This window comes from Pseudomonas sp. IT-347P, assembly GCF_949768005.1.
Classification (GTDB): Bacteria; Pseudomonadota; Gammaproteobacteria; order Pseudomonadales; family Pseudomonadaceae; genus Aquipseudomonas.
Genome location: NZ_CATKPQ010000057.1, coordinates 227,273 through 281,076 on the forward strand (window position 1 = coordinate 227,273; position 53,804 = coordinate 281,076).

The window sequence follows — 53,804 nt, forward strand, 5'->3', positions numbered from 1 at the left end:
CGTTGTTCGGCGTGCAGAATAAAATCGCCGTGACCTCGACCAAGTCAGCCACCGGTCATTTACTCGGCGCTGCCGGCGGGCTTGAAGCGATTTTCACGCTGTTGGCGCTTCGTGATCAGGTGGTGCCGCCGACGCTGAATTTTGACAATCCCGATCCGGCCAGCACAGGTGTGGACATTGTCCATGGCCAGGCGCGGTCGATGCCGATCGAATATGCATTGTCCAACGGCTTCGGTTTTGGCGGGGTCAATGCGAGCGTGTTGTTCAAGCGCTGGGAAGTTTAATCAGTCGATTGCTTGAGATGCTCGCGGGTGATGTCGAGGATGCGCTGAGCGAAGTCGGCGTCCGCGACGCTGCGTGACAGCAGCAGTGCGCCCGCCAGGGTTGCCATGATGACAATGCTGCGCTCAGCAATGTTCTCGCCTGCGAGCGTTCCTTGAATTTGTTCTAGGCGAGCATTGAGGACTTCGTCGCTGGTGGGGCTTGGCTGACCGCGCAGGCCCAACTCGGAAGAAATGGTCAGCAGCGGGCAGCCTTCGTGGGGCGAGGTCTGATGCCATTGCGACAGGTAGGTATCGATAAAGACTTGCAGCGGGTTTTCCTGAGCAAAAATCTCTTCACACAGACCCGCGACCTGCTCGCCGGCCTCTTGCAGGGCCTTTTCGACCAGGTCGTCCTTGGATTTGAAATGCGAATAGAAGCCGCCATGGGTCAAGCCCAGCGCTTTCATCAAAGGCTGAAGGCCTGTCGCGCCGATACCGTCCTTGCGAAAGCGCGCCGAGGCTTCCTTGATGATGCGCTGATGAGTCTGGGCTTTGTGATCTGGCGAGTAACGCATGTGGAGCTCTCCGCGACGATGCTGCCATCTTAACCACGGAAGATTAAATGGTGACTGTACTTCTAAAATCTAAAAGGCGGGCGGGTTAGTCCAATCGGGTTGGAAAAACAAACCCCGCCTTTATGGCGGGGTGGGTGTCAGCGGTCCTGTGCGTCTTTGGCGTCCGCTTCGGCATTACGCTGTGCAACGCGCTTGCGTTCTTCATCGGTCAGTTCGACCTTGTTGGCGGTGTCACGCAACATCATCAGTCCGCCGACAATCGAGCCGATTGCAACCACCAGAATCAACCAGGCATACCAAGGCATAACGGCTCTCCTTAAGGGCAGTTCGACGGGCGAGGATTTCGCCGTGCGACGCTGCATACCACGTTTGAGCGAAGTCTCTTCGCAGTGGTTCCATTCTAGGCCGCTTGTACCCGGTACACCCGAAATCGATCAATTGCCCGTCAGCATCGCATCAGCCGGCGCGTCGGCACGCAGTTGGCCGGTCATCAGGAAGTAGCCGAAACCGACGGCCATGAAACCGAGGAAGATCAAGCCGATCAACGCGTTGAACCACGCCATCGCCACCAGGCACACCACCGCCAGCACCAGTGCAATCAGCGGAATCAGTGGATAGCAGGGCGCGCGGAAGGTGCGTTCCAGATTGGGTTCCGATTTACGCAGTTTGAACAGGCTGAGCATGCTCATGATGTACATCACGATGGCGCCGAACACGGCCATGGTGATCATCGCGGCGGTCAGGGTCATGCCGCCGAGGTTGATCAGACCGTCGCTGTAAATCGCGGCAATGCCGATGATGCCGCCGACGATGATTGCGCGGTGTGGCGTCTGGAAGCGCGAGAGTTTCGCCAGCGAGGCGGGCAGGTAACCGGCGCGGGCAAGGGCGAAGAACTGCCGCGAGTAGCCGAGGATGATCCCGTGGAAACTGGCGACCAGACCGAACAGGCCGATCCACACCAGCATGTGCAGCCAGCCGGAGTTGTCACCGACCACGGTTTTCATCGCCTGCGGCAACGGGTCGTTGATGTTGGCCAGGGTGCGCCAGTCACCGACACCGCCGGCAAAGAACATCACACCCATTGCCAGCAACACCAGGGTCAGAATGCCGCTGATGTAGGCCTTGGGAATCGTGCGTTTCGGATCCTTGGCTTCTTCGGCAGCCATCGCCGCGCCTTCGATGGCGAGGAAGAACCAGATCGCAAACGGAATGGCCGCGAACATCCCGGCAATCGCCGGTGCACCAAATACATCCGAACCTGCCCAACCGTTTAGGGCGAAGTTGCTGAAACTGAACGCGGGCGCGACCACGCCCATGAACACCAGCAACTCGGCGACGGCCAGTACACAAACAATCAGCTCGAACGTGGCCGCCAGTTTCACGCCAAGAATGTTCAGGCCCATGAACACGATGTAGGCGCCCACCGCTGCGTGTTTTGGATCAAGCGCCGGAAACTGCACGTTGAGGTACGCGCCAATTGCCAGGGCGATGGCCGGTGGCGCAAAGACGAATTCAATCAGCGTGGCCAGACCTGCAATCAATCCACCTTTTTCGCCGAACGCGCGACGGCTATAGGCAAACGGCCCGCCTGCGTGGGGAATGGCGGTGGTCAGTTCGGTGAAGCTGAAAATGAAACAGGTGTACATGGTCGCGACCATGAACGAAGTCACCAGGAAACCCAGCGTCCCGGCCACCCCCCAGCCGTAACTCCAGCCAAAGTACTCGCCGGAAATCACCAGCCCTACGGCAATACCCCATAGATGCAAGGTGCCCAGCGTGGGTTTGAGTTGTGTGTTCATGCGTTTGCTCCCTGAACGGTTTGGAAAGCTCGGGGAGGGCGTGTGCAGTGGGCGTGCCATCGCGGTGAAACAAGTCGTAATGAGTTGAAAGCTGTCGTAGCGGGGATGTTCGCGGCTGGATGAGCGTTCTTCGTGCGCCAGTTGGGAGCAGCGGAAGCTGTTATGCCGCCTTCGCGGGCAAGCCGCTCCCACAGGTTTTTGCGTCGTCCGCAGAGTTTGATTCCAGCACGGGACCTGTGGGAGCCGGGCTTGCCCTCGATGGGGCCCGACCTGACGCTGCAAACCTGCTGTAACGCCCGCATAAAACCACTCTTTACGCTTTCTTTATGCCCAGCCAACCCCCTCGCTCTCGTTCCTTTACAGCCTCCTTTCCGACAATGCCTGCACACGCGGCAATACGCCGTAACACGGAGATCTTCCATGAGCGTTCTGGACGGGGTGTCACTGCTGTTGGCAGTGGGGCTGTTCATTTATCTGTTGGTTGCGCTGTTGCGCGCGGATCGGAACTAGGAGCGGCTATGCACAGTTATGACTATTGGCTGATCCTCGGGTTTTTTGCGCTGGTCTTGCTGCCGGCGCCGTTCCTCGGGCGCTTCTACTACAAAGTGATGGAAGGTCAGCGCACCTGGCTGACGCCGGTCCTCGGCCCGGTCGAGCGCGGTTGTTATCGCGTCGCCGGGGTTGATCCTGACGCCGAGCAGAGCTGGCAGAAATACACGCTGGCGCTGCTGGCGTTCAACCTCGCCGGTTTCCTCCTGCTATTCGCGATTCTGGTGTTCCAGGATCACTTGCCGCTGAACCCGCAAAATCTGCCGGGCCAGGAATGGACGCAAGCGTTCAACACTGCGGTCAGTTTCATGACCAACACCAACTGGCAGTCCTACAGCGGTGAAGCAACCCTCAGCTACCTGAGCCAGATGGTCGGCCTCACCGTGCAAAACTTCGTCAGCGCCGCCACCGGCCTCGCCGTGCTGGTTGCGCTGTGCCGTGGCATCGGCCGCAAGTCGACGAAAACCCTCGGCAACTTCTGGGTCGACATGACCCGCGCCACCCTCTACGGCCTGCTGCCGCTGTGCCTGTTGCTGGCGCTGTATCTGGTCTGGCAGGGTGTGCCACAAACCTTCGCGCAGTATGTGAACGCCGTGACCCTGCAGGGCGTCGATCAAGTGATCCCGCTCGGCCCGGCCGCCAGTCAGATTGCGATCAAGCAACTGGGCACCAACGGTGGTGGTTTCTTCGGCGTCAACTCGGCACATCCGTTCGAGAACCCGACCGCGTGGAGCAACCTGTTCGAAGTCGCTTCAATCATTCTGATTCCGGTGGCGCTGGTGTTCACCTTCGGCCACTACGTCAAAGACCTGCGTCAGAGCCGCGCGATCATCGCCTGCATGCTCGCGCTGTTCCTGATCGGTGGCGCGACCTCGCTGTGGGCCGAATACCAACCAAACCCGACTTTGAACAACGCGGCGGTTGAACAGACCGCACCGCTGGAAGGTAAAGAAGCACGTTTCGGCACTACCGCCACGGTGCTGTGGTCGGTGACGACGACGGCGGCCTCGAACGGTTCGGTCAACGGCATGCACGACAGCCTCAACCCACTGAGCGGCATGGTCGCGCTGGTCAACATGATGGTTGGCGAAGTGATCTTCGGCGGCGTCGGTGCGGGTCTCTACGGCATGTTGCTCAACGTGCTGATCGCGGTGTTCCTCGCCGGCCTGATGATTGGCCGCACGCCGGAATACCTCGGCAAGAAACTCCAGGCCCGCGAAGTGCAATTGCTGGTGGTGACGCTGCTGGTGATGCCGGTCGGTGTGCTCGTGCTTGGCGCCATTGCTGCAGTGCTGCCCGGCCCGGCGGCGACCATCAGCAACCCCGGCCCGCACGGTTTCAGCCAGTTGCTCTACGCCTACACCTCGGCGAGTGCCAACAACGGCTCGGCGTTCGGTGGTCTGAGCGCGAATACGCCTTTCCATAACCTGATGCTGGGTTTGGGCATGTTGATCGGCCGCTTCGGTTACATCCTCCCGGTACTGGCTTTGGCCGGCAGCCTGGCAATGAAGAAAACCGCACCGATCGGCCAGAACAGCTTTCCGACCCATGGCCCGCTGTTCGTGACCCTGTTGACCGTGACCATTTTGCTGGTGGGCGGCCTGACCTTTCTGCCGACCCTCGCGCTGGGCCCTATCGCTGAACATCTGAGCATGGGCTTCTAAGGAGTCAATGATGAATATGCCCGCAATCAAACCCGCCGCCGTCAAAGCGCCGGAACAAGCGAAAACCGCGATATCGGCCCTGTGGCGGCCAGCGCTGCTGCAAGCCTTCGTCAAACTCGACCCGCGGCAACTCAAGCGTTCGCCGGTGATGCTGGTGGTCGAACTGACGGCGATTTTCACCACCGTGCTGTGCTTCATTCCCGACGCCGAGGTGCCAACCTTCGTCGCCGCGCAAATCGCCTTGTGGCTGTGGTTCACCGTGCTGTTCGCCAACTTCGCCGAAGCCTTGGCTGAAGGTCGCGGCAAGGCCCGTGCCGACAGCCTCAAGGCTGGCAGCGAAGGCCTCAGCGCCCGGCGCAAACAGGCCAATGGCAGCTTTCAGGTGGTCCCCGCGACAAGCCTGCGCAAAGGCGATGTAGTCCGTGTCGAAGCCGGGGAGATGATTCCCGGTGACGGCGAAGTCATCGAAGGTATCGCGGCGGTCAACGAAGCGGCGATTACCGGTGAATCGGCGCCGGTGATTCGTGAGTCCGGTGGCGACCGCTCGGCGGTCACCGGCAACACGCGCCTGGTGTCTGACTGGCTGCTGGTGAAGATCACCGCTAACCCCGGTGAGTCGACCCTCGATCGCATGATCGCGCTGGTCGAAGGCGCCAAGCGCCAGAAGACCCCGAACGAAGTGGCGCTGGACATCCTGCTGATCGGTTTGACCCTGATCTTTCTGCTGGTGGTCGTGACCCTGCAACCGTTCGCCCGTTTCGCCAACGGCAGCCTGCCGCTGGTGTTCCTCGTGGCGCTGCTGGTTACGCTGATCCCGACCACCATTGGCGGTCTGCTGTCGGCTATCGGTATCGCCGGGATGGATCGTCTGGTGCGCCTCAACGTGATCGCCAAGTCTGGCCGTGCGGTGGAAGCGGCGGGTGACGTGCATGTGCTGCTGCTCGACAAGACCGGCACGATCACCTTCGGTAACCGTCGTTGCAGCGCGGTCTATGCTGCACCGGGTGTCAGCGGTCGTGACCTTGCCGAAGGTGCGTTGTTCGCTTCGCTGGCGGACGACACCGCTGAAGGTAAGTCCATCGTCGAATACCTGCGCGGTCTGCATCCGCAGCCGGAGCCCGCTCTGGAAACCCTGACCGCCGTACCGTTCAGCGCAGAAACCCGTCTGTCCGGCGTCGACTTTCAGGGCCGTGTCTACCGCAAAGGCGCGGTGGATTCGCTGCTGAGTTTCCTCGGCCAAAAACGTTCGGACCTGGCCCCGGCACTGTCGCGGGAAATCGACAAGATTGCCCAGAGCGGCGGCACACCGTTGCTGGTCTGCGTCGATGGCAAATTGCTCGGCGCAATCCACCTCAAGGACGTGGTCAAGCCGGGCATCCGCGAGCGTTTTGCCGAACTGCGCAAACTGGGGATCCGCACCGTGATGGTCACTGGCGACAACCCGCTGACCGCCGCTGCCATCGCCGCTGAAGCGGGCGTCGATGACGTCCTCGCCGAAGCCACCCCGGAGAAAAAACTCGCGCGCATTCGTCACGAGCAGAACGACGGTCGTCTGGTCGCGATGTGCGGCGACGGCGCCAACGATGCTCCGGCGCTGGCCCAGGCAGACGTCGGCATGGCGATGAACGACGGCACCCAGGCTGCCCGCGAAGCGGCGAACATGGTCGACCTCGACAGCGACCCGACCAAGCTGCTCGACGTGGTGCAGATCGGCAAGGAATTGCTGGTGACCCGGGGTGCGCTGACAACCTTTTCCATCGCCAACGACGTGGCCAAATACTTCGCCATTCTGCCAGCGCTGTTCGCTTCGATTTACCCGCAACTGGGCGTGCTCAACATCATGCAGTTGACCAGCCCGCAGAGCGCGATTCTCTCGGCGATCGTGTTCAACGCGTTGATCATTGTCGTGCTGATTCCGCTGGCGCTGCGCGGTGTGCGCGTGCAGGCGGCGAGTGCGGCGGCGTTGTTGCGACGCAATCTGCTGATCTACGGAGTGGGCGGGATTCTGGTGCCGTTCGTGGGGATCAAGGCGATCGACATGTTGCTCACGGCGCTGCATCTGGTGTGAGTCTCAGAAGAGGCCCTCACCCTAGCCCTCTCCCGGAGGGAGAGGGGACTGAACGGGGTGTTTACGAGAGTTGCACCGACCTGAAATATCGAGCCGAACTCAGGTTTTGAAAAGCACAAAGATCGGCTCCCTTTCCCCCTCGCCCCCTTGGGGGAGAGGGCTGGGGTGAGGGGGAAAAGGTCTCCCTGACACCCCGCAAAAGTTTGCCCAACGAATTCGAGGATCCTGAAATGTCCACAATAATACGTCCGGCCCTGAGCCTGCTGGTGTTGATGACCCTGGTCACCGGCGTCGCCTATCCACTGGTGGTGACCGGTGTTGCGCAAGTCGCATTTCCCGCTCAAGCCAACGGCAGCCTGGTACATGACGCTGACGGCAAGGTCCGTGGCTCGTCGCTGATTGCCCAGGATTTTGTCGGCGATGCATGGTTCCATCCACGGCCATCGGCCGGTGCGTTTGCGACGGTTGCCAGCAGCGCGAGCAACCTGGCACCGAGCAACCCGGCACTCGCCACGCGGGTGATCGACGAGGCCAACAAACAGCAGGTACCCGGCCAGGGGCCGGTGCCATTGGCCTTGCTGACCACCTCTGGCAGCGGCCTCGATCCGCACTTGCCACCGGCGGCAATTGCCTATCAACTGGCGCGTGTTGCGGCGGCGCGCAATCTGCCGTTGTCGACTCTGCAGCAACTGCTCGATGCGCATACTGAACAGCCGTTGGTGGGGCCGCCGGTGGTCAATGTGCTGGAGCTGAACATGGCACTGGAAAAACTCTGAATCGGCGGCGTGGCCATTCGCGAGCAAGCCCGCTTTCACAGGAGCACGCGTTGCAAATGTGGGAGCGGGCTTGCTCGCGAAGAGGCCATCACAGTCACCGCATAAACATCTGCAAAAGAGAGAACATCAAGCATGAGCGACTCCGGCCGCGCCGACGCGCTGTTAGCAGACCTGCCCCGTGACGGCCGTGGCCGGCTCAAGGTTTTCCTCGGCGCCGCCCCCGGGGTTGGCAAGACCTACGCCATGCTCCAGGCCGCCCACACGCAATTGCGCCAAGGCGTGAAAGTCCTCGCCGGGGTGGTCGAAACCCATGGCCGGGCGGAAACCGAAGCACTGCTCGGCGGCTTGCCGCAGCAACCCTTGGTGCGCTCGGAATACCGTGGCGTGATGCTCGAAGAAATGGACCTCGACGGCATTCTTGCGGCCAGGCCGAAACTGGTGCTGGTCGATGAACTGGCCCACAGCAACGCCCCCGGCAGCCGCCACGCCAAACGTTGGCAAGACATTCAGGAACTGCTCGCCGCCGGCATCGACGTGTTCACCACGGTCAACGTCCAGCACCTGGAAAGCCTCAACGATCAGGTGCGCGGCATTACCGGTGTGCAAGTGCGCGAAACCCTGCCGGACTGGGTCCTGCAAGAAGCCTACGAGCTGCTGCTGATCGACCTGCCACCGCGTGAATTGCTCGAGCGTCTGCGCGAGGGCAAGGTCTACGTGCCGGAGCAGGCGCGCGCGGCGATTGATGCGTTTTTCACCCAGACCAACCTCACCGCGTTGCGTGAATTGGCGATGCAGACCGCCGCCGCGCAAGTCGACAACGATCTCGCCCAAGGCTATCGCCAACTCGGTCAGGCCGCCCCGGCAGTGCGCGGGCGATTGCTGGTCGGCGTCGATGGCGACCAGCAGGCCGAACGCCTGGTGCGTCATGCCAGCCGTGTCGCCCAGCGCCGGCATTTGCCGTGGAGTCTGGTGCATGTCGACAACGGTAGCGTGCGCGATGAGCAATCGCGGCTACGCCTGCAAAGCGCCCAGCAATTGGCCGAGCGCCTTGGCGGTGAAGTGGTTTTATTACGCGCCGGTGAAGTGGCGAAAACCCTGATCCAGCATGCCGCCGAACGCCGTGCGAGTCTGGTGCTGGTCGGGCAGTCCCGGCCGCGACTGCGCCGACGTCTGTTCGGCGGCGGACTCGCGGCACGGCTGTTGCGTCAGGCTCACGGGCTGGAGATCAACGTCCTCGACAGCGATCAGCAACAGCATCAACCGCGCCCGCGCAACGCGCTGACCCTGGTGTGGTTCGACTATGCGCTGGCGCTGGTTGCCACGGTGTTGGCCAGTGCTCTGGCGTGGGCCGTGTCGAGCGTGTTGCCGCTGCCGAACATCTCGCTGGTATTTCTTGCGGCGGTGTTGCTGGTGGCGGTGCGCAGCAGCCTCGGCCCGGCGCTGGCCTGTGCCGCGCTGTCGTTTCTGACCTATGACTTTCTGTTCATTCCACCGAATTTTTCCTTCAGCATTCAGCGCGAAGAAGACGTGCTGACCCTGCTGTTTTTCCTGCTGATGGCAGCGCTTACCGGCAACCTCGCGGCGCGTCAGCGTCGGCAATTGCAGGCCTTGCGCGACACCCAGGAAGAAACCACCGAACTGCTCGACCTGTCGCGTAAACTCACCGCCGCGACCGATCGCCAAGCAGTGGTCAGCGCCGCCGCGCAACACCTCAACGGCTGGAGCGATCTGCAACTGTGTCTGCTCAACCGCGATGGTCAGGGCGGCTGGAAAGTCGAGACCGGTGGGCCGCTGCAATTCACCGAGGCTGAACGCGCCGCCGCCGATTGGGCCTGGCAGCACGATCAACCGGCAGGCATGGGCACTGGCACGCTGCCGTTCGGGCGCTGGTGGTGGTGGCCGCTGTCGGTCGAGGACGGACCGCTGGCCTTGCTCGGTGTTTGTGCCAAGGAAGGGCAGACCTTGAGCGGCCAGCGTCGCCGCTTGCTCACCGCATTGAGTCAGCCGCTCGCCCAAGCGCTGGCACGCGCGCAGTTGGCCGATGACCTGGAAGCCGCGCGCCTGCACGGTGAAACCGAACAATTGCGCAGTGCCTTGCTGGCCTCCGTATCCCACGATTTGCGCACGCCGCTGACCGCCATGCGCGGCAGCATCGATAGCCTGTTGGCCCTCGGTGAAGCGATCCCGCTGGAGGATCGCCGTGAACTGCTCGAAGGCACTCGCGATGAAGCCGAGCGCCTCGACCGCTATATCCAGAATCTGCTCGACATGACCCGCCTCGGCCACGGCGCGCTGAAGCTGGCGCGGGATTGGGTGTCGCCCGCCGACATCGTTGGCAGTTCGCTCAATCGCCTGCGCGCGGTGCTCGCGCCGTTGCAAGTCAGCACCGATGTGCCGGCCGAGTTGCCGCTGCTGTTCGTGCATGCGGCGCTGATCGAGCAGGCGCTGGTCAATGTGCTGGAAAACGCCGCACGCTTCTCACCCGCTCACGGCCGCTTGCAGCTCAATGCGGGGGCGAATGACCAAGAGATTTTCTTCGCGGTCAGCGACGAAGGGCCGGGGATTCCCGAAGAGGAACGGGCGAAGATTTTCGACATGTTCTACACCGCTGCCCGGGGTGATCGGGGTGGCCAGGGCACGGGCCTGGGCCTGGCGATCTGTCAGGGCATGGTCGGTGCGCACGGCGGGCGTATCAGCGTCGCCGACGGCATCGACGAACGTGGCACCTGCATCACCTTGCACTTGCCGTTGCAGACGCAACCGGGGCTGGACCATGAAGCCTGATACGGACTGCGCTACTCTCTTGCCACTCTTTTGTGTTGATGTGAATTCATGAGCCAGACCGCGACCATTTTGGTCATCGATGATGAACCGCAGATCCGCAAATTCCTGCGCATCAGCCTTGCTTCTCAAGGCTACAAAGTGCTCGAGGCCGGCAACGGTGCCGAAGGGCTGGCGCAGGCGGCGCTGAACAAACCGGACTTGCTGGTGCTCGACCTCGGCTTGCCGGACATGGATGGCCAGCAGGTGCTGCGCGAATTCCGCGAGTGGGCCACGACGCCGGTGCTGGTGTTGTCGGTGCGCGCCAGCGAAGGGCAGAAAGTCCAGGCGCTGGATGGCGGCGCCAATGACTACGTGACCAAGCCATTCGGTATTCAGGAATTTCTTGCGCGAGTGCGTGCGTTATTACGTCAGGCGCCGGCGGGGGAGGCGCAGCAGGCGGCGCTGAGTTTCGGCCCGCTGACCGTGGACCTGGCCTATCGGCGGGTGTTGCTCGACGGTGTCGAAGTGGCGCTGACCCGCAAGGAATACGCGGTGCTGGCGCAACTGGCACGGCATCCGGGGCGGGTGATTACCCAGCAGCAATTGCTCAAGGATATCTGGGGACCGACGCACACCGAAGACAGCCATTATCTGCGGATTGTGGTGGGGCATTTGCGCCAGAAACTGGCGGATGATCCGACGCGGCCGCGGTTTATCGTGACTGAGGCAGGGGTTGGGTATCGGCTGCTGAGTGATGTGGGTTGATCTGACGCCTTCGCGAGCAAGCCCGCTCCCACATTTGGAATGCATTCCCTGTGGCAGCGGGCTTGCTCGCGAAGAGGCCATCAAACACACCCGAGAAATCAGCTCAGATCAACCCTGCTCACTCTCATACCGATCCAGCGTATCCCGCGCAATCTCGCGCCCCAGCGCGATCAACTCCGGCGCCTTGTAAAACTCGAAAAACCGGCACACCCGCTTCGGCACGTTGATCAGGATGTCTGGCGGATACCCGGCAATCTTGTACTGCGCCAGCGAGGTCTGCATCACCTCGAAACTCTGGTTGATCAAATCCAGCAACGAGGCCGGCCCGACGTTATCGATGATGAATGAGCCGGTCGCTGATTTCGGTGCGCCTTCACGTTCAGGCGCGGCGGCCGGTTGCTGGCTCTCCGGTTCGGCGCCTTCGAGCCAGGGGTTGATGTCCGCCGCTTCGGCGCGCAGTGCCTCCTGTTCGAGCCGCAACAATTGTTCAGCCTGTTTACGGCGGAACGGCATCTTCGCCCCCAGCGAATTGATCAGGCTGTCAAAGCGCGAGCGAAACGCCGCCGGGCGCTGGATCACCGGCAATTTGTAGTGACGCTGGTTGGTCGAGTTGAGGTTGACTGCGATGATCAGATCGCAATGGCTCGACACCACCGGCACGATCGGCAGCGGATTGAGAATGCCGCCGTCAACCAGCATGCGATTGCCTTGCATCACCGGGGTGAACAGGCTGGGAATCGCCGCCGAAGCGCGCATGGCTTGATGCAGACAACCTTCCTGAAACCAGATTTCCTGTTGGTTGGTAAGGTCGGCGGCAACGGCGGTGTAAGGAATGCGCAGATCTTCGATATTGATTTCGCCAACGATCTTGCGGATCTGGCCGAAGACCTTTTCCCCACGAATCGCGCCGAGGCGAAAACTGACGTCGACCAGGCGCAGGACGTCGAGGTAATCGAGGCTTTCGATCCAGTTCTTGTAAACGTCGAGTTTGCCGGCGGCGTAGATCCCGCCGACCACAGCGCCCATCGAACAGCCGGCAATGCAGGCGATGTCGTAGCCGCGTCGTTCAATCTCTTCAATGACCCCGATATGGGCATAGCCCCGGGCGCCACCGGAACCCAGTACCAACGCAACACGTTTTTTCATCCAGCGTCCTCCCGACAAGGTTCCACAATGCACCCATCGCCGGGCAGGCTCAATCGCCGAGGTCGTTGAGTGCGCCAGTGACGTCGTTTTTTTGCTATTGCATGACCCTTCAGCGCTATCCTTCTCAGTTGCGCGGTTTCACCCGCCGGCAAGGCACTTTTTCGCTGCCTGACCGTCTTACCTGCACGACTGTTGACCTATTTGAGGTGTGAGTGATGAAAGCCTGGATCTGTGTGCCGTTGTTGGCTTTGGCATTGGCCGGTTGTGCCGGTAAAACCGCTTACCGCGACAGCTGCGGCAGCCAGCTCGACGCGGCCTGGCATGAGCTGGATCTGGCCAAGGCCGAAGGCTTTGCCGGCACCGTCAGCTACTCCAAAGCGTTGTCCCTGCTGACCGCCGCCAAGACCCAGCAGCAATTCGAAGGGTTCGAAGGCTGCAGCAAGAAAGCCGAGAAGGCGCGCTTCTATATTCGCGAGTCCCGCGCCGGCCGCTAAGCTGCTGACGTGAAGCAAAGAGGCTGCGTTCACTGGGCGGCAGAATGATCTTCAAGCCATTTGAATCAGGAGCAAGTGATGTCTGCGTTGGTTGACCGGTTGGTGGCTCATGTCCTGAGCCTGGAGGTGCGGCTGCTGGCCTGTCAGGCGCGATTGACGGCACGCACCGATCCCGAGGCGTTGCATGATCTGCGCACCACGGTGCGGCGCTTGCGCAGCCTGTTGCGGCCATTGCGTGGTTTGCCCGGGGTCGAGCAACTGGAAGCTGCCGCCTCGGCGGTCGGCCAATTGACCACCCCGTGGCGTGATCGCGAGGTGTTGGCGGCCTACCTGCTCAAGCATGATCAGCCTGAGGCCGCGCAACGCCGCATGGCGCAAATGGCCGAGGCCTATCCGACGCTTGCGGCGAGCGCCGAGGTGGCTTCGCTGCTGATGATTCTCGACGCTTTTCCGCGCTTTCTGCGCGCTTCCCAGCGTCAGGGCTTGCTCAAGGGCTTGGACAAACGCATTGAAAAACGCCTGGGCAAGCAATGGCAGAAACTCGACGAGGCACTGCACGACCCGGCCCACGACCGCCATCGCCTGCGCCTGCTGATCAAACGCGTGCGCTACGGCATCGAAGCCTATCCCGAACTGGATCGCCTGCCCGCCGCGGCGCTGGCGCGTTTGAAGTCGGCGCAGGGCGCGTTGGGTGATTGGCACGATTGCTGGCAGTGGCTGGCAAAGGCGGAGCTTGAAACGGATCTGCAGCCGTGCGTCGCCACCTGGCAGGCGACGATGATCAATGCCGAAACCAAGGCTGATCGAGTGCTCGAAAAACTCAGTTCAGCCTGTTTCAAATAATCCTGAATCACCACAAATCCCCTGTAGGACTGAGCCTGCTCGCGATAGCGGTCTGACATTCAACAACTGTGTTGGCTGTCAGACCGCTATCGCGAGCAGGCTCACTCCTACAATGAATCTTCAATGTGGCGGATATAGGTGGAAGGCCTTTCTGTCAGCCCATTTGACCGGAATAGACGCTGCGGCGCTGTGCAGGTCTGGTTAAGATCCCCGCATTCCTTTCTCGTTTTCTGAGGTTGCCATGCGCTTTAGCGATCTGCTCGAGGCGGTCCGCCGCCAACCGGAACTGACCATTCCTGCCGAATGGGGCCAGGGTCGTGCCAGTTTCGGTGGCCTGGTGGCCGCGCTGCAATACGAAGCCATGCGCGCGAAAGTGCCGGCGGATCGCCCGGTGCGTTCGCTGGCGATCACTTTTGTCGGCCCGGTCGAGCCTGAAGTCCCGGTGAGCTTCGAAGTGGATGTACTGCGTGAAGGCAAAGCCGTCAGCCAGGTCATGGGCCGGGCGATGCAGAATGGCCAAGTGGTGACGATCGTTCAGGGCAGTTTCGGTGCCTCGCGGCCCTCGGAAGTGGCAGTCGAAGCGTATCCGGCGCCGTCAATGAAACACTGGGACGAATGCCAGGAGTTACCGTATATCAAAGGCGTGACCCCGGAGTTCATGCGTCATCTGGCGATGCGCTGGAGTGTTGGCGGCATGCCGTTCACCGGCAATCAATCGCGGCTGATGGGCGGTTGGGTGCGCTTGCGTGGGGATGTCAAAGAGGAACCGGTCAACGAGGCGCATCTGCTGGCCTTGGTAGATGCGTGGCCACCCGCTTTGTTGCCGTATCTGAAGAAGCCTGCGCCGGGAAGCACGCTGACCTGGACCATTGAGTTCGTTCAGCCGCTACGCGATTTGAGCACGCTGGACTGGTGCCAATACCTGGCCGATATCGAGTACGCCGCCGACGGCTACGGCCATGTCGCCGCCAAGCTGTGGAGCGCGCAAGGGGACTTGATTGCCATGAGTCGCCAGACCGTCACGATTTTCGCCTGACTCAATGCCGACGGTGGCGCTCGCGCCAGGCGCGCCACCAGCCGCCACTGAGAAAGAACCGCGGAAAGGTCAGGAACTGCTCGACCAGTAAACGCGAGACGGCATCTTTACGGTCGCTGAACGGCTCGGAGGCTTGCGCCTCCAGGCTGTGGCCATGACGTTGCAAGCCCAGCGCCGCAATGATGCCGATCACGCCGATGGCGACGCTGGCCAGACTCAGGCTGAACACCCCGGAGACGATCAGCAGAAACGCGACGATGAACAACGGCACGGCAATCAGGTGCAGCACCAGATTGGTCGGGTGCTGATGATTGCCCGGGTACGCGCGCCATTGCCACGCGGGAAGATTGGGGTGACGTTTGCCCATGTTGACTACTCCTCGATCCATGTTGAACTCATGGATGAAGAATAGGCCCGGGCGCGGAGGGCGGCGAATCAAGGTTGGCTATTGAAGCGATAGGCGTCATCGCCGGATTCGATGCTGAATGGGCTGACGCCTTCGCGAGCAAGCTCGCTCCCACAGAGGATTTATGAGCGCCCTGGATCCAATGTGGGAGCGAGCTTGCTCGCGAAAGGGCCTTCAGAGTTTCAATTGACCAATAGCCTTGTTGAGTTCCCCGGCCAATGTCGCCAGTTCATTACTGGTCGTCGCCGAATCCACCGTCTGCCGCACCGTGTTCTCGGTCACATCGCGAATACTCACCACCGCCCGGTTCATCTCCTCGGCGACCTGACTCTGCTGCTCCGCCGCCACGGCGATCTGCGTGTTGCTCTCGCGCATCTGCGCCACCGCCCCGGTGATTTCCGCCAATGCCTCGCCAGCCTCCTGCGCCTGCTGCACGCAGTCGTCAGCCTTGTACGAACTCTCCTGCATGAAATCCACCGCATCGCGGGTGCCCGCCTGCAAGGCCGAGACCATCGTGGTGATCTCGTCGGTCGAGGTCTGTACGCGTTTGGCCAGATTGCGCACTTCATCGGCGACCACTGCAAAGCCACGGCCCATTTCTCCGGCGCGGGCGGCTTCGATAGCGGCGTTCAGCGCCAACAGGTTGGTCTGCTCGGCAATGCTGTGAATCACGCTGACCACGCCGTTGATCTTCTGGCTGTCCTCGGCCAGCCGTTGAATCATCTCGGCTGTCTGCTGCACACCGCTGGATAGCCCGGCGATCGAATGCTGCACCCGCGCGACCACTTGCTGACCGCTGCCGGCGAGGCCATCGGCGGTCTGCGACAGGTCGCGGGTGGCGCCGGCGTGCTGGGCGATGTGATAAACGGTGGCAGTCATCTCGTTGATCGCGGTAGCGGCCTGATCGGTTTCACTCTGCTGACCGAGCATGCCGTGGCGCACTTCGTTCATGCTCGATGCCAGCCGTGCTGCGCCAACATCCAGCTGCCGAGCGGTGTTGGCCACGGTGGCGACGACGCGTTGATAACCGGCTTGCATTGCGTTGAAGGCATTGGCCATCTGCCCGACTTCGTCTTTGCCCACCAGCGGCACACGGGCCGAGAGATCGCCGCTTTTCTCAACGTGCAGCATCACGTCTTTCAAGGTATTGAGCTGACTGAGCAGGAAGCGGATCAGCAGTTGCGAGGCGCACAGCATGGCCAACATCAGGATGAACACCGCCACCGCATAATTGGCGAAACGCTCGCTGAACACCTGACTCAGACTCGGGCCATAGGCGATGACTGCAACCTGCTGGCCATCGGCGTGACTGAATACTTCGGCGCCCATCAGCGGGTTATCGCCGAACAGCGGCAGGCGATTGATGTCGTTCCAGCCGTTGCTTTCAGTGATTTCCAGCAAGGGATGATCGTTCAGGCGCGGAGCTTCGCCGCGTTTGAAGGTCAGCACTTGATCAGCTTTCGGCAGCGGTTGCCCGGGTGGCCAGGCCTTGAGCAATTGCGCCTGGGCCTGTGCGGATGCCTGCGACGCGTGACTGCGCGCCTGTTGTTCGAGCTGCACGGCGTACAACACCAGCAGCAGGGTGGTGACGAAGGCGACCGCATTGACCGCCCAGAATTTGTATTTCAGCGAGATATTGCTAAGCCAGGCACCCATGGAGGTCTTCTCTGATAGCGGAAACAGTTTTGGCAAGGTGCCAGCATTGTGCCGCTATGCAGGGATGGAGAACTTGATATGGGTCAACAGGTTCTACGCTAACCCCCGGTGGGAGCGGGCTTGCTCGCGAAGGGGGCGTGTCAGTCGATGTTTCTTTAACTGAACCACCGCATTCGCGAGCAAGCCCGCTCCCACAATGGGGTTTGTGTTGTGTCAGGGGAGGGTGCTCAGATTGAAGAACGCTCGGGCACAGGCGGTGGTATGCGCCGCCAGATCTTCCTCGGTTTCACCCCGATGCAACGCCACTTCGCGCAGCACTTCAGTCAGATACGCCGGTTCATTGCGCCCGTTCTTTGGCTTCGGTCGCAAGGTGCGTGGCAGCAGGTACGGCGCATCACTTTCCAGCATCAGCCGTCCGCGTTTGATCTCTTTGACCAGCGGATGCAAATGCGTGCCCCGGCGCTCGTCGCAGATCCAGCCGGTAATGCCGATGTGCAGATCCAGGTCGAGGTAGCTGAACAACGCCTTTTGCTCGCCGGTAAAGCAATGCACCACGGCAGCGGGCAATTGATCGCGGAAGTCGTTGAGAATTTCCAGCAGACGTTGACTGGCATCGCGCTCATGCAGAAATACCGGCAGTTGCAGTTCAACGGCCAGCGCCAGATGTTCTTCGAGGACTTTTTCCTGCTGTGGCCGTGGCGAGAAATCACGGTTGAAATCCAGCCCGCATTCACCCACCGCCACCACGTTGGATTCCTTCAGCAAACTGCGCAGACGGCGGGCGCTGTCAGCGTTCCAGTCGCTGGCCGAATGCGGATGAATCCCGGCGGTGGCGAACAGCCGTTGCCCGCTCTCATCCAGTTGCTGGCACAACTCCAGTGCCTGCTCGCTGCCCTCGACGCTGGTGCCGGTCAGCACCAGTTGGCAGACTCCGGCGGCATAGGCGCGCTCGAGCACGGCCTGGTGTTTGTCGGCGAAACTGGGGTTGGTCAGGTTGACGCCGATATCGATGAGTTGCATGGTTGCTACCTCGGGCCGAAGGCCGGAAAGCATACCAGAGCTGTAGATTCATAAGAAAAGCCAAGAACTACAACGAGTTATAGCTGTCTGTTGATGCCGCGACGCAGACCGGTTTGGTAGAAATGCCATTACTGTGCCAGTCTCTCGCACGTTGCCAGCGCTCATGGCGCTCTGTATTCGTCGGTGATTTCGACCTTTTAAGATGAAATCGCCCTGTATTCTTTCCGGAGAGTGGATGGTTCGTCCCTCGGTTTTGCTGCTGTTGTGTGGATCGCTGCTACTGCCGATGGCGGCGGTCGCACGCCTGCCCGGGCCGTTGCAAGCCGTGCCGGCGGCCAAGGTGCGCGACTTGTCCGAGATTCGCAGCAGCCGCGTGTTGCGCGTGCTGGTCAACCAGAGCCGCAACAGCTCCGGGGAAGTCCAGGGCCAGGCCATCGGCGTCGAATACCATCGTCTGCGCGCCTTCGAGCAATACCTCAATGGCCACGCCCGCGACGGCCAGGAAATCACCCTCAAGATCATTCCCAAAGCCAAGGATCAATTGCTCGGCGCGCTGCAACGTGGCGAGGGCGATCTCGTTGCGCCGGGCGAATTGCTTGAGTTGCAACCGGGCTTTGCTGTGGCCAGCAGCGAACCGATCGCCAGCAACGTGCCGCTGGTGCTGGTCGGGATCAAGGGCGAACGCCGCTATACCAAGGTCGAGCAGCTTTCCGGAAAAACCCTGGCGTTACCCACCGGCAGTGCGGCGGGGGAGGCGGTCAGTCAGCTCAATCAGAAACTGGCGTTGCACAAACTGGCGCCGATCAAGATCGAATGGGTCGATCCGACCCTGGCGGTAGAAGATGTGCTGGAAATGGTGCAGGGCGGGATATTTCATCTGACCATCGTCGAGCAACCCATCGCCGAGCGCTGGGGCAAGATCCTGCCGAAGCTGCGTTTTGACCGGCAACTGATGATCAGCGAGCCGGGTGAGGAGTATTGGTTCGTACGCCGTGACGCCTCGATGTTACGCGCGAGCATCGACCGCTTTCTCGGCGGTTACAAGAAGCCGTCCAATGAAGATGTCGCGTTCCTGCGCATCTACCGTCGTCTCTATCAAGTCCACTATCCATTGGCCAAGGCTGATCGCCAGCGTCTGGAAAAACTGCGCCCGACCCTGCAGAAACATGCCGACGCGCAGAACATGGACTGGTTGAACCTGGCCGCGCTGGCGTTCAAGGAATCACGCCTGCAACCCAATGCGCGCAGCGGCAGTGGCCCGACCGGGCTGATGCAGATCACCCCGTCCGCCGCTCAGCGCGTCGGCGTGAATAACATTCAGAATCTCGATGCGAATGTACAGGCCGGGGCCAAGTACCTGGCGATGATCCGCCGCAAGTTCTTCAGCAGCCCCAAGCTCAACGAGCGCGAACGCATGGCCTTCACGCTGGCGGCGTACAACATCGGCCCTGAGCGCGTGCAGGGCATGCGCGCTGAAGCGCGGCGGCGTGGGTTGAACCCCAATCAGTGGTTCTTCCAGGTCGAGCGCATCGCCATGGAGCAGGTAGGAATGGGGCCGGTCAGCTATGTTAATAGCGTGAACAAGTATTACTTGGCGTTCGACCGGGAGCGCGAGTCGTTGGAGCCCGGGGCGCAAAAGGTCGTCTCACGGAAATGATCTAATAATTTGATGGTAATGGCGGAATATTTGCGCTTTTAACATGAAATTAACTGATTAATATAGCGGCCAACCAACACACACAACTTCTCGCGAAAACAAGGAATGCCCCATGAACTCTCTGATCAATAAAGTACTGTTCACCCGCGCCGGTTACGGTCTGACTATCCTGCGCATCGCTGTCGGCGTGATCTTCGCGGCTCACGGTTCGCAAAAACTTTTTGGGCTGTTCGGTGGCTACGGCTTGGCCGGCACCGCGCAGTGGATGGAAAGCATCGGCCTGACCCCGGGTTACCTGATGGCCTCGCTGGCGGGCGGCACTGAGTTCTTCGCCGGTCTGGCCCTGATCATCGGCCTGCTGGTTCGTCCGGCGGCGCTGGGTCTGGCGTTCCTCTCGCTGGTCGCGATTTTCTCGGTGCACATCGGCAACGGTCTGTTCATGGCCAACAACGGTTACGAGTTTGCCCTGGCCTTGCTGGCTGGCAGCATCGCCGTACTGATCGAAGGCGCCGGCAAGCTCTCGGTGGATCGTGCCATCGCCGGTTAAGCGCTCTGGCTCAAGGAAAAGGCCCGCACAATGCGGGCCTTTTTTTGTTGCGGCTGATTCTTGACACTGATCGGTCACGTTCTCTAGGATGTTGCCCATGCGCCGATTTAAACAGCTACTTGCGGGGCGCCAGGTAACTTCAACAGTTGCCGTCAGAAGCCGGAACAGGGCTTCGAAATACCGCTAAAGCGCTGGTTCGGTGTTGCCTCTCACCTGCCATGCAGACTTTTGAGGCAGAGACACGACACGATGAATGCACTAAGCCCTCCAGCACGTCCCGCGCCGATCACGGCACATATCACCCAGCGCAACCCTAAAATCCTCCTTGGCGGCAAACATCAGCCGACGCTATTGCGTTATCTCGATGGCTGGCCACGTCGCAGCGGCGGCCCTGCCGCGTTCCTGATCCAGTTCGTTGAAGACGGCGAGTCGCTGGCGCGCTTTGCCAGTGACAGTTTTGATCTGGCGGTGATTCAGGCACCGAGTGCAGAAGATGCGCCGCAGATGATCAAGCAACTGGTCCGCGTTGCGCGGCAGGGGCTGATCACTCGCCGCTAATACGGTTTACAGATAGTCGATAGCGACGATGTAAACGAACTGCTCACCGGTCGGCGTCTGCACGCGGACTTCAGCGTCCAGCGCCTTGCCGATCAAGGCGCGGGCCAGGGGCGAGTCGATGCTGATCAAGCCCAGTTTCAGATCCAGTTCATCCGGGCCGACGATGCGGTAGCGCGATTGCTTGCCGTCTTCGTCTTCGATGGTCACCCAGGCGCCGAAGTAGACCTTGTTCGGATCACTGGGCTTTTCGCTGACGACTTTCAGTGCTTCAAGGCGTTTAGTGAGAAAACGCACGCGACTGTCGATTTCGCGCAGCATCTTCTTGCCATAGGTGTACTCGGCATTTTCCGAACGATCGCCCTGAGCCGCTGCCTCGCTGACTGACTGCGTCACCTGTGGGCGGCGCACATGCCACAGCTCATGGAATTCGGCGCGCATCCGCGCTTCACCTTCGGGGGTGATCAGCGCGGTGCCGGCTGTGCGGGGAGGGCGATAACGGCTCATGGCAACTTCTTGTGATTAAGACCGCTTGAGTCTATCAACCCTCACGCAACACTGTCAGCGGACTTGCGTTCAGCGCCCGGCGCGTGCCGAACACGCCCGCGCCACCAATCAACGCCGCGCCAATCAACGGCAGCACCAGCAGCCATGGATGCGGGTGCCACGGCAGATCGAACGCGTAGCGATACAGCACCAGACTCACCACTTCCGAACCGATGGCCGCAAGCAAGCCGCTCACTGCACCGAGCAGGCCGAATTCGATACGCCGCGCCTTGATCAGCAACTGGCGCTCCGCACCCAGCGCACGCAACAGCGCACCTTGGCGAATCCGTTCATCGAGCGTCGCCTGCAAACCGGAAAACAGCACGGCCATCCCCGCCGCCAAAACAAACAACAATACATATTCCACGGCCAGGGTGACCTGGGCGAGGATGCTGCGCAGTTGTTCCAGCAGCGCTTCGACCTGAAGAATGGTCACCGCCGGGAAGGTGCGCGACAGTTCGACGATCTGCTGATCATGCCCGGGGGCCAGATAAAAACTGGTCAGGTAAGTCGCTGGCAGATCCTTCAATGTGCCGGGCTGAAAGATCATGAAGAAGTTCGGCTGAAAATTGTCCCAGTTGATCTCGCGCAGGCTGGTCACTTTTGCTTCGCGGTTAACCCCGCCGACGCTGAACACCATGTGATCGCCGAGTTTGAGCTTGAGGCTTTCGGCGACTTTGCCTTCCACCGAGACACCGGGAACGTCGTCGGTGGGCTGATCCTTCCACCATTCACCCGCGGTGAGTTTGTTCCCCGCCGGCAAATCCGCCGCCCAGGTCAGGCTCAAGTCGCGCTGCACGGCACGATCGCCCGCCGAATCCTTGCTGACGATTTGTTGCACCGCTTCGCCGTTGATGCTGATCAATCGGCCGGGTACGACTGGATAAAGAGGTGCGGCTTGCGCGGAGACCTTGATCAGGTGATCGGTGAACGCCTGTTTATCTGCCGGCAGAATATTCAGCGCAAAGTAGTTCGGTGCGTTTTTCGGCAACTGGTTTTGCCAGGTGTCGAGCAGTTCGCCGCGCAGCAGGGCGATCAAGGCCATCGACAGCAGAATCAGGCCGAATGCCAGCGACTGACCGGCCGCAGCCAAGGGGTGGCGCAGCAACTGGCCCAGGCCCAGGCGCCATGGCAGCGAAGCACGGGCGAGCATCCGCCGCAGACTTTGCAGCAGCAACAGCAGCAAGCCGCCCAACACCAGCGCAGCGACCACGCCGCCGCCGAGCAAGGCGAACGTCAGCAGCAGATCCAGGCTCAGGCGCCACATGATCAGGCCGAGCGCACCCAAGGCTGCGCCGTAAACCATCCAGGTGCTCGACGGGATCGGCAGCATGTCCCGGCGCAGTACACGCAGCGGCGGCACGCGACCCAAGGCCGCCAGCGGCGGCAAGGCGAAACCGGCCAATGCAACCAGTCCGGTGCCGATCCCGGCAATGGCGGGAAACAGACCGCCCGGTGGAACGTCGCTTGGTAGCAAGTCATGCAGCAGTGCGAACAATCCCAATTGCGCCAACCAGCCAAGCAGCGCTCCACTGAGCGCGGCGAGCAGCCCCAGTACGGTCAGTTGCAAACTGAACAGCACCATGGTTTCCCGACGCGACAGACCGAGGCAACGCAGCAAGGCACTGGCGTCGAAACGGCGACTGGCGAAACGGTTGGCGGACAATGCCACCGCGACACCGGCCAACAGCACGGCGACCAGACTGGCCATGTTCAGATAACGCTCGGCTTTACCGAGTGCACCGCCAATCTGTCGGTTGCCATCGCGGGCGTCCTGTATCCGCTGGTTGGCGGCGAGCCCGGGTTTGATCAGTTGCCGATAGGTTTCCAGCGCCTGCGGCTCGCCGCGCCACAGCTCGCGGTAACTCACGCGGCTGCCGGGTTGCACCACGCCGGTGGCGGCGAGGTCGTCGAGGTTGATCATCACCCGTGGCGTGAGGCTATAGAAGTTGCCGGCGCGATCCGGCTCGTAAGTCAGCACGCGGGTCAGTTTCAACGTCTTCATGCCGACATCGATGCTGTCGCCGATCTTCAGATCCAGTGCGGTCAACAGGCGTGCCTCGACCCAGGCTTCGCCGGGTTGCGGTTCGCCGCCGGACTCTTCTGCGGCGAAGGGGGCAGGTGCACTTTTAAGTTCGCCGCGCAACGGATAGGCACGGTCTACGGCTTTGATGCTCGACAATTGAATACCGTTGTCGGTGGCGATGACGCTGGAAAATTCCACCACTTGCGCATGCTTAAGAAGCAGCTCGGTGCCACTCCTGATCTGCTCTTCACGGGCTGGCGAGCTGCCCTCCAGCACCAGGTCGGCGCCAAGAAACTCGGTGGCACGCAGCATCATTGCGCCGTTCAGGCGGGCGCCGAAGTAACCGATAGCAGTACTCGCAGCGACCGCCACGACCAGCGCAAAAAACAACACGCGCAATTCCCCGGCGCGGGCATCGCGCATGAGTTGGCGTAACGCGAGACTGAACAGACGCAACAGCGGCAAACGTGCCATCAAGGCTCCAGAGGGGCGACCAACAGCCCGGCTTCAAGTCGGATCAGGCGCCGGCAGCGATGGGCCAGGCGTTCGTCGTGGGTCACCAGCACCAGGGTGGTGCCGCGTTCCTTGTTCAATTCGAAGAGCAGATCGCTGATGCGCTCGCCGGTGTGGCTGTCGAGGTTGCCGGTGGGTTCGTCGGCAAACAGCACGTCAGGCTCGGCAGCGAAGGCGCGGGCAATGGCCACACGTTGCTGTTCGCCACCGGAGAGCTGGCGCGGTGAGTGGGTCAGGCGCTGGCCGAGACCGACGCGCTGGAGCAATTCGGTCGCTCGTTCACGGGCGTCTTTGCGGCCGTCGAGTTCCAGCGGCAGCATGACGTTTTCCAGTGCGTTGAGGCTGTCGAGCAACTGAAAGGACTGGAAGACGAAGCCGACATGCTCGGCACGAATGCGTGCACGCTGGTCTTCGTCAAGATTGCTCAGGCCCTGGCCGGCGAGGATGACTTCGCCACTACTCGGCAGATCGAGACCGGCAAGCAGGCCGAGGAGGGTGGATTTGCCCGAACCGGACGCGCCGACAATGGCCAGGCTATCGCCCTTGTTCAGTTCCAGGCTGAGTTCGTGCAGGATAGTCAGTTCACCTTCCGCGCTGGGAACCACTTTGCTGAGGTTCTTCGCGGTGAGAATGCTTGCGCCCATGGAGAATCCGATGCGTGTGTGGTTTTTGAGTGCTGGCCTGGCCTTGATGTGCATGGCCCAGAACGCAGCGGCGGGTACTGTCCTGATCGTTGGCGATAGTATCAGCGCCGGTTTCGGACTGGATACCCGTTTGGGGTGGGTGTCGTTGCTTGAACAACGGCTCAAACAGGAAGGTTTCGACGACAAAGTGGTCAATGCCTCGATCAGCGGCGACACCAGTGCCGGAGGCCAGGCACGGCTGCCGGCGCTGCTTGCAGAGCATAAGCCGGAACTGGTGATCCTCGAACTGGGTGGCAACGACGGCTTGCGCGGAATGCCGCCAACTCAATTGCAACAAAATCTTGCCTCGATGATCGACAGCTCTCGTCAGAGCGGGGCCAAGGTGTTGCTGCTCGGCATGCAACTGCCGCCCAATTACGGCAAGCGTTACACCGATGCCTTCGCCGAGGTCTACGGCAAGCTTGCCGACGATAAAAAGATCCCGCTGGTGCCGTTTTTCCTCGACGGCGTCGGCGGTCATCCGGACCTGATGCAAGCCGACGGTCTGCACCCGGCAGCCGGGGCTCAGGGCAAGTTGCTGGAAAATGTCTGGCCGACGCTAAAACCGCTGTTATGAGGCTTTTCTAGTGGCAGGCTTTCGGCTAATGTGGCGCCCCCTTATTTGGAGCCCCCGATGCCGCGTCCTGCCTGGTCCCTGTTTGCCTACCAACTGATCGAGCCTGACGAGCAGCTGGATCTGTTCGCCTGTCAGGAAGTGCGGGTGCATCTGGTGACGCGTCAACTCGAACTCGGTGGCTCGGCCGATCGAACCTTGTGCGGCAGCCTGTTGCCGGCACAACCGCGCTGGTCGAGCGTCGATCGCCGGGTGTTTCAGGATCAGCGCCTGTGTTCGCTGTGCCGGGCGATTCTGGAATCGCAGAAGCGCGGCACCTCGCCGATCTGGCCGGAGCTGCGTTTCGAGCTCTGACCCTGTGGGAGCACCCTGTCGCCTGCATTGGGGTGATCTCCCCGAATATCCAAAGTGCGGTGTACAATCGCGCCCTTATACCCTTGTTGATCATGCGAAGGATTTTCCGGATGTTGCCGCGCTTTCCTGCCGTCACCCGCTGCCTGTCACTTGCCGCCCTGTGTGTGGCCGGTCCCGTTGCTGCATTGGAGTTTCCCCTGCCCCCACCCGGTGAAGACATCATCGGCCAGGTGCAGGTGATCAAAGCCAAGTACGAAGACACCTTCGCCGATCTGGGCACGAAGTACGATCTGGGCTACTCGGAAATGGTCGCGGCCAACCCGGGCGTCGATGCCTGGTTGCCAGGGGCCGGCACTGAAATCGTCTTGCCGACCCGTTTCATTCTGCCGCCCGGCCCGCGCGAAGGCATCGTCATCAACCTCGCCGAATACCGCCTCTATTACTACCCGAAAGGTCGCGACGTGGTGTACACGTTCCCGCTGGGTATCGGCCGCGAGGGCTGGGGCTCACCGATCGCGCACACCTCGATCATCGCCAAAACGCCAAACCCGACCTGGACGCCTCCAGCGTCGATCAAGGCTGAACACGCTGCGGATGGTGATCCGCTGCCAAACGTCGTGCCGGCCGGCCCGGACAACCCGTTAGGTCCGTTCAAGTTCACGCTGGGCACACCGGGCTACCTGATTCACGGTTCGAACAAGAAATTCGGTATCGGCATGCGCACCAGTCACGGCTGCTTCCGCATGTTCAACAACAACGTGCTGGAAATGGCCAGTATGGTGCCGGTCGGCACGTCGGTGCGCATCCTCAACGATGCCTACAAGTTCGGCAGCAGTGGCGGCAAGGTTTATCTGGAAGCGCACACGCCGATCGACGACAAGGGCAACCCGTCAGTGGTCGACAAGCACACCGCCGTGATCAATGCGATGCTCAAGCGTGAAGACGTCACCAACAACCTGCGCGTGAACTGGGATGTGGTGCGGGATGTGGTTGCGGCCGAAGACGGCCTGCCAACGGAAATCGGCACACCGAATGCGTCGGCGCCGATGATCTCGAGTACACCGATCGACTTGCAGCAGTAAGCCGGGTGCTGAACCCGCCGATGCGTGAAGCGTCGGCGGGTTTTTTATTGTCCGGGGAAAAGCATCGGGCATAAAAAAGCCGACCCGAAAAAATCGGGTCGGCTCGATAACAACCCCGAAGGATTATTACTTGCGGCTAGCTTTGTCCAGCATGCGCAGAGCACGCTCGTTAGCTTCGTCAGCAGTCTGTTGTGCTTTTTGAGCAGCAGCCAGAGCTTCATCAGCTTTACGGTATGCTTCGTCTGCACGAGCTTGAGCGCGAGCAGCTGCGTCTTCAGTAGCGGTCAGACGTGCTTCGGTTTCTTTCGATGCGCTGCTGCAACCGGTAGCCAGAACTGCGGCCAGAGCCAGAGCAGAGAATTTCAGAACGTTGTTCATCGTGTTCCCCTTCAAGGACTTTCAAATTAAGTGGCTGTCTCCTCACGATTGAGGAAATAGCCGGCGTACATACTACCCATTACTTGTAGTAAGTAAACTGACGTAAGGCAAGAAGCAAAAAAAATTGTAGGCGTTGATTCTTTTTCGAGCAACTTTTAACTGCGCTGTTTAAAAAATGTGCAGCTGCAAGCCCCGAGCTGAGCGAGTCAATGAGAAAAAGTTCCCGCTGCCATGTGCTGTTTTTGCAGTCTTGACTAAGTCTGTCTAGATGAATACGTCCATACTTTTGTTCCGATTTTGCGTGCTGCTTCGCGTATCTTTCTGCATGTTGAGGTGACTTTAAAAAAGGCCGCACGTCTTAAGTCTCAACATCCGGCAATGTTCAGGTGAGTGGTCAGGGAAGATGTTCTCTCCAGTCACCTCTGCGTCCATCGGAGCAACCCCCGTCAACTCGCTTGATGACGAGCGTACCTTGAGCATTTTTGCCAATGGTGCCTACTATTTATCAGGTGCCAGGTTGCGCGAGATCGGTGTGGCTCTTCTCGGTGTCCATCAGGCACGGGGTGGCGTAGATGTTCCTTCGCCGGAAAAACATCGGTAAGGTAGGGGTCAGAATTCGAGACCCGCGAGGAGTAGTGATGAGCGAGGCGTTGTCCATCCACCATGACCAGGCTGGTCATCAGTTCGAGACCAATGTGGACGGTCATCGTGCCTACCTGACCTATATGGATCTGGGAAAACAGACCCTGGATATCTATCGCACCTTCGTGCCCAACGCCCTGCGTGGCCGTGGCATTGCCGCAGCGCTGACCGAGAGCGCGCTGCAATACGCCGAAGAAATGGGCTACACGGTGATCCCGTCCTGCTCCTACGTCGAGCGCTACATGGAACGCCATCAGCGCCGCGCCGCCAAGATCTGAAACGCACACACAAAAACGCCGGGCAATGCCCGGCGTTTTTTTATGCCCGCGAAACGATGCTTACGTGCGCTGACGTTTTGGCAACACGTCCTTGAGCTTGGCGTGCATGCTGCGCAAGGTGTTTTCGGTGGCGGACCAATCGATGCAGGCATCGGTGATCGACACACCGTATTGCAAGTCGGCGAGGTCTTTCGGAATCGCCTGGCAGCCCCAGTTCAGATGACTTTCGACCATCAGGCCGATAATCGACTGATTGCCTTCGAGGATCTGGTTGGCGACGTTCTCCATCACCAGCGGTTGCAGGGCCGGATCCTTGTTGGAGTTGGCGTGGCTGCAGTCGACCATGATGTTCGGCTTGATCTTCGCTTTGTTCAGCGCCTGTTCGCACAGGGCGACGCTGACCGAATCATAGTTCGGTTTGCCATTACCGCCGCGCAGCACCACGTGACCGTAGGCGTTGCCTTTGGTGGTGACGATCGACACGCCACCTTCCTGGTTGATCCCGAGGAAACGGTGCGGGCTGGACACCGACTGCAAGGCGTTGATTGCCACGGTCAGGCCGCCGTCGGTGCCGTTCTTGAAGCCGACGGCCGAGGACAGGCCGGAAGCCATTTCCCGGTGAGTCTGCGATTCGGTGGTGCGCGCACCGATGGCCGACCAGCTGATCAGGTCCTGCAGATACTGCGGGGAGATCGGATCGAGGGCTTCGGTCGCGGTCGGCAGGCCTTTTTCGGCCAGATCCAGCAGCAACTGACGACCGATGTGCAGACCGTCCTGGATCTTGAACGAGTCGTCCAGGTACGGATCGTTGATCAGGCCTTTCCAGCCGACGGTGGTCCGTGGCTTCTCGAAATACACGCGCATGACCAGATACAAGGTGTCGGAAACTTCTGCAGCCAGCACCTTGAGGCGATCGGCGTATTCGTGGGCAGCCTTGATATCGTGGATCGAGCACGGGCCGATCACGACGAAGAGACGGTGGTCGGTGCCATCAAGAATGTTGCGAATGACTTCGCGGCCCTTGGTGACGGTGCGCAGGGCAGCGTCGCTCAGAGGAATATCACGCTTGAGCTGATCGGGAGTGATCAGGGTCTCGTTAGAGGCGACGTTTAGGTCGTTGATCGGTAAATCAGCCATCGTTTACTCGTCAGGTCACGGGTGCCGGCCGCCAGCGATCCCCGCGCGGCGGAGCACAGCAGATTTAAGCGCGTCGGGGAGCGGAACCTTAGCGCGTAAAGCGCCTGCTCGACAATGGGCAAGTAACGGTTTGAACAAGTGCGTCAGTCCGGCACTGGCTGGGCGAAAGCCTTGCGCACGCTGTCGTGGGAGAACTCGTCGGCATGTTGTTCGACCCATTGCAGGGCCAGCGCCTGAATATCCTGCAGGTCGTCGTGGGTTTCGTTCATGCGGCAGTAACGCTCGATCTGACACACTTGCTCACCCATTCGCGCGCTGAACAGCGTCTGCTCGTCGGTGAACGCGATGCCCACCAGATAGCCTTTTTTGCGCCGCAGGCACCACGCCACATAACCCGGATAGCAGATGTCGGCGTTGAGTGTCGGCATGCGCACTTGCAGGGCCGTGCCATGGCGCCAGGCACGGTGGTAATTGCAAGCGATGCCGCCGAGGCTGATAGTGTGCAGCTGTTGCCTGGAAATACACTCAGGCTTGAGCAAGGTTAATTCAACCGGCACCTCGTCCGGATGAGGAATGAAACGTCCCATGAGCACAGACTCCCTGTGTCGGCCATTTGACATTGTTTCCCCCAGTATAGTGGTCGAATCCGCACTGACCGATTTCGACGCCGATCAACGGCTGTTGGCGATGAGCGGCGTTTCGCTGGTGATTTTCATCAGTGTCGGCTGCGCCAGTTGCCGTTATGCCCGCGAGGTGTTGCCGGGATTCGAGCTGGCAATCGATCAGTTGTGCTGGATCGATGCCGGCGACAACGGTGGGTTGGTGGAGCGTTATCAGGTCTTTCATTTGCCGGCGCTGTTTGTGGTGCGCGACGGCGAGTTTTTTGGGGCATTGCACACGCGCCTGACGGCCGATGCGCTGAATGCAGCGCTGGCGCAGGCACTGGGTCGAATTGCAGAGGAGTTGCCATGATGGGGGCAGTGACCAAACCAGGCGTTGATAAACCGAAGGTGGGGATTATCGGCACCGGCGCGATTGGTGGTTTCTACGGTGTGATGCTGGCGCGTGCCGGCTTCGATGTGCACTTTTTGTTGCGCAGCGAGTTCTCGGCGGTCGCCGAGCGCGGCTTGCAGATCAACAGCGCGGTGCATGGCCCGCTGACGCTGAATCCGGTGCAGGCCTATTCGGCCGCCGCCGACATGCCGAAATGCGACTGGCTGTTGGTGGGCGCGAAAACCACCAGCAACGCCGGTCTGGCCCCGTCGATTGTTCAAGCGGCCAAAGCGGATGCAAAAGTGCTGGTACTGCAAAACGGTCTCGACGTCGAGGACAGCTTGCGTGAGCTGCTGCCCGATTCCCTGCACCTGCTGGGCGGATTGTGCCTGATCTGTGTACACCGCGAAGGTCCGGGTCTGGTGACCCATCAGGCACTCGGCGCGGTCAACGTCGGCTACCACAGCGGCCCGGCCATTGATGACGTCGCACGCATGGCGATTGTCGAGGAGGGCTCCGGGTTGTTCCGCGCTGCCGGAATCGATTCCCAGGCGATGGCCAATCTGCATCAGGCGCGCTGGCAGAAACTGGTGTGGAATATTCCTTATAACGGACTTTCCGTTCTGCTCGGCGCCGGCACTACGCCGCTGATGGCCGACGCCGACAGCCGCGCCTTGATCCAGGCGTTGATGGCCGAAGTCGTACAGGGTGCCAAGGCGTGCGGGCTGGAAGTGCCGCCCGGGTATGCCGATTTCCTGTTCACGATGACCGAGAAAATGCCTGACTATTGGCCGAGCATGTACCACGATTTCTTGCACAAGCGCCCGCTTGAGCTGGAGGCGATCTACGCTCGGCCACTGGCGGCGGCGAAAGCGGCGGGGTGTGAATTGCCGCGGATCGAAGCGCTGTATCGAACGTTGAGTTTTATCGACCGACGCAACACTTGAGTCGACTTTTTGCGGTAGGCGGGGGAAGGCATGGCCAAGAACATCGATGACAAACTGGTGCTGGCGATTTCGTCGCGCGCCTTGTTCGACCTGAGCGAGAGCCACAAGGTCTACCTGTCGAGCGGCGTTGAAGCCTATCGGCAATATCAGATCGAGCACGAAGACGAGATGCTGGCGCCCGGCGATGCCTTTGCGCTGGTGGAAAAACTCCTGAGCCTGAACAGTCGCCTCGGCCGTGCGCGGGTCGAGGTGGTTCTGGTCTCGCGCAACAGCGCTGACACCGGGCTGCGCGTGTTCAACTCGATTCATCATTACGGTCTGGCGATTTCCCGCGCGGCGTTTGTCGGCGGGCGCAGTCCGTATCCCTATCTGAAAGCTTTTGGTTGCGACCTGTTTCTTTCGACCCATGCCGAAGATGTGCGCGCGGCACTGGACGCCGGCTTCGCTGCCGCAACGATTCTGTCCGGTGGCGCCAGCCGCGCGGCCAGCGATGAATTGCGCATCGCCTTCGACGGTGACGCGGTGATTTTTTCCGATGAGTCGGAGCGCGTTTATCAGTCCGGCGGGCTGGAAGCGTTTCAGGCCAAGGAACGCGAGTCGGCCCGCGAGCCGTTGCGCGGAGGGCCGTTCAAAGGGTTTCTGGCGGCACTCAATCTGTTGCAGCGCGAGTTTCCCGATGACGATTGCCCGATCCGCACGGCGCTGGTCACCGCACGTTCGGCACCGGCCCACGAGCGGGTGATCCGCACCTTGCGCGAGTGGGACATTCGCCTCGATGAATCACTGTTCCTCGGCGGCCTGACCAAATCGGCATTCCTCGAAGCATTTGCCGCCGACGTGTTTTTCGACGATCAGGCCGGCCACTGCGAACTCGCCCGCGAAGTCGTTGCCACCGGCCACGTGCCGCATGGCATCAGCAACGAACCGTCGGTCTAAAGCCCTTTGGTTCAAGACGTTGCGTCGCCCGTCGTAGTCGCCAAGGCACTGCTAAGCTGAATCAAATCTCCGCCATGTTGGCACGCGAGGAGGTCATATGATTCGTTCGATGCTGTATGCCACTGACCTCGGTCTGTACGCCCCGTTAGTGATGCAGCATGCCCTGGCGTTGGCCCGAACATTCAATGCCGATCTGTACGTGGTGCACGCGGTGGAGCCGATGGGGCTGTTTGCCGAATCGGTGTTGCAGAGCTATCTCGACGAGCAGGCATTGAACGAATTTCACAGCCAGGGTCTGAAAACTGTCATCGCCAATATCGAGCAGCGGGTGCTGGACAGTTTTCGCGAAGAACTGGGCGATGAAGGCGAGCAGGACCTGCAGCGCATTCGCGCGATGCGCGTGCTGCAGGGCGATCCGTCACAGGTGATTCTCGACCAGGTGCAGAAACTCTCTGTCGATCTGCTGATCGTAGGCAGTCACAGTCACGGGGTGGGCGCGGAAACGCCGTTGGGGCGCACGGCTGCGCGGGTCCTGCAATTGGCCAAGGTGCCGGTTTATCTGGTGCCGTTAATGGAGCGGCGGCGGCGGGGGGATCGCTGAAGCAGGAATAATGGCGCTTTGATGAAAAAGTTCTAGATTTATTATTCAAACCATTAATATAGTTATATACCGTCGCTGATGCCCGTGGCGTCTACCTGCTTTGAGGGATACATATGAAGCTTCAACAACTGCGCTACATCTGGGAAGTGGCGCACCACGACCTCAACGTTTCCGCTACAGCCCAAAGCCTTTACACCTCGCAACCGGGCATCAGTAAACAAATCCGCCTGCTGGAAGACGAACTCGGCGTTGAAGTGTTCGCCCGCAGCGGCAAACACCTGACCCGCGTGACTCCGGCCGGCGAGCGCATCATCACGACCGCCGGTGAGATTCTGCGCAAGGTCGAAAGCATCAAACAGATCGCCCAGGAATTCTCCAACGAGAAGAAAGGCACCTTGTCGATCGCCACCACCCACACCCAGGCACGTTATGCACTGCCGCCGGTGATCAGCAATTTCATCAAGCAATACCCGGACGTGGCACTGCACATGCACCAGGGTTCGCCGATGCAGATCGCGGAAATGGCCGCGGACGGCACCGTCGATTTCGCCATCGCCACCGAGGCGCTGGAACTGTTCGGCGATCTGGTGATGATGCCGTGCTACCGCTGGAACCGTTGCGTGGTCGTGCCGCAGGGTCACCCGCTGACCAAGCTGCCGAAGCTGACCCTGGAAGCCTTGGCCGAATATCCGATCGTGACTTACGTGTTCGGTTTCACCGGCCGTTCAAAGCTCGACGAAGCCTTCAGCCATCGCGGCCTGACCCCGAAAGTGGTGTTCACCGCCGCCGACGCTGACGTGATCAAGACTTACGTGCGCTTGGGGCTGGGTGTCGGCATCGTCGCTAAAATGGCGGTCGACACCAAACTCGACAACGATCTGGTGGTGCTGGATGCCAGCGAACTGTTCGAGTCGAGCGTGACCAAGATCGGTTTCCGTCGCGGCACCTTCCTGCGTGGTTTCATGTGCGATTTCATCGAGAAGTTCGCCCCGCATCTGACTCGCGAAGTCATGGCCAAAGCCATTCAGTGCCACAACAAGCAGGAGCTGGAAGAACTGTTCGACGGCGTCGAACTGCCGGTTCACTGATCAATTGCCTCACAGCACCTCGGTGACAGCAAACTGTTGCCGGGTGCCCGCCACCAGAATTTCCACCTCATCACCTTCGCACTTGCCCAGCAGACCTTTGCCCAGCGGCGAGCGCGGGGTGATGACGGTAATCGGCTGACCGACCACGTCGACTTTCAGGCCTGCCGCATCCGGCGCCAGAAACAGCCATTGCTCGCGACCCTTTTCGTCTTCCAGACCAAGCAGGGCGCCGACTTCGATGCCACGGTTTTCGTCATAGGCACGCAGCGTCAGGTTCTGGCACAGCGCCAGTGACTGCCGGATCTCCTCGACCCGTTTCGCTTGCCCGGCGGCTAGATACGACGCTTCCAGGCCCAGTGTGTCGTATTTGTTTTCGGCGATGTTTTCTTCGTGCGTCGCAGTCTCGTAAGCGGTTTGCGCGGCGCGTTCGGCGATGTCGAGGTCGACGCGCAGTTTGTCGAGAATCAGTTGGTGGACGGTGTGTTTGTTCATGATCAATCGCAGAATTGCAAAACGTTGGCGCGGCTCTTTTCGCTGGGGGCAGTCTGATCCTGCTGCAGCCAGAACTGGCACTTCGGATTGGACAGATTGCGCGTACTGCCGCGAGCCTGATCCAGACGCGCCTGCTGCTCATTCTTGCGCAGGTTCTCTTCGTACTGTTGGAACTGCGGGCTCGGTGGCGGAATATCCGGTTGCACCTGCACGGCTGGCGGATTGGCCAATTGCTGCACCGCTTGCGCAACCGGTGCCAATTGCTCCTTGAACAGAAAATGCGACAGCAGCCAGCAGGTCAGCGCAATGGCAACAAAGCCCAGCCACATGCCCAAGGCAATGCTGCCGGTCAAATGCAACGCGCTAAGCTGAACAGGCAAGGGGCGACGCGGGTTGGGGCGATAGGGCATGGCTGCCTCCTGGCGGGTGATGGCGGGCAAGCGGCGATTGTCGCACGAAGTTAAATCGCCGTCGGCTCTTCTGCACGAGGTGATTTATGCGGACAATCGCTGCTTTTGCCAACGGGAGTCTTGAATGCCGGAATTGAAACCCCGCTGGGATATTTTCTGCACCGTGGTCGACAACTTTGGCGACATCGGCGTGACCTGGCGTCTGGCCCGGCAATTGGTAGCCGAGCATGGCTTGATGGTGCGATTGTGGGTCGATGATTTGCGCGCTTTCGAACGCATTTGCCCCGAGATCGATATCAGTGCAGCACAGCAATGGCAGCAAGGCGTCGAAGTGCGGCACTGGCCGGCCGAGTGGTTGCACACAGATGCGGCGGATGTGGTGATCGCCGCGTTCGCCTGTCAGTTACCCAGTGATTACATGGACGCGATGGCCGCGCGCGAGCAGCCGCCATTGTGGATGAACCTCGACTATCTCAGCGCCGAGGACTGGGTGACGGGTTGTCACGGCTTGCCGTCGGTCAAATACAAATCGGTGCAGAAGTTCTTTTTCTTTCCGGGATTTCAGCCTGGCACCGGCGGCCTGTTGCGTGAGCGCGGCTTGCTCGAACGGCGTCGGCAGTTTCAACAGGATGCCGGGGCTCAGCGGCAATTCCTGCAAGGTCTCGGGGTCGATCGCGCGGCGGATGCGCAGCTGATTTCCCTGTTTGCCTATGAGAATGCCGGGCTGGCCAGTTGGCTCGATGTGCTGGCTACCGACGTGACACCGACTCATCTGTTGGTGCCGGAAGGGCGGATTCTTGGCGACGTGGCGCGCTGGCTCGAGGTGGAAACCCTGATGGTGGGTGAGATCAATGTGCGTCAGTCATTGACTGTGCAGGTGCTGCCATTCGTCCGTCAGGATCAATACGATCAGTTGCTCTGGTGCTGCGATTTCAACGCGGTGCGCGGTGAGGACTCATTCGTTCGGGCACAGTGGGCGGGGCGGCCGATGCTCTGGCACATCTATCAGCAGGACGAAGACATCCACCTGGACAAGCTCGACGCTTTCCTCGCGCTCTACACAAAAGGCCTGTCACCGGCCGCTGCCGAGGCGATCAACGGTCTCTGGCGCGCGTGGAGCGCCGGCCAGCCGATCGGCGAACACTGGCTCACCGCCCGTAATCATTGGCCAGAACTGCAGGAAAACGCCGAAGCGTGGTGTCTGGAACAAGGCTTGCAGGCCGATCTTGCCGCAGCGCTGGTACAGTTTTACCTAAATTGGATATGATACGCGGCCTAGATTTTTGTAAATCCCATCCAAATTCGGATATTCGCAATGAAAACTGGTAAAGAACTCAAACCCGGTACCGTGATCCGTATCGACAACGATCCTTGGCTGGTTCAGAAAGCTGAATTCACCAAGTCGGGCCGTAACAGCGCGATCATGAAGACCAAGCTGAAGAACCTGCTGACCGGTTACAAGACCGAAACCGTTTACGGTGCGGACGACAAACTGGACGACGTGATCCTGGATCGTAAAGAAGCCACCCTGTCGTTCATCAGCGGTGACACTTACACGTTCATGGACACCACTGACTACACCATGTACGAGCTGAACGCCGAAGACATCGAAAGCGTTCTGCCTTTCGTTGAAGAAGGCATGACCGACGTTTGCGAAGCCGTGTTCTTCGAAGAGCGTCTGGTTTCCGTAGAGCTGCCGACCACTATCGTGCGTCAGGTTGACTACACCGAAGGTTCCGCTCGCGGTGACACTTCCGGCAAGGTGATGAAGCCTGCCAAACTGAAGAACGGTACCGAACTGTCGGTTGCTGACTTCATCGAAATCGGCGACATGATCGAGATCGATACCCGCGAAGGCGGTTCCTACAAAGGCCGTGCCAAATAAGCACTGCTTTTTGCGGAAAGAAAAAACCCGACCATTGTGTCGGGTTTTTTTGCGCCTGCGATTTGAGTTGCCCACAATCCCCTGTAGGAGTGAGCCTGCTCGCCATAGCGTCATTCCAGTCGATATCTCCATTGACTGACTTGACCGCTATCGCGAGCAGACTCACTCCTACAGGGAGATGTGCTTACTTCAGGTGTTCCTTGAGTTCTTCAGACGCCTGCAACATCGCCGAACGCAGCGCCGGCACCTGGCTGACCACGTTGAGCAAACCGTAATCGTGGATCATGCCGTTGTAACGCACCGACGTTACCGGCACTCCGGCTTCGTCGAGTTTGCGCGCATAGGCTTCGCCTTCATCGCGCAACACGTCGGCGCTGGCAGTCTGCACCAGTGCAGGCGGCAGGCCTTTGAGTTGCGCGGTAGTGGCGCGCAGCGGCGAGGCGTAGATCTCGTTGCGCTGTTTGGCGTCGGTGGTGTAGTTGTCCCAGAACCACTTCATCATGTTGCGGGTTAGGAAGTGTCCTTCGGCGTACTGGTTATACGAACCGGTATCGAAGTTGGCGTCCGTCACTGGCCACAGCAGCACCTGGAATCGGATCGCCGGGGTGCCTTTGTCTTTGGCCATCAGCGCCACCACGGCGGCCATGTTGCCGCCGACACTGTTGCCCGCCACGGCCAGTCGCTTGCCGTCGACATTGATCTCTTTTCCGTGCTCTGCCACCCATTTCGTCGCGGCGTAAGCCTGGTTGATCGCCACCGGGTAATGCGCCTCTGGAGACGGCGTGTAGTTGACGAATACGGCCGCCGCCCCCGAACCGACTACCAGATCACGCACCAGCCGTTCGTGAGTCGGGAAATCGCCCAGCACCCAGCCGCCGCCGTGGAAGAACATGAACACCGGCAGCTCGCCCTTGACCCCGGCCGGCCGGACGATGGTCAGGCTCAACGGTTGGCCATTGACCTGGACGGTTTTCTCGCTGACATCGGCGTTGGGCAGCGTCAACTTTACCCCGGACTGCGCGCCAACCAGCACGGCGCGGGCATCCTTGGGGGACAACTGCTCGATCGGCTTGCCGCTGCCGGCATTCAGCGCATCAAGGAATGCCTGGGTGTTGTGTTCGACATCACCGGCAAAAGCGCTGTGCACGGACAGGGCGAGAAGGGTGCCGGTCAAGACTTTGCTGAAAGTGTTCATGTTCATTTCCTGTTCGGGCCTGGGGGCGTCAGCAGTTAGACGGTGACGTGCAGACGTACGTCGACGTTGCCACGGGTCGCGTTGGAGTACGGGCAAACCTGGTGAGCCGCGTCGACCAGCGCTTGCGCATCGGCTTGTTCCAGACCCGGCAGGCTGATGTGCAGATCGATGTCCAGACCGAAACCGCCAGGGATCTGACCGATACCGACGTGGGCGGTGATCGAGGCGTCGTCAGGGATTTTGCGTTTGGTCTGGCTGGCAACGAATTTCAGTGCGCCGATGAAGCAGGCCGAGTAGCCGGCAGCGAACAGTTGCTCAGGGTTGGTCGCTGCGCCGCCGGCACCGCCGAGTTCTTTCGGGGTAGCGAGTTTGACGTCGAGGACGTTGTCGCTGGAAATCGCACGACCGTCACGGCCGCCAGTGGAGGTTGCAATTGCGGTGTAGAGAGTTTGCATGGTGTGAGCCTCGTAGGTGTGATGTGTTGCGCTAATTGTTTGCGCGCTAAGTAAGTGCGAGATAAATGTATCGTGCGAATATTTAGTGCGCAAGATAAATTTTTGAAGAATCTGCATTTAGGCAGAACGGCGAATCGCTCGGTTAGCCTGAAAAGTGCGATTTAGAGGGGATGGTGGGTAGATCAGGCGATGAAAAATTTTTTCAGACGACGAGATCAATGTAGGAGTGAGCCTGCTCGCGATAGCGGTGGTTCAGTCGGCTTGAGTTGACTGGCACACCGCTATCGCGAGCAGGCTCACTCCTACAGGGATTGGTGAGTCTTAGATCAGGCTTTCTTGGAGATGGCTGCGCAGTTCCTGTAACTCCGCCTGAAGCTTCTGCAGGCGTTCCAGAGTGAAGCCGCTGGCGCCGAGGATGCATTGCGGAACGGTCTGCGCTTGTTCTTTCAATGCGCGGCCTTGCTCGGTCAACTCGACGATCACCACGCGTTCATCCTCGCGGCTGCGTGTACGGCTGAGTAAACCTTCGCCTTCCAGCCGTTTGAGCAGCGGCGTCAGCGATCCGGGATCGGTCAGCAGCCGCGTGCTGATTTCTCCGACGGTCAAACCATCGTTCTCCCACAACACCATCATCGCCAGGTACTGCGGATAGGTCAGGTTCAAGGCTTGCAGCAGCGGCTTGTAGACCTTGGTCATCATCAGCGAAGTGGAATGCAGGGCGAAGCAGGCCTGGTTATCCAGCAGCAGGTCGTCGCAGGTGTCGCGTTCGGTAGTCATGTCAAAGCCTTGTTCGGTGATGGTCATGAATCTAGCGCTCGAACCTTTAATGCGCCAGATAATTTTCCGGATCTAAAGGCGTCCCAGCTCCCGTTGCAGCGCCAGATCCCATGGCGGCACCGGACTGAATCGGGTTTTCAGGTATTCCAGAAGCAAGCGACTGCGCGAGTGGGTTTGCCGTTCCATGCGCAGTGCGTAGATGCCGGTGGATTCAGGACTGGGCAGGCCGTTTTCGCAGAACAGCGGGAGCAGTTCCCCGCGCAGCAGGTATTCGCTCGCCAGCCAGGTCGGCAAGTGCGCAATCCCTAGTCCCGCCAACGCGCCACACACCAGTGCTTCGGCGTTGTTGGCGCTCATGCGGATGCGCGCCGGACGGTGCAATTGCAGTTGGCCGTCATGCTCGAACCGCCAGGCGAAGGGCGGGGCGAGGCCGTCCCAGTCCAGACCGTCATGCTCGCCAAGTTGCGCCGGACTGCCGGGTACGCCCCGGCGCTTGAGATAGTCAGGACTGGCGCAGGCAATGCGCACCATGCTCGCCAAGGGCGTCGCCACCAGTCGTGTGTCAGCCATTTGCCCGGCACGCAACACCAGATCGACTTTGCCCAGATTCGAGCCGCCCATGTCGACGAAACTGTCGATCAAATGCAACTGCACATCCAGCCCCGGGTACAGCACGAGAAAGTCGGCAATCACCGGCGCCAGATGCCGTCGCCCGAACGCAGCCGGGGCGTCGATGCGGATCAAACCTTCCGGCGCACTGCTCAGCGACACGGCTTCGGCCCGCGCCAGTTGTAACTCGGCAACGATCCGCCGCGCACGCTCCGCAAACGCCAGGCCGGCCGGCGTCGCGCGTACTGCGTGAGTGCTGCGTATAAATAACTGGCTGCCGACGGCGCTTTCCAGGCTGTCGATTCGTCGCGCAACGGCCGAGGGGGTCAGCGGATGAAGACGTGAAGCCGCAGAAAAACTGCCAGTCTCCAGTACATCGAGAAACAGGCCTAATTGTTCGGTCAGCTGATTGGGGTTCATGGATATTCACGCTTGTGCGAAATCGGCATAGCCATTGTGCGTTGCTATGCGTTTCCCCGCCAGCCACGACTGCGTAGGATGAGTCGCCTGACGTAAGAGGAATGCAGCTGTGATGGATTTTTTGTTGTACCTGCTGTTCGGCGCCGCCCTTGGCACACTCGGCGGCATTTTCGGCATCGGTGGCGGCTTGATTGCCATTCCGTTGCTTGGCGTGTGGTTTGGTCTCGATCAGCAGATCGCCCAAGGCACGGCGCTGGTGATGGTCGTGCCCAATGTGATGCTGGCGCTGTGGCGTTATCACCAGCGCAATCGCATCGAACTGCGGCACGCGCTGCCCTTGGCGGTGATGGGCTTCTGCTTTGCGTGGATCGGTTCGATCTGGGCGGTGGGCATTGATGCGCAAACCATGCGTATCGGCTTTGTCGCCTTCCTGGTGGCGCTCTCGGCGTACAACCTGCTGAAGATGTTCGGCAGGCAACCCGCGGCGACTGCCGAGATGCGTTATTCCTGGCCATGGCTCGGCGTGCTCGGCGCGGCGTCCGGCACCATGGGCGGTTTGTTCGGTGTCGGTGGGGCCGTGGTGGCGACGCCAGTGCTGACCAGCCTGTTCGGCACCACCCAAGTCGTCGCTCAAGGCCTGTCGCTGGCGCTGGCCTTGCCAAGTACCGGCGTAACTCTGGTGACCTACGCGGTGCACCACGAAGTGGACTGGATGATCGGTCTGCCGCTGGCCATCGGTGGCCTGGCGAGCATCAGTTGGGGAGTGAAAGTCGCCCACGCCATGCCGGAAAAACTCCTGCGTGGGCTGTTCTGCGGTTTCCTGGTGCTGTGTGCGGTGATGCTCGCGTTTAAAGTTTGAAGCCTTCGACGATGTGCTCGGCCAGGCACTCGGTGATCGGCGACGGATTGTTCAGGTTGCGGATCAGCATGATGCTGGCCTCGGGCAACAGTGGCAGATCTTCGGCGGCGCCGAGAATGCGCATGTCCGGGGTGATCAGACTCTCCAGTTGCGCGGTGATCGCCAGTCCCGCGCTCACCACCGCCATCAACGCCGATAGGCTGCTGCTGTTGTACGCAATGCGGTAATCGCGGCCCATCGCATCCAGCGCATTGCACGCCCACAAACGGCAGAAACAATCACTGTTGAACATCGCCAAAGGCAATGGCGTCTGCTCGTGAGCACTGAAATTCTGTGCTTCGGCCCAGACAAAGCGCTCTTTGCGCAGCAACTGGCCGATCTCGTTGCCCGGCTCGCGGGTGACGATCGACAAATCAAGGTCGGTACGCTGCAACAGCTGTTTGCTCGATTCGCAATGCACTTCGATCTGGATCAGCGGATAGAACTGCGCAAACCGCGACAAAATCCCTGGCAGAAAGCGCATCACATAGTCATCCGGCGTGCCGATGCGCACCGTGCCGACCATGTGCGGCTCGCGCAAGGTGTTGAACACTTCACTGTGCAGCTTGAGGATGCGCCGCGCGTAACCGAGCAGCACCTGGCCTTCGGCGGTCAGGCGCACCTGGCGTCCGTCGCGCTCGAACAACTGCCGCTGCAACACGTCTTCCTCCAGGCGCTTCATCTGCATGCTCACCGCCGATTGCGTGCGGTTGACCATTTCGCCGGCGCGGGTGAAACCGCCCTGATCAGCGATGGCGACAAAGGTGCGCAGGACATCGGTATCGATACTGGGGTAGGCCGACAATTGATGAATCTCCGTGATGCATGCCATCAGAAACATTCGTTGGATTGATCTTAGCGCCGGCGCGAGACTTGAGCCATCCACAAAGGAGGCAACACGATGAAAGGTCAAAGAGAGTATGTAGACGACGCAAAATTTTCCGGCCACGGCCATATCGTTTCCGATCTGCTGCACAAGTTTAGCCGCTGGTACGAACTGCACCGTGAACGTGAGTTACTCGCCAGTCTGAGCGACGAAGCGTTGAAGGACATCGGGGTCAGTCGTGCCGACGTTGAACACGAAGCCGTGCGGCCGTTCTGGGATGATCCGATGCATAAATGACCCGTTGCATTAATGATGAGCAGAGCCCTACACAAACCAACTTCAAGTGAGGTAGGTTGCGAGCAGACAAGGAGGTGTTCATGCCCGCAACAGTATCCTTTTCCCTCAAACAGGCGCGACGACTGGCGCTGGCTGCCCAAGGGTTCAACGGGCGCCAGCCGCCGACCGTCAAGGCGCCGCACCTCAACCGGCTGATCGAACGGTTGGGCCTGCTGCAAATCGACTCCGTCAACGCCGTGGTGCGCTCGCACTACCTGCCGCTGTTTTCCCGTCTCGGTTCCTATTCTTCCGACTTGCTCGACCAGGCTGCCTGGAGTTCGGGGCGACGTCGTACGCTTTTTGAATACTGGGGACATGAAGCGTCATTACTGCCGCTGTCGATGTATCCGCTGATGCGCTGGCGCATGCAGCGAGCCAGGCGTGGCGAGGATATTTATCAGCAATTGGCCAGATTCGGTCGCGAGCAGCAGGAGGTGGTCCGTCGGGTTTTGAAATCGGTGCAAGAGCAGGGCGCATTGGGCGCCGGCAGCCTTTCAACCCGGGAAGACAAGGCCGGGCCGTGGTGGGACTGGAGTGCGGAAAAGCATGCGCTGGAATGGCTGTTCGCGGCTGGCGAAGTGACGGTTGCCGGGCGGCGTGGTTTTGAGCGTATGTACGATTTGCCGGAGCGGGTGATCCCCTCTTCAATTCTGCAGCAGGCGTTGCCGGACGAAGCCGAAGCGCAACGTGGATTGTTGTTGCATGCGGCGCAGGCATTGGGCGTCGGCACCGAAAAAGACCTGCGTGACTACTTTCGCCTGAATCCGACGGATGCGCGTCCACGTCTGGCTGAGCTGGTCGAGGCCGGACAATTGCAGCTGTGCGAGGTCGCCGGTTGGCGGCAAATCGCCTACTGCCTGTCGGAGCCGAAAATCCCGCGCAAGGTCGTCGCCAGTGCGCTGTTGTCGCCGTTTGATTCGCTGATCTGGGAGCGCAGCCGGACTGAACGTTTGTTCGATTTCCGTTATCGGCTGGAGATTTATACGCCGCAGGACAAGCGGGTTTACGGCTATTACGTGTTGCCGTTCTTGCACAACGAGCGGATTGCCGCACGGGTCGATCTGCGCGCCGAGCGGGCGGCGGGGCAGTTGGCAGTGCATGCGGTGCACGAAGAGGAAAAGGGACTGGATGAGGAAGGGGTGTTGGCGCTGGCGCTGAACTTGCGGCGGATGGCGGATTGGCTGGGGCTTGCGCGGGTGCAATTGAATTGTCAGCGCGAGAGTGCAGCGCGGTTGCGGGTGGCATTGGCGAAAATTGAGGGCGTCTGAGCGGACGCCTTTGCAAGCAGGCTCGCTCCCACATGGGTTTTGTATACGACACAAATCCAGTGTGGGAGCGAGCCTGCTCGCGAAAGAGGCGACGCGGTCTAGCGGCGAACTTGTTTGAGGGTTTCGGCAATCAAAAACGCCAGTTCCAGCGACTGATCAGCATTCATCCGCGGATCACAGTGGGTGTGATAGCGATCCGACAAGCCATCTTCGGTAATCGGCCGCGCACCACCAATGCATTCGGTGACGTTTTGCCCGGTCATCTCGATGTGAATACCGCCGGCGTAGCTGCCTTCCGCCTCGTGCACCTGGAAGAACTGTTTCACCTCGCCAAGGATCTGCGCAAAGTCGCGGGTCTTGTAGCCGCTGCTGGCCTTGATGGTGTTGCCGTGCATCGGGTCGGAGCTCCACAGCACGTGCTTGCCTTCGCGCTGCACCGCGCGGATCAGCGCCGGCAGGTGATCGCCGACCTTGTTCGCGCCCATCCGCGCAATCAGGTTGAGGCGCCCGGGATCGTTGTCCGGGTTGAGCACGTCAATCAGTCGGATCAGGTCATCGGGGTTCATGCTCGGGCCGACTTTGACGCCGATCGGGTTGTTCACCCCGCGCAGGAATTCGACATGCGCGCCGTCGAGCTGACGGGTGCGGTCGCCGATCCACAGCATGTGCGCCGAGCAATCGTAGTAATCGTTGGTCAGGCTGTCGCGGCGCACGAAAGCTTCTTCGTAGTTCAGCAGTAACGCTTCGTGGGCGGTGAAGAAACTGGTTTCGCGCAGTTGCGGCGAGCTGTCCATGCCGCAGGCGCGCATGAACGCCAGGGTTTCATCGATGCGGTCGGCGAGGTGGCTGTACTTCTCGGCCAGCGCCGAGTTGGCGATGAAATCGAGGTTCCACTTGTGCACCTGGTGCAGGTCGGCAAAGCCGCCCTGAGCGAAGGCGCGCAACAGGTTCAGCGTAGCGGTGGACTGGTGATAGGACTGCAGCAAACGTTCCGGATCCGGTACGCGGCTCTTTTCATCGAAGCCGATGCCGTTGACGATGTCGCCCCGGTAGGCCGGCAGGGTCACGCCACCGATGGTCTCGTCGTTGGCCGAACGCGGCTTGGCGAACTGACCGGCCATGCGCCCGACCTTGACCACCGGGCAGCCGGCGGCGAAGGTCATGACGATCGCCATTTGCAGCAACACTTTGAAGGTGTCGCGAATCTTTGCCGCAGAGAACTCGGCAAAGCTTTCCGCGCAATCGCCGCCCTGCAGCAGGAACGCCCGGCCCTGGGTCACTTCGGCAAACTGCCGGCGCAGCTCGCGCGCTTCGCCGGCGAACACCAGCGGCGGATAACTGGCCAGCGTCTGCTCGACCTGGCGCAGATGCGCCGCGTCAGGGTATTGCGGTTGTTGCTGGATCGGCAGGGCGCGCCAGCTGTCAGGGCTCCAGGGTTGGCTCATCACGGTCTCTAATTGGTTCTACGCACGGGAAGCCCATGGTAGCAGCAATTAGTGCGTGACCTGCTCCCGCCCCATCACCGACAATCGCCGCTTTGCCACGGCGCCACAGCGGCGCCATCGCGTCACCGCGCCCGGTGACCATCAGGAGACGAAATGACTGAGGAGCGCGTCGAGCATCTGCTCGCCGAAGTACAGGATGAGTTCGGCGTGATTCGCGTGCTGGAAGTGGCTGATTACCGCTTTCTCGAATTCGGCGATGCGATTGAGCAGAGCTGCGTGTTCACCGCCGATCCGAGTTGGCTGGAGTACGACTACACCCGGGCGATGCTGATCGGTGCGTTGTGCCATGAGCAGCCGGAAAGTGCGCTGTTTCTTGGTCTCGGTGCCGGTACGTTGACTCAGGCCTGCCTCAAGTTCCTGCCGCTGGAAGATGTCGAAGCCATTGAGCTGCGCCCGGACGTGCCGCGCCTGGCCATCGAATACCTTGGCCTGGATGACGATCCGCGTTTGTACATTCGCGTTGGCGATGCGCTGGAGTTGCTGCCGACGGCAGAGCCGGCGGACCTGATTTTTGTCGACCTGTACACCGATGTCGGTCCGGGCGTCGGGCATCTGGCCTGGAGTTTTCTCGGTGACTGCCAGAAGCGTCTGAATCCGGGGGGCTGGCTGGTGATCAACCAGTGGGCCACCGATGACGGCAAGCCGCTGGGCGCGGCGTTGTTGCGCGGGCTTTATCACCGGCATTACTGGGAGCTGCCGGTGAAGGAGGGCAATGTGATTCTGATTGTCCCGGCGGATCTCGATCAGGCGCTGGACATGCAGGCGCTGACCCAACGGGCCGAAGCGCTGGCGCCGCAGTTAGGGTATTCGTTGCAGTCGTTGATCAAGGCGATTCGCCCGGCGACCTGAGTCGTCATTGATGGCCCCTTCGCTGGCAAGCCAGCTCCCACAGGATTCGCGCCGTACGCAAAATGTGTGGACGACTCGGTCACTGTGGGAGCGGGCTTGCCCGCGAAGGCGTCCTGATAGTCACCACATCTTTCAGATCCCCTTGAATATCCCAGGGCGCCGCTCAACCAACGAGCGCACCCCTTCCTTGGCATCCTCACTGGCCAGCAACTTCTTCACCAGCGCCGGCAACCCCTGCGCCGCGGCCGTCTCACCCTCATACCGCGCCTGCCGTGCCGACATCAATGTCGCCTGCACCCCCAGCGGCGCCTGTCGAGCAATCCGTTCGGCCAGTTCTATCGCTCGCGGCAACAGGTCTTCACTGGCCATCACTTCCTGCACCAACCCCAGATGCAACGCATCGTGGGCATCAAATTCATCGCCGGTCAGTAGCCAGCGCATCGCATTGCCCCATCCCGCCACTTGATGAAAGCGTAAAGTCGCGCCACCAAAAGGAAAGATCCCACGCTGTACTTCCATTTGCGCGAAGCGGGTATTGCTAGCACACAGATTGATATCGGCTGCCAACATCAGTTCGATGCCGATGGTCAGGCAATAGCCTTGCGCGGCGACAATCACCGGTTTACTCACCCGAGGCCCGACGAACACACCCCACGGATCGCAACCGCCGGTCGGAACCTGCCAGCCTTGCGCCAAAGCCGAGCTGGCGTTGACCAGATCCAGTCCCGCAGTAAAGTGCTCGCCATGCCCGAACACCACCGCCACCCGCGCCTCGCTATCGGCCTCGAACTCGCCGTAGGCCAGGCTCAGCTCGTTGAGCAGATCGAGGTCGAAGGCATTGCGTTTGGCGGCTCGATCGAGGCCAATCAGATGGACATGACCACGACGTTCACGGCTGACGCGGCCGGGACAGGACTGATTCATGGCGAAATCCTCGAGCGGGGAAGGTCGGGTGCAGCGACGGTATGCCGCACATCAGTGAATCGTTTAAGCGTCATCGCCCGCAGGGCCGGGCCTTTGAAAAATAGACCTTGGCGCGATTATCCGCAAAACCCCGTTACACAGCGGTGACACACCCATTGAGCCGGTAAAAAAAACTCCCTTTTCGGGCAAATTCCGGTATAGTGCGCGCCGGCCTTTAACCGGGCCGCGTTTAGGTAGCGCAATTCCCCGAAGCCAGCTTCGGCTGCACGTCCGCACTGCGGGCTCTTCCTTGACGATTCTTTTTCATTCATACGTTTTCGCAAATCCCCGCCGACAAAGCTGCCAGGGCGACTCTTGAGTCTCAACACGGCATGTGCAGCTTTGGAGCATGGGTCTTTGCGGATGCACTTAGAGGCAGACCCATGACCCAGGAAATCGGCGGCTTCGCCGCTCTTGAACTTCACCCTAATATTGTCGCTGCAGTAGTCGCTACCGGCTATGAAGAGCCTTCGGCCATTCAGCAGCAGTCGATCCCGATCATCCTCGCCGGTCACGATATGATTGGTCAGGCGCAAACCGGTACCGGTAAAACCGCTGCCTTTGCCCTGCCTATCCTGCACCGCATTGATCCGTCCAAGCGCGAGCCGCAAGCTCTGATCCTGGCCCCAACTCGTGAGTTGGCGCTACAAGTTGCAACCGCTTTCGAAACCTACGCCAAGCAAATGCCGGGCGTAACTGTTGTGGCTGTCTACGGCGGCGCGCCGATGGGCCCACAATTGAAAGCCATCCGTAATGGCGCACAGATCGTTGTCGCCACTCCGGGCCGTCTGTGCGACCACCTGCGTCGCGACGAAAAAGTCCTCGCTACCGTGAACCACCTGGTTCTGGACGAAGCAGACGAAATGCTCAAACTCGGTTTCATGGACGACCTGGAAGTTATCTTCAAGGCCATGCCGGAAACCCGTCAGACCGTATTGTTCTCGGCAACCTTGCCGCAATCGATCCGTGCCATCGCTGAGCGCCACCTGCGCGATCCGAAGCACGTGAAGATCCAGAGCAAGACCCAGACCGTTACCGCGATCGAACAGGCTCACCTGTTGGTTCACGCTGACCAGAAGACCTCGGCCGTGCTCAGCTTGCTGGAAGTGGAAGACTTCGACGCTCTGATCATGTTCGTGCGCACCAAGCAAGCGACCCTGGATCTGGCCAGCGCCCTCGACGCCAAAGGCTACAAAGCTGCGGCGCTGAACGGCGACATCGCCCAGAACCAGCGTGAGCGCGTCATCGACTCGCTGAAAGATGGCCGTCTGGACATCGTTGTTGCGACCGACGTTGCTGCCCGTGGTCTGGACGTTCCGCGTATCACTCACGTGTTCAACGTTGACATGCCGTACGACCCGGAATCCTACGTGCACCGTATCGGCCGTACCGGCCGTGCGGGTCGCGAAGGTCGCGCACTGCTGCTGGTGACTCCACGTGAGCGCCGCATGCTGCAAGTGATCGAGCGTGTAACCGGTCAGAAAGTCGCTGAAGTTCGCCTGCCGGACGCGCAAGCCGTTCTCGACGCGCGCATCAAGAAGCTGACCAACAGCCTGTCGCCGCTGGTTGCTGATGCCGAATCGACTCACGGTGAGCTGCTCGATCGTCTGACTGCAGACATCGGCTGCACCCCGCGTGCTCTGGCTGCTGCGCTGCTGCGCAAAGCCACCAACGGTCAAGCACTGAACCTGGCTGCGATCGAGAAGGAACGTCCACTGGTGCCGAACAACGCACCGCGTGGCGACCGTCCTGAGCGTACCGGTGATCGTCCTGATCGTGGTGACCGCGAGCGTCGCGCGCCAATGCCGTTGGGCGAAGGCCGTGCTCGTTGCCGTACCGCGCTGGGTGCGCGTGACGGTATCGCTGCGAAGAACCTGCTGGGCGCCATCCTCAACGAAGGCGGTCTGGCCCGTGAAGCGATCGGCCGCATCCAGGTGCGTGACAGCTTCAGCCTCGTCGAGCTGCCGGAAGAAGGTCTGGAGAAGCTCCTGACCAAACTGAAGGACACTCGCGTTGCTGGCAAGCAGTTGAAGCTGCGTCGCTATCGCGAAGATTGATCTGCCTCTGGGCTGATTGATCGAACATAAAAAATCCCCGACTGGTTCGGGGATTTTTTATGCCTGATGTTTGGGTTAACACAAGATCCGGTATGAGCTGGCTTGCCAGCGATGACGTCAGCCGAAGCGATAAATATCCATGCCCAGCGCACCCATGGTGAATCCCCGGTGCGCCACACTGAACTCACCCCCGGCACCCCGCGCAAAGTACAGTGGCAACAGATGCTCATCACTCGGATGGCTGCGCACGGCATGCGGTGCCTGGTGACGATAATCGTGCAGTGCCGCCTCATCGTCGGCCGTCAGTTTCTCGATCACCCAGTCACGGAAGTCCCGCGCCCATGGCTCGACACTTTCCGGCCCGGCGTGCCAGTCCAGTTCGCGCAGGTTGTGAGTGATGCTGCCAGAGCCGATCAACAAAATGCCTTGTTCGCGCAGGCTCGCCAGAGCACGGCCCACTCGCGTCTGCAGTGCCGGCCCGCCGCGACTCGGCAGCGAGACTTGCACCACCGGGATATCCGCCTGCGGATACATCAGCGACAACGGCACCCACACGCCGTGATCGAACGGACGTTGCGGGTCCAGGCGGGCGGGCAGATTGTTGGCCGTCAACAGTGCGGCGACCTCAGCGGCCAACTGCGGATTGCCCGGCGCCGGATACTGCACTTCGAACAAGGCGCGGGGGAAACCACCGAAGTCGTGCCAGGTTTCCGGTTGCGCGTGGCTGCTGACCAGCAGTTCGTGGCTTTCCCAATGCGCAGAAACGATGACAATGGCTTTGGGTTTCGGTAGCTCGGCTGCCAGACGTGCCAGGGCCGGGCCGCTGGCGCCGGGTTCCAGCGCGAGCATGGGTGAACCATGGGAAATGAACAGGCTGGGAAACATGATGGGTTCCAGAGCGTTAAGATGGCTTCATCTTCAGTCAGATCATTGATCTAAATCTAATATAAGTTTTAACGCTTTTTGATCGAATTATTGGGAGTGATGCATGCAGCCTGAGTTTTGGCACAAAAAGTGGGCTTCGGGTCAGATTGGTTTCCATTTGCCCGAGGTGAACCCGTATTTGCAGCGGCATTGGGCGGCACCGGAGACGGCGCGAGTGCTCGTGCCTTTGTGTGGGAAAAGTCTGGATCTGGCGTGGCTGGCCGGGCGCGGTCATCAGGTACTCGGGATTGAACTGTCGGAAAAGGCTATTGAGGACTTTTTCAGTGAGCATCAGATACAGCCGCAGATCAGCGAGAAAGGCGCGTTCAAGGTCTATCACGGTGACGCTATCGAGCTATGGTGCGGTGACTTCTTTGCGCTGACCGCCGACGATGTCGCCGATTGCACGGCGTTGTACGACCGCGCCGCGCTGATTGCCTTGCCCGCGCCAATGCGTGAGCGCTATGCGGCCCATCTTCAGCAGATTCTTCCGCAGACTGTGCAGGGGTTATTGATTACGCTGGATTACGATCAGGCGCAGATGCCGGGGCCGCCGTTCGCGGTGGGGGATGATGAAGTTAAGCGGTTGCTGGGGAGCCTCTGGCAGGTGCAGGCGCTGGAAGAGCAGGATGTGCTGGCTGAGAGCGGGAAGTTCTTGCAGGCGGGTGTCACGCGGCTTGAGGAGCGGGTTTACCGGGTTTCTTCTCTCTAATTTGTGTTGGATGTTCCGGCCTCATCGCGAGAACGGCCCATTCTTCAAGGCAACAAAAAAGGCCCGCATCACTGCGGGCCTTTTTCATTGTTACGCCGGTTGAATCAACCGCGACGACGCAGCGCGTCAATACGCTCTTCCAGCGGCGGGTGGCTCATGAACATGCGGGCAAAGCCCTGTTTGATGCCGCCGTTGATGCCGAAGGCGTTCAGGGTGTCCGGCATATGCACCGGCAGGCCCTGTTCGGCGCGCAAGCGTTGCAATGCGCCGATCATCGCGCTGGTGCCGGCCAGACGTGCGCCGGCTTCGTCGGCACGGAATTCGCGCTTGCGCGAGAACCACATGACGATCGCACTGGCGAGAATGCCCAGTACCAGTTCGGCGAAGATGGTCGCCACGTAGTAGGCGATGCCCTGGCCTTCTTCGTTCTTGAAGATCACTTTGTCGACGAAGTTGCCGATGATCCGTGCGAAGAACATCACGAAGGTGTTCACCACGCCCTGGATCAGTGCCAGCGTGACCATGTCGCCGTTGGCGACGTGACCGATTTCGTGGGCCAGTACGGCTTTCACTTCATCGGGCGAGAACCGCTCGAGCAAGCCCTGGCTGACCGCGACCAGCGCATCGTTCTTGTTCCAGCCGGTAGCGAAGGCGTTTGCTTCGTAGGCCGGGAAAATACCGACTTCGGGCATCTTGATCCCGGCTTCGCGGGACAGTTGCTCTACGGTTTGCAGCAGCCATTGCTCATGCCGGGTACGTGGCTGGCTGATGATCTGGGTACCGGTGCTCATCTTCGCCATCCACTTGGAAATGAACAGCGAGAACAACGAGCCGGCGAAACCAAAGACTGCACAGAAGACCAGCAGCTGACTGAGGTCGAGATCAACCCCGTTGGCCGCCATGAACCCGTTGAAGCCGAACAGGCTCAGGGTGATGCTGGCTATCAGCACGACCGCCAGGTTAGTGGCCAAAAACAGCAGGATGCGCATCATGGTTGTAGAAATCTCCTCAAGCTAAAGATGTAGCGTACTGCGGGGTATATAAGGTGCCGCACCGGGCTATTCAACTGAGTGACTATTTCAAACTGTGTCCTACAGCAAATTCTCCGGTGCTCGGCACATTTCCCACGACAGGTAACGATAGGGATGACGGCCAGCCGCAACCCGTCGCCATTACGCTGGACGCAGGTAAACGGTACGAATCGCAAGTGTAGAAGGCGTGTGCCGAGGCGGAATGCAGAAGTGTTGCTGAATCAGACAGTGCGCAACGTTTGCCCGTTGCGCACTGCTGGCCAGTTACTGGCGGTAGGACTTGAGGAAGTTGCCGATACGGCCGATGGCCATTTCCAGATCGTCGACGCGGGGCAGGGTGACGACGCGGAAGTGGTCCGGCCACGGCCAGTTGAACGCCGTGCCTTGCACCACCAGCAGCTTCTCGGACAGCAACAGATCGAGGACGAATTTTTCGTCGTTGTGGATCGGGCAGACTTTCGGGTCGATTTTCGGAAACGCATACAGTGCGCCCATCGGCTTGACGCAGCTCACGCCCGGAATGTCGTTGAGCAATTCCCAGGTGCGGTTACGTTGCTCCAGCAGGCGACCCTGTGGCAGCACCAGGTCGTTGATGCTCTGGTAGCCGCCCAGTGCGGTCTGAATCGCATGCTGACTCGGCACGTTGGCGCACAGGCGCATGTTGGCCAGGATGTCGATGCCTTCAATGTAGCTCTGGGCATTGTGTTTCGGCCCGGAAATGGCGATCCAGCCCGAGCGGAAACCCGCGACGCGGTACGACTTTGACAGCCCGTTGAAGGTCAGGCACAGCAGATCCGGGGCCAGCGACGCGGTGCAGACATGCACGGCATCGTCGTACAGAATCTTGTCGTAGATTTCGTCGGAGAACACCACCAGATTGTGCGCGCGGGCGATTTCCAGCATGCCCAGCAACACTTCCTTCGAATACACCGCGCCGGTCGGGTTGTTCGGGTTGATGATCACCATGGCTTTGGTGTTCGGGGTGATCTTGGCCTTGATGTCGGCCAGATCCGGGAACCAGTCGGCGCCTTCGTCGCACAGGTAATGTACGGCGTTACCGCCGGCGAGGCTGACAGCGGCCGTCCACAGTGGATAGTCCGGGGCTGGCACCAGCACTTCGTCGCCGTTGTTGAGCAGCGCCTGCAGCGACATCACGATCAGTTCGGACACACCATTGCCGAGGTAGATGTCTTCGATGCCGACACCTTCGACATTTTTCTGCTGGTAGTACTGCATCACCGCCTTGCGTGCGCTGAACAGGCCTTTGGAATCGCTGTAGCCTTGCGCGGTCGGCAGGTTGCGGATCACATCCTGAAGGATTTCGTCCGGCGCTTCGAAACCAAACGGCGCCGGGTTGCCGATGTTCAGCTTGAGGATGCGCTGGCCTTCCTCTTCCAGACGTTTGGCGTGTTTGAGCACCGGACCGCGAATGTCGTAGCAGACGTTGGCGAGCTTGTTCGATTTGCTGAACTGCATGGCGATGTGATCCCGAAAATGAACGATCCAGGCGGCGGATGGACAACCGTACTGGGATTCCTGCGTCTTCACACAGGCGGACGTTTTGAGCCGTGGCTCCCATAATCCGTTTGAATGCGCCCGGTCTGGCTGCCAGACTGGTGCGTGACGAGGCGCAATCATACGTGCCGCCCGATCCGTGGAAAAGGTACAGATCGGGCTTTTTCAGCCGCTGAGGTGTGACGATGGAAAAGTTGGAAAAAACCCTGGAAGAATGGCGGGCGATGCTCGACCCCGAGCAGTACAACGTCTGCCGTCTGAGTGCCACCGAGCGTCCGTTCTCGGGCAAATACAACGACACCAAAACCGACGGTGTCTACCACTGCGTCTGCTGCAACGAAGCGCTGTTCGATTCCACGACCAAATTCGACTCCGGCTGCGGCTGGCCGAGCTTCTACGCGCCAATCGGCGAACGTGCGATGACCGAAATCCGCGATACCAGCCACGGCATGATCCGCACGGAAGTGAAGTGCGCGCGCTGTGATGCGCATCTGGGCCATGTGTTCCCGGACGGTCCGCCGCCGACCGGCCTGCGTTATTGCATCAACTCGGTGTGCCTGAACCTCGAGCCGCGCGAATAAACGAAGGAAGGCGGCCCGCGGGTCGCCTTGTTTTTCGATATTTAAATTGCACACAATTTAATTGATCGCTATGTTTGCCCCTTCTTCCCGATTTCAGAGTGCCGATCATGAGCGACAACCTGCTGAACATCCCGTGCACCACGATCAAAGGTGAGCAAAAGACCCTGGCCGATTTCCCCGGCAAAGCGGTGCTGGTGGTCAACACCGCGAGCAAGTGCGGTTTCACCCCTCAGTACAAAGGCCTCGAAGAACTGTGGCAGACCTACAAGGACCAAGGCCTGGTGGTGTTGGGCTTCCCGTGCAATCAGTTCGGCAAGCAGGAGCCAGGCAACGAAAGCGCGATCAGTGAGTTCTGCGAGCTGAACTTTGGTGTCAGCTTCCCGCTGTTCAAGAAGATCGATGTCAATGGCGCCGACGCGCATCCATTGTTCGTGCAATTGAAGAAACGTGCTCCGGGCGTACTCGGTTCTCAAGGCATCAAGTGGAACTTCACCAAGTTCCTGATCGGCAAGGACGGTCAGTTGGTCAAGCGCTTTGCCCCGGCCACCAAGCCGCAGGACCTGAGCCGCGAGATCGAAGCCCTGCTCAAATGAACAGCTTGCCGGTCGATTCGCTGAAGCTCGACAACCAGTTGTGCTTCAAGCTGTACGCCGCCTCTCGGGCGGTGATTCGCGCCTACAAGCCGATGCTCGATCAACTCGGCCTGACGTATCCGCAATACCTGGCGATGCTGGTG

Annotated in this window: 58 protein-coding genes (2 of these 58 running past the window's edge); 33 read left to right on the forward strand and 25 right to left on the reverse strand. The window is 60.2% G+C overall.

All coding sequences use genetic code 11. From position 1 onward, the window contains the following. On the forward strand, positions 1-284 hold the final stretch of the coding sequence (fabF, locus tag ACM6IV_RS23500) for a beta-ketoacyl-ACP synthase II (RefSeq protein ID WP_414871856.1). The gene continues 991 nt to the left of window position 1, outside the view; only the last 284 of its 1,275 coding nucleotides appear in the window; the start codon falls outside the window, past its left edge; the stop codon is at positions 282-284. Here fabF and ACM6IV_RS23505 read toward each other — a convergent pair. The 3 genes from ACM6IV_RS23505 to eat form a co-directional block, all read right to left on the reverse strand. Next, complete coding sequence (locus ACM6IV_RS23505) at positions 281-838, reverse strand: TetR/AcrR family transcriptional regulator (RefSeq protein ID WP_414871857.1); 558 nt, start codon at positions 836-838, stop codon at positions 281-283. The two genes, fabF and ACM6IV_RS23505, sit on opposite strands and share 4 nt — an antisense overlap. Before the next feature lie 137 nt (positions 839-975). Continuing rightward, positions 976-1,143 carry a DUF2897 family protein gene (locus tag ACM6IV_RS23510; protein WP_016770901.1) on the reverse strand — a complete coding sequence of 56 codons (168 nt, stop codon included), beginning with the start codon at positions 1,141-1,143 and terminating at the stop codon, positions 976-978. A gap of 129 nt (positions 1,144-1,272) precedes the next feature. Next, a complete protein-coding gene (eat, locus tag ACM6IV_RS23515; protein ID WP_414871858.1) occupies positions 1,273-2,637 on the reverse strand; it encodes an ethanolamine permease in 1,365 nt (454 codons plus the stop codon). A gap of 420 nt (positions 2,638-3,057) precedes the next feature. Here eat and kdpF point away from each other — a divergent pair, with 420 nt between their 5' ends. The 6 genes from kdpF to ACM6IV_RS23545 all read left to right on the forward strand — a co-directional run bounded on the left by kdpF (position 3,058) and on the right by ACM6IV_RS23545 (position 11,222). Continuing rightward, positions 3,058-3,147: a K(+)-transporting ATPase subunit F gene (kdpF, locus tag ACM6IV_RS23520; protein ID WP_007899818.1), complete on the forward strand. Its 90-nt coding sequence runs from the start codon at positions 3,058-3,060 to the stop codon at positions 3,145-3,147. Between the two features lie 8 nt (positions 3,148-3,155). Further along, on the forward strand, positions 3,156-4,850 hold the full coding sequence (gene kdpA, locus ACM6IV_RS23525) for a potassium-transporting ATPase subunit KdpA (protein ID WP_414871859.1): 1,695 nt from the start codon (positions 3,156-3,158) through the stop codon (positions 4,848-4,850). A 10-nt stretch (positions 4,851-4,860) separates the two neighbouring features. Further along, complete coding sequence (kdpB, locus tag ACM6IV_RS23530) at positions 4,861-6,918, forward strand: potassium-transporting ATPase subunit KdpB (RefSeq protein ID WP_414871860.1); 2,058 nt, start codon at positions 4,861-4,863, stop codon at positions 6,916-6,918. A gap of 230 nt (positions 6,919-7,148) precedes the next feature. Continuing rightward, a complete protein-coding gene (kdpC, locus tag ACM6IV_RS23535) occupies positions 7,149-7,694 on the forward strand; it encodes a potassium-transporting ATPase subunit KdpC (protein WP_414871861.1) in 546 nt (181 codons plus the stop codon). 132 nt (positions 7,695-7,826) lie between these two features. Then, the gene (locus tag ACM6IV_RS23540) at positions 7,827-10,478 is read left to right on the forward strand and encodes a DUF4118 domain-containing protein (RefSeq protein ID WP_414871862.1); all 2,652 of its coding nucleotides are present in this window, start codon (positions 7,827-7,829) and stop codon (positions 10,476-10,478) included. Positions 10,479-10,526: 48 nt separating this feature from the next. Further along, on the forward strand, positions 10,527-11,222 hold the full coding sequence (locus ACM6IV_RS23545) for a response regulator (protein WP_414871863.1): 696 nt from the start codon (positions 10,527-10,529) through the stop codon (positions 11,220-11,222). Positions 11,223-11,330: 108 nt separating this feature from the next. On the opposite strand, the gene ACM6IV_RS23550 is transcribed toward ACM6IV_RS23545, so the two are convergent. Beyond that, positions 11,331-12,368: a patatin-like phospholipase family protein gene (locus ACM6IV_RS23550; protein WP_122608506.1), complete on the reverse strand. Its 1,038-nt coding sequence runs from the start codon at positions 12,366-12,368 to the stop codon at positions 11,331-11,333. Between the two features lie 215 nt (positions 12,369-12,583). Here ACM6IV_RS23550 and ACM6IV_RS23555 point away from each other — a divergent pair, with 215 nt between their 5' ends. From ACM6IV_RS23555 to ACM6IV_RS23565, 3 genes are all read left to right on the forward strand, one after another. After that, positions 12,584-12,862, forward strand: coding sequence for a hypothetical protein (locus tag ACM6IV_RS23555; protein ID WP_090285007.1), 279 nt, complete (start codon positions 12,584-12,586; stop codon positions 12,860-12,862). 78 nt (positions 12,863-12,940) lie between these two features. Continuing rightward, positions 12,941-13,705, forward strand: a complete 765-nt coding sequence (locus ACM6IV_RS23560; RefSeq protein WP_414871864.1) for a CHAD domain-containing protein — start codon at positions 12,941-12,943, stop codon at positions 13,703-13,705. A gap of 241 nt (positions 13,706-13,946) precedes the next feature. Continuing rightward, positions 13,947-14,741, forward strand: a complete 795-nt coding sequence (locus tag ACM6IV_RS23565; RefSeq protein ID WP_414871865.1) for an acyl-CoA thioesterase — start codon at positions 13,947-13,949, stop codon at positions 14,739-14,741. A 1-nt stretch (position 14,742) separates the two neighbouring features. On the opposite strand, the gene ACM6IV_RS23570 is transcribed toward ACM6IV_RS23565, so the two are convergent. From ACM6IV_RS23570 to ACM6IV_RS23580, 3 genes are all read right to left on the reverse strand, one after another. After that, positions 14,743-15,108 carry a terminase gene (locus tag ACM6IV_RS23570; protein WP_034155260.1) on the reverse strand — a complete coding sequence of 122 codons (366 nt, stop codon included), beginning with the start codon at positions 15,106-15,108 and terminating at the stop codon, positions 14,743-14,745. Positions 15,109-15,321: 213 nt separating this feature from the next. Beyond that, positions 15,322-16,803 carry a methyl-accepting chemotaxis protein gene (locus ACM6IV_RS23575; protein WP_414871866.1) on the reverse strand — a complete coding sequence of 494 codons (1,482 nt, stop codon included), beginning with the start codon at positions 16,801-16,803 and terminating at the stop codon, positions 15,322-15,324. Between the two features lie 213 nt (positions 16,804-17,016). Next, on the reverse strand, positions 17,017-17,823 hold the full coding sequence (locus ACM6IV_RS23580; RefSeq protein ID WP_414871867.1) for a TatD family hydrolase: 807 nt from the start codon (positions 17,821-17,823) through the stop codon (positions 17,017-17,019). A 235-nt stretch (positions 17,824-18,058) separates the two neighbouring features. On the opposite strand from ACM6IV_RS23580, the gene ACM6IV_RS23585 reads away from it, so the two are divergent. The 3 genes from ACM6IV_RS23585 (at position 18,059) to ACM6IV_RS23595 (ending at position 20,585) form a co-directional block, all read left to right on the forward strand. Beyond that, complete coding sequence (locus tag ACM6IV_RS23585; protein WP_414871868.1) at positions 18,059-19,480, forward strand: transglycosylase SLT domain-containing protein; 1,422 nt, start codon at positions 18,059-18,061, stop codon at positions 19,478-19,480. Between the two features lie 112 nt (positions 19,481-19,592). Next, positions 19,593-20,027 carry a DoxX family protein gene (locus tag ACM6IV_RS23590; protein WP_414871869.1) on the forward strand — a complete coding sequence of 145 codons (435 nt, stop codon included), beginning with the start codon at positions 19,593-19,595 and terminating at the stop codon, positions 20,025-20,027. A 249-nt stretch (positions 20,028-20,276) separates the two neighbouring features. Further along, positions 20,277-20,585, forward strand: a complete 309-nt coding sequence (locus ACM6IV_RS23595; RefSeq protein WP_414871870.1) for a class I SAM-dependent methyltransferase — start codon at positions 20,277-20,279, stop codon at positions 20,583-20,585. Positions 20,586-20,591: 6 nt separating this feature from the next. Here ACM6IV_RS23595 and greB read toward each other — a convergent pair whose 3' ends face one another. Genes greB through ACM6IV_RS23610 form a run of 3 tightly spaced genes read right to left on the reverse strand, consistent with a single transcriptional unit; the run spans position 20,592 to position 24,311 of the window. Further along, positions 20,592-21,089 carry a transcription elongation factor GreB gene (greB, locus tag ACM6IV_RS23600; protein ID WP_414871871.1) on the reverse strand — a complete coding sequence of 166 codons (498 nt, stop codon included), beginning with the start codon at positions 21,087-21,089 and terminating at the stop codon, positions 20,592-20,594. A gap of 34 nt (positions 21,090-21,123) precedes the next feature. After that, on the reverse strand, positions 21,124-23,628 hold the full coding sequence (locus tag ACM6IV_RS23605; RefSeq protein ID WP_414871872.1) for an ABC transporter permease: 2,505 nt from the start codon (positions 23,626-23,628) through the stop codon (positions 21,124-21,126). Beyond that, a complete protein-coding gene (locus tag ACM6IV_RS23610; RefSeq protein ID WP_007908572.1) occupies positions 23,628-24,311 on the reverse strand; it encodes an ABC transporter ATP-binding protein in 684 nt (227 codons plus the stop codon). The genes ACM6IV_RS23605 and ACM6IV_RS23610 overlap by 1 nt, the downstream gene beginning before the upstream one ends. 10 nt (positions 24,312-24,321) lie before the next feature. Here ACM6IV_RS23610 and ACM6IV_RS23615 point away from each other — a divergent pair, with 10 nt between their 5' ends. From ACM6IV_RS23615 to ACM6IV_RS23625, 3 genes are all read left to right on the forward strand, one after another. Then, complete coding sequence (locus ACM6IV_RS23615) at positions 24,322-24,927, forward strand: arylesterase (RefSeq protein WP_016985507.1); 606 nt, start codon at positions 24,322-24,324, stop codon at positions 24,925-24,927. A 57-nt stretch (positions 24,928-24,984) separates the two neighbouring features. Further along, complete coding sequence (locus ACM6IV_RS23620) at positions 24,985-25,278, forward strand: hypothetical protein (protein WP_003226812.1); 294 nt, start codon at positions 24,985-24,987, stop codon at positions 25,276-25,278. 110 nt (positions 25,279-25,388) lie between these two features. After that, positions 25,389-26,360, forward strand: a complete 972-nt coding sequence (locus tag ACM6IV_RS23625) for a L,D-transpeptidase family protein (protein ID WP_414871873.1) — start codon at positions 25,389-25,391, stop codon at positions 26,358-26,360. A gap of 126 nt (positions 26,361-26,486) precedes the next feature. Here ACM6IV_RS23625 and oprI read toward each other — a convergent pair whose 3' ends face one another. Continuing rightward, positions 26,487-26,738, reverse strand: coding sequence for an outer membrane lipoprotei OprI (gene oprI / locus ACM6IV_RS23630; RefSeq protein ID WP_025113130.1), 252 nt, complete (start codon positions 26,736-26,738; stop codon positions 26,487-26,489). Between the two features lie 638 nt (positions 26,739-27,376). Between oprI and ACM6IV_RS23635 the strand changes: the two genes are divergently transcribed. Further along, a complete protein-coding gene (locus ACM6IV_RS23635; protein WP_003226804.1) occupies positions 27,377-27,658 on the forward strand; it encodes a GNAT family N-acetyltransferase in 282 nt (93 codons plus the stop codon). 60 nt (positions 27,659-27,718) lie between these two features. Here the strand turns inward: ACM6IV_RS23635 and ACM6IV_RS23640 are convergent, their stop codons facing one another. Together ACM6IV_RS23640 and ACM6IV_RS23645 are read right to left on the reverse strand one after the other, a co-directional pair. Then, positions 27,719-28,795, reverse strand: coding sequence for a 3-deoxy-7-phosphoheptulonate synthase (locus ACM6IV_RS23640; RefSeq protein ID WP_414871874.1), 1,077 nt, complete (start codon positions 28,793-28,795; stop codon positions 27,719-27,721). A gap of 143 nt (positions 28,796-28,938) precedes the next feature. Then, entirely contained in the window at positions 28,939-29,382 is a 444-nt protein-coding gene (locus tag ACM6IV_RS23645; protein ID WP_414871875.1) for a PilZ domain-containing protein, read from the reverse strand. On the opposite strand from ACM6IV_RS23645, the gene ACM6IV_RS23650 reads away from it, so the two are divergent. The 5 genes from ACM6IV_RS23650 to cysB all read left to right on the forward strand — a co-directional run bounded on the left by ACM6IV_RS23650 (position 29,381) and on the right by cysB (position 33,360). Further along, the gene (locus ACM6IV_RS23650) at positions 29,381-29,767 is read left to right on the forward strand and encodes a thioredoxin (RefSeq protein ID WP_414871876.1); all 387 of its coding nucleotides are present in this window, start codon (positions 29,381-29,383) and stop codon (positions 29,765-29,767) included. The two genes, ACM6IV_RS23645 and ACM6IV_RS23650, sit on opposite strands and share 2 nt — an antisense overlap. Then, positions 29,764-30,735, forward strand: a complete 972-nt coding sequence (locus ACM6IV_RS23655) for a putative 2-dehydropantoate 2-reductase (protein ID WP_414871877.1) — start codon at positions 29,764-29,766, stop codon at positions 30,733-30,735. The genes ACM6IV_RS23650 and ACM6IV_RS23655 overlap by 4 nt, the downstream gene beginning before the upstream one ends. A gap of 30 nt (positions 30,736-30,765) precedes the next feature. Continuing rightward, complete coding sequence (locus tag ACM6IV_RS23660; RefSeq protein WP_414871878.1) at positions 30,766-31,671, forward strand: 5'-nucleotidase; 906 nt, start codon at positions 30,766-30,768, stop codon at positions 31,669-31,671. A 97-nt stretch (positions 31,672-31,768) separates the two neighbouring features. After that, positions 31,769-32,272, forward strand: coding sequence for a universal stress protein (locus ACM6IV_RS23665; RefSeq protein WP_414871879.1), 504 nt, complete (start codon positions 31,769-31,771; stop codon positions 32,270-32,272). A gap of 113 nt (positions 32,273-32,385) precedes the next feature. Then, positions 32,386-33,360, forward strand: coding sequence for an HTH-type transcriptional regulator CysB (gene cysB / locus ACM6IV_RS23670; protein ID WP_003183769.1), 975 nt, complete (start codon positions 32,386-32,388; stop codon positions 33,358-33,360). A gap of 9 nt (positions 33,361-33,369) precedes the next feature. Here the strand turns inward: cysB and ACM6IV_RS23675 are convergent, their stop codons facing one another. Both ACM6IV_RS23675 and ACM6IV_RS23680 read right to left on the reverse strand, forming a co-directional pair. Then, a complete protein-coding gene (locus ACM6IV_RS23675) occupies positions 33,370-33,852 on the reverse strand; it encodes a GreA/GreB family elongation factor (RefSeq protein WP_137217767.1) in 483 nt (160 codons plus the stop codon). A 2-nt stretch (positions 33,853-33,854) separates the two neighbouring features. Further along, entirely contained in the window at positions 33,855-34,262 is a 408-nt protein-coding gene (locus ACM6IV_RS23680) for a hypothetical protein (RefSeq protein WP_093435173.1), read from the reverse strand. A 124-nt stretch (positions 34,263-34,386) separates the two neighbouring features. Here ACM6IV_RS23680 and earP point away from each other — a divergent pair, with 124 nt between their 5' ends. Together earP and ACM6IV_RS23690 are read left to right on the forward strand one after the other, a co-directional pair. Continuing rightward, positions 34,387-35,529 (forward strand): elongation factor P maturation arginine rhamnosyltransferase EarP, encoded by a 1,143-nt coding sequence (gene earP, locus ACM6IV_RS23685; RefSeq protein ID WP_414871880.1) that lies wholly within the window; start codon positions 34,387-34,389, stop codon positions 35,527-35,529. Positions 35,530-35,577: 48 nt separating this feature from the next. Then, entirely contained in the window at positions 35,578-36,147 is a 570-nt protein-coding gene (locus ACM6IV_RS23690) for an elongation factor P (RefSeq protein WP_003226785.1), read from the forward strand. A gap of 184 nt (positions 36,148-36,331) precedes the next feature. Here ACM6IV_RS23690 and ACM6IV_RS23695 read toward each other — a convergent pair whose 3' ends face one another. The 4 genes from ACM6IV_RS23695 to ACM6IV_RS23710 form a co-directional block, all read right to left on the reverse strand. Beyond that, entirely contained in the window at positions 36,332-37,342 is a 1,011-nt protein-coding gene (locus tag ACM6IV_RS23695; protein ID WP_414871881.1) for an alpha/beta hydrolase fold domain-containing protein, read from the reverse strand. 35 nt (positions 37,343-37,377) lie between these two features. Beyond that, positions 37,378-37,797, reverse strand: coding sequence for an organic hydroperoxide resistance protein (locus ACM6IV_RS23700; RefSeq protein ID WP_077573935.1), 420 nt, complete (start codon positions 37,795-37,797; stop codon positions 37,378-37,380). Between the two features lie 321 nt (positions 37,798-38,118). After that, the gene (locus ACM6IV_RS23705; RefSeq protein WP_414871882.1) at positions 38,119-38,574 is read right to left on the reverse strand and encodes a MarR family winged helix-turn-helix transcriptional regulator; all 456 of its coding nucleotides are present in this window, start codon (positions 38,572-38,574) and stop codon (positions 38,119-38,121) included. 72 nt (positions 38,575-38,646) lie between these two features. Continuing rightward, positions 38,647-39,603, reverse strand: coding sequence for a LysR family transcriptional regulator (locus tag ACM6IV_RS23710; protein ID WP_414871883.1), 957 nt, complete (start codon positions 39,601-39,603; stop codon positions 38,647-38,649). 112 nt (positions 39,604-39,715) lie between these two features. Here ACM6IV_RS23710 and ACM6IV_RS23715 point away from each other — a divergent pair, with 112 nt between their 5' ends. Then, positions 39,716-40,462, forward strand: coding sequence for a sulfite exporter TauE/SafE family protein (locus ACM6IV_RS23715; protein ID WP_414871884.1), 747 nt, complete (start codon positions 39,716-39,718; stop codon positions 40,460-40,462). Here ACM6IV_RS23715 and ACM6IV_RS23720 read toward each other — a convergent pair. Further along, entirely contained in the window at positions 40,452-41,306 is an 855-nt protein-coding gene (locus ACM6IV_RS23720; protein WP_172667885.1) for a LysR substrate-binding domain-containing protein, read from the reverse strand. The two genes, ACM6IV_RS23715 and ACM6IV_RS23720, sit on opposite strands and share 11 nt — an antisense overlap. A gap of 96 nt (positions 41,307-41,402) precedes the next feature. Here ACM6IV_RS23720 and ACM6IV_RS23725 point away from each other — a divergent pair, with 96 nt between their 5' ends. Further along, positions 41,403-41,624, forward strand: coding sequence for a DUF1127 domain-containing protein (locus tag ACM6IV_RS23725; RefSeq protein WP_123453015.1), 222 nt, complete (start codon positions 41,403-41,405; stop codon positions 41,622-41,624). Between the two features lie 80 nt (positions 41,625-41,704). Then, on the forward strand, positions 41,705-42,931 hold the full coding sequence (locus tag ACM6IV_RS23730; RefSeq protein WP_414871885.1) for a winged helix-turn-helix domain-containing protein: 1,227 nt from the start codon (positions 41,705-41,707) through the stop codon (positions 42,929-42,931). A gap of 98 nt (positions 42,932-43,029) precedes the next feature. Here ACM6IV_RS23730 and ACM6IV_RS23735 read toward each other — a convergent pair whose 3' ends face one another. Further along, positions 43,030-44,376: a class II 3-deoxy-7-phosphoheptulonate synthase gene (locus ACM6IV_RS23735; protein WP_042607881.1), complete on the reverse strand. Its 1,347-nt coding sequence runs from the start codon at positions 44,374-44,376 to the stop codon at positions 43,030-43,032. Positions 44,377-44,529: 153 nt separating this feature from the next. On the opposite strand from ACM6IV_RS23735, the gene ACM6IV_RS23740 reads away from it, so the two are divergent. Continuing rightward, on the forward strand, positions 44,530-45,285 hold the full coding sequence (locus tag ACM6IV_RS23740) for a spermidine synthase (protein ID WP_253504050.1): 756 nt from the start codon (positions 44,530-44,532) through the stop codon (positions 45,283-45,285). A gap of 132 nt (positions 45,286-45,417) precedes the next feature. Here the strand turns inward: ACM6IV_RS23740 and ACM6IV_RS23745 are convergent, their stop codons facing one another. Next, positions 45,418-46,209, reverse strand: a complete 792-nt coding sequence (locus ACM6IV_RS23745; RefSeq protein WP_414871886.1) for a crotonase/enoyl-CoA hydratase family protein — start codon at positions 46,207-46,209, stop codon at positions 45,418-45,420. A 422-nt stretch (positions 46,210-46,631) separates the two neighbouring features. On the opposite strand from ACM6IV_RS23745, the gene ACM6IV_RS23750 reads away from it, so the two are divergent. Beyond that, entirely contained in the window at positions 46,632-48,305 is a 1,674-nt protein-coding gene (locus tag ACM6IV_RS23750) for a DEAD/DEAH box helicase (RefSeq protein ID WP_414871887.1), read from the forward strand. A gap of 117 nt (positions 48,306-48,422) precedes the next feature. Here the strand turns inward: ACM6IV_RS23750 and ACM6IV_RS23755 are convergent, their stop codons facing one another. Beyond that, positions 48,423-49,190: a DODA-type extradiol aromatic ring-opening family dioxygenase gene (locus ACM6IV_RS23755; protein ID WP_414871888.1), complete on the reverse strand. Its 768-nt coding sequence runs from the start codon at positions 49,188-49,190 to the stop codon at positions 48,423-48,425. Between the two features lie 103 nt (positions 49,191-49,293). Between ACM6IV_RS23755 and ACM6IV_RS23760 the strand changes: the two genes are divergently transcribed. Next, positions 49,294-49,941, forward strand: coding sequence for a thiopurine S-methyltransferase (locus tag ACM6IV_RS23760; RefSeq protein WP_414871889.1), 648 nt, complete (start codon positions 49,294-49,296; stop codon positions 49,939-49,941). 104 nt (positions 49,942-50,045) lie between these two features. Here ACM6IV_RS23760 and htpX read toward each other — a convergent pair whose 3' ends face one another. Next, positions 50,046-50,933, reverse strand: coding sequence for a protease HtpX (gene htpX, locus ACM6IV_RS23765; RefSeq protein WP_007908619.1), 888 nt, complete (start codon positions 50,931-50,933; stop codon positions 50,046-50,048). 303 nt (positions 50,934-51,236) lie between these two features. Continuing rightward, on the reverse strand, positions 51,237-52,448 hold the full coding sequence (locus ACM6IV_RS23770) for a pyridoxal phosphate-dependent aminotransferase (RefSeq protein ID WP_414871890.1): 1,212 nt from the start codon (positions 52,446-52,448) through the stop codon (positions 51,237-51,239). Between the two features lie 224 nt (positions 52,449-52,672). On the opposite strand from ACM6IV_RS23770, the gene msrB reads away from it, so the two are divergent. From msrB to ACM6IV_RS23785, 3 genes are all read left to right on the forward strand, one after another. Next, positions 52,673-53,068: a peptide-methionine (R)-S-oxide reductase MsrB gene (msrB, locus tag ACM6IV_RS23775; RefSeq protein WP_414871891.1), complete on the forward strand. Its 396-nt coding sequence runs from the start codon at positions 52,673-52,675 to the stop codon at positions 53,066-53,068. 107 nt (positions 53,069-53,175) lie between these two features. Next, a complete protein-coding gene (locus tag ACM6IV_RS23780; RefSeq protein ID WP_414871892.1) occupies positions 53,176-53,661 on the forward strand; it encodes a glutathione peroxidase in 486 nt (161 codons plus the stop codon). Continuing rightward, positions 53,658-53,804 carry the start of a MarR family winged helix-turn-helix transcriptional regulator gene (locus ACM6IV_RS23785; RefSeq protein ID WP_414871893.1) on the forward strand. The gene runs 315 nt beyond the window's last position, so the window shows 147 of its 462 coding nt (coding positions 1-147); the start codon lies at positions 53,658-53,660; its stop codon lies beyond the right edge, outside the window. Before ACM6IV_RS23780 ends, ACM6IV_RS23785 begins: the two co-directional genes overlap by 4 nt.

Bases quoted from the DNA above. Each gene is read 5' to 3' on its own strand.
- ACM6IV_RS23505 (WP_414871857.1), bottom strand. From the start codon at position 838: ATGCGTTACTCGCCAGATCACAAAGCCCAGACTCATCAGCGCATCATC.
- ACM6IV_RS23510 (WP_016770901.1), bottom strand. From the start codon at position 1,143: ATGCCTTGGTATGCCTGGTTGATTCTGGTGGTTGCAATCGGCTCGATT.
- eat (WP_414871858.1), bottom strand. From the start codon at position 2,637: ATGAACACACAACTCAAACCCACGCTGGGCACCTTGCATCTATGGGGT.
- kdpF (WP_007899818.1), top strand. From the start codon at position 3,058: ATGAGCGTTCTGGACGGGGTGTCACTGCTGTTGGCAGTGGGGCTGTTC.
- kdpA (WP_414871859.1), top strand. From the start codon at position 3,156: ATGCACAGTTATGACTATTGGCTGATCCTCGGGTTTTTTGCGCTGGTC.
- kdpB (WP_414871860.1), top strand. From the start codon at position 4,861: ATGAATATGCCCGCAATCAAACCCGCCGCCGTCAAAGCGCCGGAACAA.
- kdpC (WP_414871861.1), top strand. From the start codon at position 7,149: ATGTCCACAATAATACGTCCGGCCCTGAGCCTGCTGGTGTTGATGACC.
- ACM6IV_RS23540 (WP_414871862.1), top strand. From the start codon at position 7,827: ATGAGCGACTCCGGCCGCGCCGACGCGCTGTTAGCAGACCTGCCCCGT.
- ACM6IV_RS23545 (WP_414871863.1), top strand. From the start codon at position 10,527: ATGAGCCAGACCGCGACCATTTTGGTCATCGATGATGAACCGCAGATC.
- ACM6IV_RS23550 (WP_122608506.1), bottom strand. From the start codon at position 12,368: ATGAAAAAACGTGTTGCGTTGGTACTGGGTTCCGGTGGCGCCCGGGGC.
- ACM6IV_RS23555 (WP_090285007.1), top strand. From the start codon at position 12,584: ATGAAAGCCTGGATCTGTGTGCCGTTGTTGGCTTTGGCATTGGCCGGT.
- ACM6IV_RS23560 (WP_414871864.1), top strand. From the start codon at position 12,941: ATGTCTGCGTTGGTTGACCGGTTGGTGGCTCATGTCCTGAGCCTGGAG.
- ACM6IV_RS23565 (WP_414871865.1), top strand. From the start codon at position 13,947: ATGCGCTTTAGCGATCTGCTCGAGGCGGTCCGCCGCCAACCGGAACTG.
- ACM6IV_RS23570 (WP_034155260.1), bottom strand. From the start codon at position 15,108: ATGGGCAAACGTCACCCCAATCTTCCCGCGTGGCAATGGCGCGCGTAC.
- ACM6IV_RS23575 (WP_414871866.1), bottom strand. From the start codon at position 16,803: ATGGGTGCCTGGCTTAGCAATATCTCGCTGAAATACAAATTCTGGGCG.
- ACM6IV_RS23580 (WP_414871867.1), bottom strand. From the start codon at position 17,823: ATGCAACTCATCGATATCGGCGTCAACCTGACCAACCCCAGTTTCGCC.
- ACM6IV_RS23585 (WP_414871868.1), top strand. From the start codon at position 18,059: ATGGTTCGTCCCTCGGTTTTGCTGCTGTTGTGTGGATCGCTGCTACTG.
- ACM6IV_RS23590 (WP_414871869.1), top strand. From the start codon at position 19,593: ATGAACTCTCTGATCAATAAAGTACTGTTCACCCGCGCCGGTTACGGT.
- ACM6IV_RS23595 (WP_414871870.1), top strand. From the start codon at position 20,277: ATGAATGCACTAAGCCCTCCAGCACGTCCCGCGCCGATCACGGCACAT.
- greB (WP_414871871.1), bottom strand. From the start codon at position 21,089: ATGAGCCGTTATCGCCCTCCCCGCACAGCCGGCACCGCGCTGATCACC.
- ACM6IV_RS23605 (WP_414871872.1), bottom strand. From the start codon at position 23,628: ATGGCACGTTTGCCGCTGTTGCGTCTGTTCAGTCTCGCGTTACGCCAA.
- ACM6IV_RS23610 (WP_007908572.1), bottom strand. From the start codon at position 24,311: ATGGGCGCAAGCATTCTCACCGCGAAGAACCTCAGCAAAGTGGTTCCC.
- ACM6IV_RS23615 (WP_016985507.1), top strand. From the start codon at position 24,322: ATGCGTGTGTGGTTTTTGAGTGCTGGCCTGGCCTTGATGTGCATGGCC.
- ACM6IV_RS23620 (WP_003226812.1), top strand. From the start codon at position 24,985: ATGCCGCGTCCTGCCTGGTCCCTGTTTGCCTACCAACTGATCGAGCCT.
- ACM6IV_RS23625 (WP_414871873.1), top strand. From the start codon at position 25,389: ATGTTGCCGCGCTTTCCTGCCGTCACCCGCTGCCTGTCACTTGCCGCC.
- oprI (WP_025113130.1), bottom strand. From the start codon at position 26,738: ATGAACAACGTTCTGAAATTCTCTGCTCTGGCTCTGGCCGCAGTTCTG.
- ACM6IV_RS23635 (WP_003226804.1), top strand. From the start codon at position 27,377: ATGAGCGAGGCGTTGTCCATCCACCATGACCAGGCTGGTCATCAGTTC.
- ACM6IV_RS23640 (WP_414871874.1), bottom strand. From the start codon at position 28,795: ATGGCTGATTTACCGATCAACGACCTAAACGTCGCCTCTAACGAGACC.
- ACM6IV_RS23650 (WP_414871876.1), top strand. From the start codon at position 29,381: ATGAGCACAGACTCCCTGTGTCGGCCATTTGACATTGTTTCCCCCAGT.
- ACM6IV_RS23645 (WP_414871875.1), bottom strand. From the start codon at position 29,382: ATGGGACGTTTCATTCCTCATCCGGACGAGGTGCCGGTTGAATTAACC.
- ACM6IV_RS23655 (WP_414871877.1), top strand. From the start codon at position 29,764: ATGATGGGGGCAGTGACCAAACCAGGCGTTGATAAACCGAAGGTGGGG.
- ACM6IV_RS23660 (WP_414871878.1), top strand. From the start codon at position 30,766: ATGGCCAAGAACATCGATGACAAACTGGTGCTGGCGATTTCGTCGCGC.
- ACM6IV_RS23665 (WP_414871879.1), top strand. From the start codon at position 31,769: ATGATTCGTTCGATGCTGTATGCCACTGACCTCGGTCTGTACGCCCCG.
- cysB (WP_003183769.1), top strand. From the start codon at position 32,386: ATGAAGCTTCAACAACTGCGCTACATCTGGGAAGTGGCGCACCACGAC.
- ACM6IV_RS23675 (WP_137217767.1), bottom strand. From the start codon at position 33,852: ATGAACAAACACACCGTCCACCAACTGATTCTCGACAAACTGCGCGTC.
- ACM6IV_RS23680 (WP_093435173.1), bottom strand. From the start codon at position 34,262: ATGCCCTATCGCCCCAACCCGCGTCGCCCCTTGCCTGTTCAGCTTAGC.
- earP (WP_414871880.1), top strand. From the start codon at position 34,387: ATGCCGGAATTGAAACCCCGCTGGGATATTTTCTGCACCGTGGTCGAC.
- ACM6IV_RS23690 (WP_003226785.1), top strand. From the start codon at position 35,578: ATGAAAACTGGTAAAGAACTCAAACCCGGTACCGTGATCCGTATCGAC.
- ACM6IV_RS23695 (WP_414871881.1), bottom strand. From the start codon at position 37,342: ATGAACACTTTCAGCAAAGTCTTGACCGGCACCCTTCTCGCCCTGTCC.
- ACM6IV_RS23700 (WP_077573935.1), bottom strand. From the start codon at position 37,797: ATGCAAACTCTCTACACCGCAATTGCAACCTCCACTGGCGGCCGTGAC.
- ACM6IV_RS23705 (WP_414871882.1), bottom strand. From the start codon at position 38,574: ATGACTACCGAACGCGACACCTGCGACGACCTGCTGCTGGATAACCAG.
- ACM6IV_RS23710 (WP_414871883.1), bottom strand. From the start codon at position 39,603: ATGAACCCCAATCAGCTGACCGAACAATTAGGCCTGTTTCTCGATGTA.
- ACM6IV_RS23715 (WP_414871884.1), top strand. From the start codon at position 39,716: ATGGATTTTTTGTTGTACCTGCTGTTCGGCGCCGCCCTTGGCACACTC.
- ACM6IV_RS23725 (WP_123453015.1), top strand. From the start codon at position 41,403: ATGAAAGGTCAAAGAGAGTATGTAGACGACGCAAAATTTTCCGGCCAC.
- ACM6IV_RS23730 (WP_414871885.1), top strand. From the start codon at position 41,705: ATGCCCGCAACAGTATCCTTTTCCCTCAAACAGGCGCGACGACTGGCG.
- ACM6IV_RS23735 (WP_042607881.1), bottom strand. From the start codon at position 44,376: ATGAGCCAACCCTGGAGCCCTGACAGCTGGCGCGCCCTGCCGATCCAG.
- ACM6IV_RS23740 (WP_253504050.1), top strand. From the start codon at position 44,530: ATGACTGAGGAGCGCGTCGAGCATCTGCTCGCCGAAGTACAGGATGAG.
- ACM6IV_RS23745 (WP_414871886.1), bottom strand. From the start codon at position 46,209: ATGAATCAGTCCTGTCCCGGCCGCGTCAGCCGTGAACGTCGTGGTCAT.
- ACM6IV_RS23750 (WP_414871887.1), top strand. From the start codon at position 46,632: ATGACCCAGGAAATCGGCGGCTTCGCCGCTCTTGAACTTCACCCTAAT.
- ACM6IV_RS23755 (WP_414871888.1), bottom strand. From the start codon at position 49,190: ATGTTTCCCAGCCTGTTCATTTCCCATGGTTCACCCATGCTCGCGCTG.
- ACM6IV_RS23760 (WP_414871889.1), top strand. From the start codon at position 49,294: ATGCAGCCTGAGTTTTGGCACAAAAAGTGGGCTTCGGGTCAGATTGGT.
- htpX (WP_007908619.1), bottom strand. From the start codon at position 50,933: ATGATGCGCATCCTGCTGTTTTTGGCCACTAACCTGGCGGTCGTGCTG.
- ACM6IV_RS23770 (WP_414871890.1), bottom strand. From the start codon at position 52,448: ATGCAGTTCAGCAAATCGAACAAGCTCGCCAACGTCTGCTACGACATT.
- msrB (WP_414871891.1), top strand. From the start codon at position 52,673: ATGGAAAAGTTGGAAAAAACCCTGGAAGAATGGCGGGCGATGCTCGAC.
- ACM6IV_RS23780 (WP_414871892.1), top strand. From the start codon at position 53,176: ATGAGCGACAACCTGCTGAACATCCCGTGCACCACGATCAAAGGTGAG.